56 protein-coding genes and 2 tRNA genes (2 of these 58 cut by a window edge) are annotated in these 57,671 nt (G+C 47.9%); 46 read left to right on the top strand and 12 right to left on the bottom strand.

All coding sequences use genetic code 11. The annotated features are described in order from the left end of the window. The 9 genes from B4V02_RS17180 to B4V02_RS17140 form a co-directional block, all read left to right on the top strand. Positions 1–808, top strand: partial view of an HD-GYP domain-containing protein gene (locus tag B4V02_RS17180; protein WP_094155714.1) — the 3' portion only. Its footprint begins 353 nt before the window's first position; 808 of the gene's 1,161 nt are visible here — the last part of the coding sequence; its start codon lies beyond the left edge, outside the window; its stop codon occupies positions 806–808. Between the two features lie 97 nt (positions 809–905). Then, positions 906–2,036, top strand: coding sequence for a radical SAM/CxCxxxxC motif protein YfkAB (gene yfkAB / locus B4V02_RS17175; RefSeq protein WP_094155713.1), 1,131 nt, complete (start codon positions 906–908; stop codon positions 2,034–2,036). A 109-nt stretch (positions 2,037–2,145) separates the two neighbouring features. Then, entirely contained in the window at positions 2,146–3,501 is a 1,356-nt protein-coding gene (locus B4V02_RS17170; protein WP_094155712.1) for a hemolysin family protein, read from the top strand. Between the two features lie 190 nt (positions 3,502–3,691). Further along, entirely contained in the window at positions 3,692–3,916 is a 225-nt protein-coding gene (locus B4V02_RS17165) for a spore coat associated protein CotJA (RefSeq protein WP_094155711.1), read from the top strand. Between the two features lies 1 nt (position 3,917). Then, positions 3,918–4,409, top strand: coding sequence for a spore coat protein CotJB (locus B4V02_RS27020; protein ID WP_094155710.1), 492 nt, complete (start codon positions 3,918–3,920; stop codon positions 4,407–4,409). A 33-nt stretch (positions 4,410–4,442) separates the two neighbouring features. Beyond that, complete coding sequence (locus B4V02_RS17155; protein ID WP_007429663.1) at positions 4,443–5,012, top strand: manganese catalase family protein; 570 nt, start codon at positions 4,443–4,445, stop codon at positions 5,010–5,012. Positions 5,013–5,074: 62 nt separating this feature from the next. Next, positions 5,075–7,909 (top strand): methyltransferase domain-containing protein, encoded by a 2,835-nt coding sequence (locus tag B4V02_RS17150; RefSeq protein WP_094155709.1) that lies wholly within the window; start codon positions 5,075–5,077, stop codon positions 7,907–7,909. A gap of 27 nt (positions 7,910–7,936) precedes the next feature. After that, entirely contained in the window at positions 7,937–8,125 is a 189-nt protein-coding gene (locus tag B4V02_RS17145) for a class I SAM-dependent methyltransferase (protein ID WP_341865692.1), read from the top strand. 25 nt (positions 8,126–8,150) lie between these two features. Next, positions 8,151–8,852 carry an HAD family hydrolase gene (locus B4V02_RS17140; protein ID WP_094155708.1) on the top strand — a complete coding sequence of 234 codons (702 nt, stop codon included), beginning with the start codon at positions 8,151–8,153 and terminating at the stop codon, positions 8,850–8,852. 109 nt (positions 8,853–8,961) lie between these two features. Here B4V02_RS17140 and B4V02_RS17135 read toward each other — a convergent pair whose 3' ends face one another. The 6 genes from B4V02_RS17135 to B4V02_RS17110 are packed head-to-tail and all read right to left on the bottom strand — an operon-like array spanning position 8,962 to position 15,743. Beyond that, positions 8,962–10,173 (bottom strand): YheC/YheD family endospore coat-associated protein, encoded by a 1,212-nt coding sequence (locus tag B4V02_RS17135; RefSeq protein ID WP_094155707.1) that lies wholly within the window; start codon positions 10,171–10,173, stop codon positions 8,962–8,964. Continuing rightward, positions 10,155–10,670, bottom strand: coding sequence for a GNAT family protein (locus B4V02_RS17130; RefSeq protein WP_094155706.1), 516 nt, complete (start codon positions 10,668–10,670; stop codon positions 10,155–10,157). Before B4V02_RS17130 ends, B4V02_RS17135 begins: the two co-directional genes overlap by 19 nt. 16 nt (positions 10,671–10,686) lie before the next feature. Further along, positions 10,687–11,796: a YheC/YheD family endospore coat-associated protein gene (locus B4V02_RS17125; RefSeq protein WP_094155705.1), complete on the bottom strand. Its 1,110-nt coding sequence runs from the start codon at positions 11,794–11,796 to the stop codon at positions 10,687–10,689. Further along, positions 11,793–13,163 (bottom strand): YheC/YheD family endospore coat-associated protein, encoded by a 1,371-nt coding sequence (locus B4V02_RS17120; protein ID WP_094155704.1) that lies wholly within the window; start codon positions 13,161–13,163, stop codon positions 11,793–11,795. The genes B4V02_RS17125 and B4V02_RS17120 overlap by 4 nt, the downstream gene beginning before the upstream one ends. Positions 13,164–13,175: 12 nt before the next feature. Next, positions 13,176–14,330 (bottom strand): YheC/YheD family endospore coat-associated protein, encoded by a 1,155-nt coding sequence (locus B4V02_RS17115; RefSeq protein ID WP_094155703.1) that lies wholly within the window; start codon positions 14,328–14,330, stop codon positions 13,176–13,178. Between the two features lie 42 nt (positions 14,331–14,372). Further along, positions 14,373–15,743 carry a YheC/YheD family endospore coat-associated protein gene (locus tag B4V02_RS17110; RefSeq protein ID WP_094155702.1) on the bottom strand — a complete coding sequence of 457 codons (1,371 nt, stop codon included), beginning with the start codon at positions 15,741–15,743 and terminating at the stop codon, positions 14,373–14,375. A 162-nt stretch (positions 15,744–15,905) separates the two neighbouring features. Between B4V02_RS17110 and B4V02_RS17105 the strand changes: the two genes are divergently transcribed. The 3 genes from B4V02_RS17105 to B4V02_RS17095 all read left to right on the top strand — a co-directional run bounded on the left by B4V02_RS17105 (position 15,906) and on the right by B4V02_RS17095 (position 18,143). After that, entirely contained in the window at positions 15,906–16,250 is a 345-nt protein-coding gene (locus B4V02_RS17105; protein WP_025717648.1) for a YlbF/YmcA family competence regulator, read from the top strand. A 72-nt stretch (positions 16,251–16,322) separates the two neighbouring features. Then, complete coding sequence (locus B4V02_RS17100) at positions 16,323–16,607, top strand: hypothetical protein (RefSeq protein WP_007429673.1); 285 nt, start codon at positions 16,323–16,325, stop codon at positions 16,605–16,607. A 201-nt stretch (positions 16,608–16,808) separates the two neighbouring features. Then, complete coding sequence (locus tag B4V02_RS17095; RefSeq protein WP_094155701.1) at positions 16,809–18,143, top strand: DRTGG domain-containing protein; 1,335 nt, start codon at positions 16,809–16,811, stop codon at positions 18,141–18,143. Positions 18,144–18,201: 58 nt separating this feature from the next. On the opposite strand, the gene B4V02_RS17090 is transcribed toward B4V02_RS17095, so the two are convergent. Then, positions 18,202–18,699: a sporulation membrane protein YtrI gene (locus B4V02_RS17090; RefSeq protein WP_007429675.1), complete on the bottom strand. Its 498-nt coding sequence runs from the start codon at positions 18,697–18,699 to the stop codon at positions 18,202–18,204. A gap of 12 nt (positions 18,700–18,711) precedes the next feature. Next, entirely contained in the window at positions 18,712–19,041 is a 330-nt protein-coding gene (locus B4V02_RS17085; protein ID WP_094155700.1) for a YtrH family sporulation protein, read from the bottom strand. Between the two features lie 138 nt (positions 19,042–19,179). Here B4V02_RS17085 and B4V02_RS17080 point away from each other — a divergent pair, with 138 nt between their 5' ends. The 6 genes from B4V02_RS17080 (at position 19,180) to pyk (ending at position 27,451) form a co-directional block, all read left to right on the top strand. Next, complete coding sequence (locus B4V02_RS17080) at positions 19,180–22,839, top strand: DNA polymerase III subunit alpha (RefSeq protein ID WP_094155699.1); 3,660 nt, start codon at positions 19,180–19,182, stop codon at positions 22,837–22,839. Positions 22,840–22,998: 159 nt separating this feature from the next. Then, positions 22,999–23,496, top strand: a complete 498-nt coding sequence (locus B4V02_RS17075; protein WP_007429679.1) for a phosphatidylglycerophosphatase A family protein — start codon at positions 22,999–23,001, stop codon at positions 23,494–23,496. A gap of 153 nt (positions 23,497–23,649) precedes the next feature. Beyond that, a complete protein-coding gene (locus B4V02_RS17070; protein ID WP_007429680.1) occupies positions 23,650–23,838 on the top strand; it encodes a hypothetical protein in 189 nt (62 codons plus the stop codon). 181 nt (positions 23,839–24,019) lie between these two features. Further along, positions 24,020–24,913, top strand: a complete 894-nt coding sequence (gene accD, locus B4V02_RS17065; RefSeq protein ID WP_007429681.1) for an acetyl-CoA carboxylase, carboxyltransferase subunit beta — start codon at positions 24,020–24,022, stop codon at positions 24,911–24,913. Then, positions 24,914–25,897, top strand: a complete 984-nt coding sequence (locus B4V02_RS17060; RefSeq protein ID WP_007429682.1) for an acetyl-CoA carboxylase carboxyltransferase subunit alpha — start codon at positions 24,914–24,916, stop codon at positions 25,895–25,897. A 123-nt stretch (positions 25,898–26,020) separates the two neighbouring features. Beyond that, complete coding sequence (pyk, locus tag B4V02_RS17055; protein WP_094155698.1) at positions 26,021–27,451, top strand: pyruvate kinase; 1,431 nt, start codon at positions 26,021–26,023, stop codon at positions 27,449–27,451. Positions 27,452–27,552: 101 nt separating this feature from the next. Here pyk and B4V02_RS17050 read toward each other — a convergent pair whose 3' ends face one another. Then, on the bottom strand, positions 27,553–28,452 hold the full coding sequence (locus tag B4V02_RS17050) for a LysR family transcriptional regulator (RefSeq protein WP_094155697.1): 900 nt from the start codon (positions 28,450–28,452) through the stop codon (positions 27,553–27,555). Between the two features lie 205 nt (positions 28,453–28,657). Here B4V02_RS17050 and B4V02_RS17045 point away from each other — a divergent pair, with 205 nt between their 5' ends. The 7 genes from B4V02_RS17045 (at position 28,658) to B4V02_RS17015 (ending at position 35,059) form a co-directional block, all read left to right on the top strand. After that, a complete protein-coding gene (locus tag B4V02_RS17045) occupies positions 28,658–29,581 on the top strand; it encodes a phosphate ABC transporter substrate-binding protein PstS family protein (RefSeq protein ID WP_007429685.1) in 924 nt (307 codons plus the stop codon). 108 nt (positions 29,582–29,689) lie between these two features. Beyond that, positions 29,690–30,622, top strand: coding sequence for a phosphate ABC transporter permease subunit PstC (gene pstC, locus B4V02_RS17040; RefSeq protein WP_094155696.1), 933 nt, complete (start codon positions 29,690–29,692; stop codon positions 30,620–30,622). Then, positions 30,622–31,518, top strand: coding sequence for a phosphate ABC transporter permease PstA (gene pstA, locus B4V02_RS17035; protein ID WP_007429687.1), 897 nt, complete (start codon positions 30,622–30,624; stop codon positions 31,516–31,518). The genes pstC and pstA overlap by 1 nt, the downstream gene beginning before the upstream one ends. Positions 31,519–31,534: 16 nt before the next feature. Then, complete coding sequence (gene pstB, locus B4V02_RS17030) at positions 31,535–32,377, top strand: phosphate ABC transporter ATP-binding protein PstB (protein WP_007429688.1); 843 nt, start codon at positions 31,535–31,537, stop codon at positions 32,375–32,377. Positions 32,378–32,726: 349 nt separating this feature from the next. Continuing rightward, positions 32,727–34,013: a pectate lyase gene (gene pelA / locus B4V02_RS17025; protein ID WP_370629369.1), complete on the top strand. Its 1,287-nt coding sequence runs from the start codon at positions 32,727–32,729 to the stop codon at positions 34,011–34,013. Positions 34,014–34,145: 132 nt separating this feature from the next. Then, a complete protein-coding gene (locus B4V02_RS17020) occupies positions 34,146–34,664 on the top strand; it encodes an acyl-CoA thioesterase (protein WP_094155695.1) in 519 nt (172 codons plus the stop codon). Beyond that, positions 34,661–35,059 carry an FxsA family protein gene (locus tag B4V02_RS17015; protein WP_010349074.1) on the top strand — a complete coding sequence of 133 codons (399 nt, stop codon included), beginning with the start codon at positions 34,661–34,663 and terminating at the stop codon, positions 35,057–35,059. Before B4V02_RS17020 ends, B4V02_RS17015 begins: the two co-directional genes overlap by 4 nt. A gap of 26 nt (positions 35,060–35,085) precedes the next feature. Here the strand turns inward: B4V02_RS17015 and ytvI are convergent, their stop codons facing one another. Then, complete coding sequence (gene ytvI, locus B4V02_RS17010; RefSeq protein WP_094155694.1) at positions 35,086–36,204, bottom strand: sporulation integral membrane protein YtvI; 1,119 nt, start codon at positions 36,202–36,204, stop codon at positions 35,086–35,088. Between the two features lie 346 nt (positions 36,205–36,550). On the opposite strand from ytvI, the gene citZ reads away from it, so the two are divergent. The 4 genes from citZ to B4V02_RS16990 all read left to right on the top strand — a co-directional run bounded on the left by citZ (position 36,551) and on the right by B4V02_RS16990 (position 40,926). Further along, positions 36,551–37,663 carry a citrate synthase gene (gene citZ / locus B4V02_RS17005; RefSeq protein ID WP_094155693.1) on the top strand — a complete coding sequence of 371 codons (1,113 nt, stop codon included), beginning with the start codon at positions 36,551–36,553 and terminating at the stop codon, positions 37,661–37,663. 151 nt (positions 37,664–37,814) lie between these two features. Beyond that, positions 37,815–39,110, top strand: a complete 1,296-nt coding sequence (gene icd / locus B4V02_RS17000; protein ID WP_094155692.1) for an NADP-dependent isocitrate dehydrogenase — start codon at positions 37,815–37,817, stop codon at positions 39,108–39,110. A 15-nt stretch (positions 39,111–39,125) separates the two neighbouring features. Then, positions 39,126–40,067 (top strand): malate dehydrogenase, encoded by a 942-nt coding sequence (gene mdh / locus B4V02_RS16995; RefSeq protein WP_094155691.1) that lies wholly within the window; start codon positions 39,126–39,128, stop codon positions 40,065–40,067. Positions 40,068–40,512: 445 nt separating this feature from the next. Further along, entirely contained in the window at positions 40,513–40,926 is a 414-nt protein-coding gene (locus B4V02_RS16990) for a hypothetical protein (RefSeq protein ID WP_094155690.1), read from the top strand. Positions 40,927–41,046: 120 nt separating this feature from the next. On the opposite strand, the gene B4V02_RS16985 is transcribed toward B4V02_RS16990, so the two are convergent. Beyond that, positions 41,047–42,135, bottom strand: a complete 1,089-nt coding sequence (locus B4V02_RS16985; protein WP_094155689.1) for a low temperature requirement protein A — start codon at positions 42,133–42,135, stop codon at positions 41,047–41,049. Positions 42,136–42,373: 238 nt separating this feature from the next. Here B4V02_RS16985 and B4V02_RS16980 point away from each other — a divergent pair, with 238 nt between their 5' ends. The 12 genes from B4V02_RS16980 to B4V02_RS16930 all read left to right on the top strand — a co-directional run bounded on the left by B4V02_RS16980 (position 42,374) and on the right by B4V02_RS16930 (position 54,596). Further along, positions 42,374–43,243, top strand: a complete 870-nt coding sequence (locus B4V02_RS16980; RefSeq protein WP_094157026.1) for an SDR family oxidoreductase — start codon at positions 42,374–42,376, stop codon at positions 43,241–43,243. A gap of 111 nt (positions 43,244–43,354) precedes the next feature. Continuing rightward, entirely contained in the window at positions 43,355–45,157 is a 1,803-nt protein-coding gene (gene pnpS / locus B4V02_RS16975) for a two-component system histidine kinase PnpS (protein ID WP_094155688.1), read from the top strand. A gap of 129 nt (positions 45,158–45,286) precedes the next feature. Then, entirely contained in the window at positions 45,287–46,018 is a 732-nt protein-coding gene (locus B4V02_RS16970; RefSeq protein WP_010349065.1) for a response regulator transcription factor, read from the top strand. 132 nt (positions 46,019–46,150) lie between these two features. Beyond that, positions 46,151–46,738: a CBS domain-containing protein gene (locus B4V02_RS26735; protein WP_244188351.1), complete on the top strand. Its 588-nt coding sequence runs from the start codon at positions 46,151–46,153 to the stop codon at positions 46,736–46,738. Beyond that, entirely contained in the window at positions 46,639–47,274 is a 636-nt protein-coding gene (locus tag B4V02_RS26730; protein WP_244188350.1) for a methyl-accepting chemotaxis protein, read from the top strand. Before B4V02_RS26735 ends, B4V02_RS26730 begins: the two co-directional genes overlap by 100 nt. 127 nt (positions 47,275–47,401) lie before the next feature. Next, on the top strand, positions 47,402–48,160 hold the full coding sequence (pstB, locus tag B4V02_RS16960) for a phosphate ABC transporter ATP-binding protein PstB (protein ID WP_007429703.1): 759 nt from the start codon (positions 47,402–47,404) through the stop codon (positions 48,158–48,160). 39 nt (positions 48,161–48,199) lie between these two features. Beyond that, positions 48,200–48,859 carry a phosphate signaling complex protein PhoU gene (gene phoU / locus B4V02_RS16955; protein WP_094155687.1) on the top strand — a complete coding sequence of 220 codons (660 nt, stop codon included), beginning with the start codon at positions 48,200–48,202 and terminating at the stop codon, positions 48,857–48,859. A gap of 176 nt (positions 48,860–49,035) precedes the next feature. Beyond that, the gene (polA, locus tag B4V02_RS16950; protein WP_094157025.1) at positions 49,036–51,690 is read left to right on the top strand and encodes a DNA polymerase I; all 2,655 of its coding nucleotides are present in this window, start codon (positions 49,036–49,038) and stop codon (positions 51,688–51,690) included. Between the two features lie 71 nt (positions 51,691–51,761). Continuing rightward, positions 51,762–52,592, top strand: coding sequence for a DNA-formamidopyrimidine glycosylase (mutM, locus tag B4V02_RS16945; protein WP_094155686.1), 831 nt, complete (start codon positions 51,762–51,764; stop codon positions 52,590–52,592). Positions 52,593–52,702: 110 nt separating this feature from the next. Continuing rightward, positions 52,703–53,428 (top strand): MntP/YtaF family protein, encoded by a 726-nt coding sequence (locus B4V02_RS16940; protein ID WP_007429707.1) that lies wholly within the window; start codon positions 52,703–52,705, stop codon positions 53,426–53,428. 11 nt (positions 53,429–53,439) lie between these two features. Further along, the gene (gene coaE, locus B4V02_RS16935; protein ID WP_094155685.1) at positions 53,440–54,036 is read left to right on the top strand and encodes a dephospho-CoA kinase; all 597 of its coding nucleotides are present in this window, start codon (positions 53,440–53,442) and stop codon (positions 54,034–54,036) included. Next, positions 54,033–54,596: a lytic transglycosylase domain-containing protein gene (locus tag B4V02_RS16930; protein ID WP_007429709.1), complete on the top strand. Its 564-nt coding sequence runs from the start codon at positions 54,033–54,035 to the stop codon at positions 54,594–54,596. The genes coaE and B4V02_RS16930 overlap by 4 nt, the downstream gene beginning before the upstream one ends. A 116-nt stretch (positions 54,597–54,712) precedes the next feature. Here the strand turns inward: B4V02_RS16930 and B4V02_RS16925 are convergent, their stop codons facing one another. Beyond that, positions 54,713–54,937 carry an alpha/beta-type small acid-soluble spore protein gene (locus tag B4V02_RS16925; RefSeq protein ID WP_007429710.1) on the bottom strand — a complete coding sequence of 75 codons (225 nt, stop codon included), beginning with the start codon at positions 54,935–54,937 and terminating at the stop codon, positions 54,713–54,715. Positions 54,938–55,042: 105 nt separating this feature from the next. On the opposite strand from B4V02_RS16925, the gene nrdR reads away from it, so the two are divergent. The 5 genes from nrdR to B4V02_RS16900 form a co-directional block, all read left to right on the top strand. Next, positions 55,043–55,510 (top strand): transcriptional regulator NrdR, encoded by a 468-nt coding sequence (gene nrdR, locus B4V02_RS16920; protein ID WP_007429711.1) that lies wholly within the window; start codon positions 55,043–55,045, stop codon positions 55,508–55,510. A gap of 123 nt (positions 55,511–55,633) precedes the next feature. Beyond that, positions 55,634–55,709, top strand: a tRNA-Ala gene (locus tag B4V02_RS16915). Positions 55,710–55,722: 13 nt separating this feature from the next. Beyond that, positions 55,723–55,795: transfer RNA gene (locus B4V02_RS16910), tRNA-Lys, on the top strand. Positions 55,796–55,976: 181 nt separating this feature from the next. Beyond that, positions 55,977–56,450, top strand: coding sequence for a MarR family transcriptional regulator (locus tag B4V02_RS16905; RefSeq protein WP_094155684.1), 474 nt, complete (start codon positions 55,977–55,979; stop codon positions 56,448–56,450). A gap of 156 nt (positions 56,451–56,606) precedes the next feature. Continuing rightward, positions 56,607–57,671, top strand: the 5' portion of a protein-coding gene (locus tag B4V02_RS16900; protein ID WP_094155683.1) for an MFS transporter. It continues 165 nt past the right edge of the window; only the first 1,065 of its 1,230 coding nucleotides appear in the window; the start codon lies at positions 56,607–56,609; the stop codon falls past the right edge of the window.

Below are 57,671 nucleotides of genomic sequence, written 5' to 3'. Positions count from 1 at the left end.
TAAGGTGATGGAGTCCATTCTGGACGATATCGGAAGCCGCCAGGATGCCATCATTATGCTGATGGATATTGGGGCTGCGGACCAGGACTTGTATCATCATTCATTAAACGTATGTCTGTATACGCTTGTACTGGGAATAGCCAATGGCTATGATCACAACCAGCTTATGGAGCTGGGAATAGGTTCATTATTGCATGATATTGGAAAAATGAAAATTTCACCTCAAGTGCTCTATAAGCCGGGCAAATTGACGGACGAGGAATACGAGCATATGAAAACACACACGGAAATTGGCTACAAGCTGCTTAAAGATGAACCGGGGATTCCCTTGTTGTCAGCTCACTGTGCATTGCAGCATCATGAACGTATCGACGGCAGCGGATATCCGAACGGTTGGAAGAAGGACCAAATCCACGAATATGCGAAGTGGATCGGTTTGGTGGACTCATACGATGCGATGACCGCAAGTCGAATATACAAGCAGGCGTTGTTGCCTTATGAAGCGATGGAGGTGCTGTACGCCGGCGCAGGCACGCTGTATGAGCAGCGGATGCTGGAAGCCTTCCGTGACTGTGTGGCAATTTACCCTCTGGGGCTCTCTGTAGTGCTCAATACAGGGGAGGAAGGGGTAGTAGTGCGTATACACCCCAAAATTCCGCAACGGCCTGTCATTCGCATTGTGAGAGACCGGGATGGGCAGGAACTGAAAGCACCTTACGATGTGGATCTGTCTGTGTCCCTTTCGGTTATGATTACGAACACACTGGGCGCGACCATAGTCCCTTTTGGAGAAGTACATGTAGATTAGCAGAAGATGTGGAAGAAAGCATGCAGACGCTTTACACATCATGATATGATAATTATACGTCTTTTGAGGTTAATAACAGAAATAAGGTGAAAACATAATGACAGTTCTACAAAATAACTCACTTCTCCCGATATCGCCAGCGTATGATCCGTGGGACCCGATTGTCTCGCTGCGTACACATGGTCGTCATTTGCTGACAAGTGTGGAAATGACCGTAACGCATCTATGCAATATGCGTTGTGAGCATTGCGCTGTTGGCGATATGCTGGTTATGAAGGAGGCTCCTTTCCTGCCGCTAGATTTGATGCTGAAGCGGTTGGATGAGGTTGAGCATCTGGAGACGATCAGTATTACTGGCGGAGAACCTGCTTTGCTCGATAAAACGGTTGACGAAGTGATCGTACCGCTGCTGAAATATGCCAAGGAGCGCGGTATTCGCTCGCAAATTAACTCCAACCTGACATTGGATATCCGCAGATATGAGAAGATGCTTCCTTATCTGGATGTCATGCATATATCGTTTAATTATTTGAATGCCGACGATTTTTATGAAGTGGGTTTTGCGAATACCGGACGTCCGACTCCACGTGCAGGTGCTGTTCGCCTTTATGAGAAAATGGTGGAGAACGCTCACAAGCTAAGCGAGATGGGCATGTTCATTTCAGCTGAATCCATGATTAATTATCGGACTCACACGAAGCTGGAGGGCATTCATCAATTAATCAATGAAATGGGATGCCGACGGCATGAAGTTCATCCGATGTACGCATCCAATTTTGCTTCTGCCCTGCCTGTGCTCTCACTGGGCGACATGCGCAACGCGATCCATAAGTTGCTGGATGTGCGTAATCAGGATATGTGGATGTTATTTGGCACCCTGCCGTTCTTTGCATGCTCCGACCGGGAGGAGGATCGCAAGCTGCTTCGCCGCCTGCATCAGGAACCGAATATTACAGTTCGTAATGATCCGGATGGTAGAAACCGCGTTAATGTGAATATGTTCACGGGTAGCGTGTACGTGACGGATTTCGCAGACATTCCTGCTTTTGGGAACATTCAGGAGCAGGGTTTGGACGAAATTTTCGGTGAATGGCTGAATGAGCATCCGCTAAACCAGACCGTCAACTGCCATTGTGATGCCGCTGCCTGCTGCGGACCGAATCTGCTTGTCGCGGATATGTATTACAAGGGAGTAGATTTTAAATCCAGAAAAGCATTACAACTATAAGCATGTTGCATGATGTCATTCGCAACTTTCAATTCGTCTAGATAGTTCACGATGAGTGCTGCAAGTCAAATGATGCAAAATGCTATCTATAAGAAATGGGGAGTTCGTATTGGAAGGTCATACCGAGTTTCATTGGGGATTGCTAGTTGTGAATCTCCTCTTGGTACTGCTGCTTGTCTTTCTTAACGGTGTATTTGTGGCCGCAGAGTTTTCGCTGGTCAAAATGCGCCAATCCCGATTGACGCAGCTCCAAAGCGAGGGTCATCGCCTGGCAGGCTATGCGCTGAAGGTGAACCAAAAGCTGGATGCTTATCTGTCCGCCACCCAACTGGGCATTACGCTGGCTTCACTCGGCTTGGGTTGGATTGGTGAGCCAGCAATATCCGGCTACCTGATAGAGCCACTCATGCACAAACTCGGTGTAACTGATGGTACACTGATTACAACCGTATCCGTAGTTGTCGGATTTTGCGTGATTACCTTTTTGCATATTGTATTGGGCGAGCTGGCTCCAAAGTCTCTGGCGATTCAGAAAACCGAAGGGGTGGCGTTATTTTTATCGGCTCCTTTGCTGCTCTTCTACAAGGTTTTTCTGCCCGTGATCTGGGTGTTGAATGCGGCTGCGAATTTACTGCTGCGAACATTCAGTATTCAGCCAGCAAGTGAAGCCGAAGCGGCGCATTCGGAGGAAGAAATTCGGATATTGATGAATCAGAGCGCCAAAAGCGGTGTGATTGATAAGGACGAAATCAAGCTGATGGATAATATTTTTGATTTTTCCGACTTGCTTGCCCGTGAGATTATGCTGCCCCGTACGGATATGGACTGTTTGTACACAAACTTATCGTTCAAGGAAAATCTGAAAATCATCAGTGATACCAAGCATTCTCGCTACCCGGTAGCGGTTGAGGACAAAGATCAGATTATCGGTTTTGTTCATATTACGGATCTTCTGTTAGCTGAGCAAGGGGAGCAGCTGGATCTGGCCTCGGTAGTACGTCCTATTTTGAATGTACCGGAGTCTATGGAAGTGAGTCATGTGCTCCGTCTTATGCAGAAAAAGCATTCCCAAATGACCCTCGTGGTGGATGAATACGGCGGAACGGCCGGATTGCTAACAGCTGAGGAAATATTGGAGGAAATCGTCGGGGACCTCTATGATGAGTTTGAGGATGAGCGTCCGAGCGTGGAAATCAAGGAAAACTTTATCTCTGTGGATGGCCGTATGCTTATTGAGGATGTCAATGATTTGACGAGTGTGAACATTGAAGACGACGAGGTGGATTCCATCGGAGGCTGGCTATTCAAGGAATTGGAAGGCAGTCCGGTGAAGGGGAAGAAAATTGAGTTTTTTAATCTGACCTTTGAGGTGGAGGAAGCAACCAGGCTTCGCATAATGAGGGTTAAAATTCATCGCAAGCCTGAACCTGTGATTGAAGATGAGCTTTCTACCGATGAATCCTGATCCCAATAGATAGGTGCGGTCAGTTCAGGTATGTAAGTTATTATAGAAGAATAGAGAAGGGGCCTTTGAATCCACGTTATCGTGGTTTTGAAGGTTCTTTTTTTATCTGCATTTTTTTGTTCGAGACTTGGGCAATGCGGCATATGTTGAATAGTAAAGCAGATGGATCAATCAAAGGAGGTCCCGGCCCGTGAAATTTCCCCAGCAAGGTGAGTATGCACCGTTTGTCGGTCCGTTCGATCCGTGTCCGCCCGTTCTGTGCAAGACTTATGTGTTACCGCCAAATTTGTTTGTACAATTTCAGCCGCCTGGTCTGCCGCAATTCAGTCCGGAAGAGGCGCTGACGAGAGGAACGCTATGGCCATTGCTTTTCAGCCCTTATCAGCCTAGGCGAAACCAGGAGGGAGGCGAGTAACATGGAGCATCCAAATCCAAATCAGGGTCAGACCCACAACCAGTCTCAACAGCCAAACGAGCAAGTAAGTCAGCATCAACAGCAGAATCAATATCATAGCCCCTATTCAAATTCATATCAGTACCAGTATCAAAACCAGTTCCAAAACCAAGACCAAAACCAAAATCAGTACCAGAGCCAAGCCCAGGATTATGATCAAGCCAGAAACCCGCACCCGAGCTACACACCTCACCCCAAACCGGGGGATGCACAGTTTTATGCGCTGTTGGAGAAGCTCCAAGCAGTGGATTTTGTTTTGGTAGAGCTGAATTTGTATCTGAATACACACCCGGATGATTTGCAGGCGATTGAACAGTTCAACAAGCTCACACGGGAAAGAACTGCGATTGCTAACGAGTATCAGCTCCTATACGGACCTTTGCAAAACTTTGGTCGCGCCTATTCCAAATACCCTTGGGAATGGAGCCAAACCCCTTGGCCGTGGCAGGTATAGGCAGATATAACCTTTTATAAAGGAGGGACCTGAATGTGGGTATATGAGAAAAAGCTGCAATATCCTGTACGTGTTAGCAAATGTGATCCTCACATGGCCAAGTTGCTCATGGAGCAGTATGGTGGAGCGGATGGTGAGCTCGCCGCAGCTTTGCGTTACCTGAATCAGCGTTATACCATTCCCGATAAGGTCATCGGTGTATTAAATGATATAGGCACGGAGGAATTTGCCCATCTCGAGATGATTGCCACGATGATATACAAGCTGACAAAGGATGCGAGTGTGGAGCAATTGAAAGCGGCCGGTCTGGGCGAACATTATGCAGCGCATGACCGTGCTTTATTTTACCAAAGCGCAGGCGGAGTTCCTTTTACAGCGACTTATATTCAAGCCAAGGGCGATCCCATCGCAGACTTGTATGAGGATATTGCGGCAGAGGAAAAGGCGAGAGCTACATACCAGTGGCTGATTGATTTGACAGACGATGTGGATTTGCAGGATAGTTTGAAGTTTTTGCGTGAACGCGAAATAATCCATTCCCTCCGCTTCCGCGAATCTGTGGAAATTTTGAAGGGGGAACGAGACCGGAAGAAGGTATTTTAAGGGGATTTTTGTAACAGCATGCTGAAAGGGAAGATTGTATTTCCTGATGGAGGTGTTGACTCATGCGTATACTAATCGGCAGTCCGGTACATCAGAAGCCCGAAATTTTGAGTTTGTTTCTTCAAGCATTGGAGCGATTGGACTCACCTGACGTGCTGCCGGATTATTTGTTCGTCGATGATAATGACAATCTGACCTCAAGCAAGTGGCTTGTTGATTTTGCCAATCGGCTGCCAGGGCGGGTTTTGCCCTTGTTGACAGGTTTGCAGCAAGCGGAGGACCGTATTGATGAGAACATCCACCATTGGCCGCCTGCCCTCGTCTGGAAAGTGGCCGGCTTTAAAAATCGTCTCATTGAGTATGCACTTCAGCATCATTATGACGCGCTATTTTTGGTTGATTCAGACCTGGTTCTCCATTCCCGTACCCTGTGCAGGCTGATAGAGACGGAGAAGGATATCGTATCCGAGATTTTCTGGACACGATGGCAGCCGGATGGGGCACTGTTGCCTCAAGTGTGGGTCAGTGACGAATATAATTTGTTTCATCGTGAAGAAGGCGAGGTATTGTCAGCAGAGGAGCGAGCACATCGCGAGCTGCATTTTATACACCAGCTGCATATCCCGGGCTTGTATGAGGTGGGCGGTTTGGGAGCTTGTACCTTAATCCGCAGACGGGCGCTGGAAGCAGGGGTTCACTTTGGTAAAATTAAAAACGTTTCCTATTGGGGGGAAGATCGGCATTTTAGTATCCGGGCGGCAGCGTATGGATTTCCACTTTTTGTAGATACGCACTATCCGGCGATGCATCTGTACCGGGAAGCGGATCGGATCAAGGCAGAGCAGTTACTATCTACTCTAAATTATTTTACTTCGAGTGCTGCTAATACGGACCATCCAGAACATTTAGCTCATGCAGAACACCCAGATGCTTCTAATCATTTTCTGTCCTACAATCCTTCCACTCCATCAAGAACCCCCAAGTTCTCTGAACCTGGAATACCTGATCATCTCCGTGAGTCTGCAGTCTTTGCCAGGTACATTACAGATTCTTTTGTAGTGCCGCAAGCATTCTCCGGACCACGTCAAAGTGAGCTTCATACACCAGCTGCCTCCAAGCCCAAACTGACGCTGAGCATGACGGTATACAATGAGGCGGATCGCAAGCTCAGAGATGTGCTCCTAAGTCATCGGGAATACATTGATGAAGCGGTCATTATTGATGATGGCAGCCATGACGGTAGCGGTGAATTGTGCCGGGAGCTGCTGAAGGGAATTCCACTGCGTTTGATTCGGAATGAAACAGCCTCCATTGCCAATGAAGTGGAACTGCGGAAGCAGCAGTGGAGAGAGACTGTGGCCTCCTCCCCGGAATGGATTTTGAATATGGATGCTGACGAAATGTTCGAATCCCGATTTGCTCAAGAGGTACATTCTTTGTTAGCGGGAACGAAAGCCGATACGATTTGCTTCAGGCTGTATGATATGTGGTCTTCCACGCATTATCGCGATGATGACTATTGGCAGGCCCATCGGTATTATCGCCCATTTTTAATTCGATACAAGGAAGGGTTTTCCTATAAATGGAAGGAGCAATCTTTGCGCTGCGGGAGATTTCCCGAGAATGTGCTTGACCTTCCCAGTGAGATTAGCAACTACCGTGTCCAGCATTGGGGATGGTATACACCTGCTATTCGGGCAGCCAAATTAGAACGGTACCAGCTGTTGGACCCGAATGCTCGTTATGGCTGGAAAGAGCAATATGAATCGATTTTGGATCCGAATCCCCGACTCACGCTTTGGGTAGATCAAGATAGCAAAAAAGTAAGGGACGAACCGGCCTCTGAACATGAAGGTATCCATCACAATACCACTTCGGATGTCGCCAGGATCGCCAGTGTTCAGGTTGTTGGTAATCCGGAGCCAGAAATCAACGAGGAAGCAAAGGACACATTTTATGAACAGGGAGAAGCGCAGGAAAAAGGAGTAGAGCAGGAAAAAGGAGTAGAGCAAGGCGTAAAGTGCCAATTATGCGGCTCATCTGAAATAGGCGTATTTCATCGATATGAGCATTTTACACTGCTGGGGTGCGGCTCCTGTGGATTGGTTTTCCGCAATGATGTGGATCGTATACAGCCTGAGGATATGATTGCAGAGATTTATAATGTCAAATGGGCTGCCATGCAAGATAGCGCTGCGGCTTCAACTTACGAGGAGCATGCCCTTTTTGGAGTTATGCTACTGGATATGTTCAGTCCGGGCAAAGGAAATTTACTCGAGATCGGATCGGGTACCGGAGAGTTTATCCATGCCGCGCTTCAAAGCGGATGGAATGCAATGGGGATTGAGCCTTCTGTTGACTCGCGTGCCTATGCTAAAGACAAATATGATGTAGATTTATTGCCAGGCTATTGGAACGGAAAAATTGAAACAGATGATCTTCCACAAGAACCGGAAAAATTGGAGGAGGATACTGACTTATCCTTGGATAACCAATACGAGGCCGTTGCATGCTGGCATGTGCTGGAGCATATTGCGGACCCGATCGCCTTTTTGATGGATTTACGCGAACAGCTTCTGCCTGACGGGACGTTATATATTACAGTTCCCAATAAAAACTCGTTTACCAATGAAGCTTACGGCGCTTATTCACCTTTATTCACGGAGGAAAATCATTTGTATCATTATTCGGAGCATACGTTGGCGCTGCTGCTGGCGAAGTCCGGCTTACGCCCAGTAGCTTTGTTCACCCGTCAGCTTTCCTCCGGTTTGGATGCTTTGCTGGAAGCCCATCCGTTGTACGGTGAGCTTGATTTTACGGAACAAATGGGGCTGCTGGCCAAACTTCAAGGCGAGAAACGAGGACATGAGCTCTGCTGTGTCGCAAGGGCAATTTGATCATTTGAACAGGAGGCGGCTGAGCGCATTCTGGAAATTTCGCCGGTTCGCCTCCACTCCGCACATGCCAATTTGACCGCCCTGTCGTATGAGGATGCCAGCTTTGATAAAATTGTATGTATTTCAGTGCTGGAGTATCTAACACCTGATGAATCGTTGGCTATGCGCTATGAGGTTTACACGACCTCTCTTATTGCTTATCATGAGAGGGGTTGAAGTTGTAAACCTACATAGGAAAGGAATGACTGATAACTACATGAACAATGCACCTGTGTTGAAGAAGCCTGAGGCTATGGTTTTTGATATGGACGGTACACTTTTTCAGACGGAGACATTGCTGCTACCTGCATACCACAAACTGTTTGATACGCTGCGCGCCGAAGGGCTTTATGAAGGGGAGACTCCTCCCGAGGAGCTTATTTTGAATAGTTTGGGCATGCTGCTGGACGAAATCTGGAGAAGAGTGATGCCGGAAGCCAGTGAAGCAGCCCACAGAAGGGCGGACGAGCTGCTGCTTCAGCTAGAGCTGGAGGGATTGAAGAACGGAAGTCATGCGCTGTATCCACATGTACAAGAAACACTCCAGACTCTCCATGAGCAGGGTGTCCGACTATTTGTAGCAAGTAACGGACTGGAGGATTATGTAAAGGGAATCGCTGCTGCCTATGAGATGGTTCCTATTTTTGAAGGTTTGTACAGTGCCGGGGAGTACAGCACGCTTTCCAAAGTGGATTTGCTGAAAATTTTATTGAGCAAGCATGAAATTTCGAACATATGGATGGTTGGAGACCGCTCCTCTGATGTGGAAGCGGGTAAAAAGAACGGACAGACGGTCATCGGCTGCGCTTATGCCGGATTTGGCGTAAACGACGAGTTGCAGGGCTCCGATGCGATTATTACGGATTTCACCCAGCTGCTTACGCTTTATAAAAACGCTAAGTAATTACGTACCGCAAATTACTGCTTCTAGATATGCTTGACGCGTCATATATATATGATACACACAATCCAAGCAATGTCGGGCAGACAACAAAAAAAGGAAGGCAGCCACTTTACGCGGAGCCTTCCTTTGCCTTATTCTCTGTTTTATCTTCTATTTTATCCTCTGTTTTATTTTCTGTTTTATTCTCTGCTTTATCTTCTGTCTTATCCGTCTGGGGCTTTGGATTAATCTGTGTGTGGTAGACCCACAAGGCGTATTCCATGGGCCTGGCGATGGCACGGCGATAGGTCTCTTTTTCACCAATACGTGAAAATACCTCGCGGGCTGGCTTGGGATTGACCTCCAGCACGTAAATTTGACCATCCTTGTTGATTGCCAGATCAAGTGCAAGCTCACACAATGCTCCGTAGCTCTTCTCCAGGTAAGCAGCAATATCCAGTCCGAGCTTTTCCCCTTGCTTGATAATTTTCTCTCTATGGTCTTCATCACGAATCCATTGAGTCAGCAGTTGCTTCATCGGTACCGCCTTGCCTCCGCCATGGAGGTTGGAAGTGACGCTTCGATGTGCCCCGATCCGTCCGGCGCATCCGGTTAATTCCCATACTCCTTGGCTATTTTTCTGTACCAGCATGCGGTAATCATGGACCCTGCCATTCGGCAGCTGTACAGGAATGCCTTCCTGAACGATGTAGTTATTCATGTTCCATCTGCTTAAACGTGGCTCCAGACGGTCCAGGCGTACCCGTTGCTGGGGAATAATGCGACGCTTGAGATTGCGGCCCTCAACCAGATACAGGTCCCTTTGTTTGTTAATAGGCTCAATGCGTAAAATACCGCGCCCTCCCGTACCGTTAATCGGTTTGAGGTACACCAGTGAATTCTGCTTGAGCATTCGCTTTACACTATGAAATCCATTGAATAGCTCTGTTGCAGGCAGATGGGGGCGAAAGGCAGCCTTTCTCGCAAGCTGCTGGTGAATGGCCCATTTATTACTCAGCGGTCGGTTTAAATAGACGAGGTCTGTATATTGCAATCGAAACTGTTTCAATTGAAGATACCGCTCACTGCGCTGTACCCGGCAACGGTCGAAAATCATATCCGGAAATTCTCGCCATTTTAGGGTCCATTTTCTGCTATGTGGATCATAGATTTGGGCAAGGAGAAGCCTGCGATCCTTATGGACATCTGCAGGAGTGAATACATACGTATCCAGTCCCAGTCTTTTGCCTTCTGCAATCATGCGCTCATATATGTCGCGCTCCTCCAAATGCTTCTTGTTGTTCAAATACAAGGTCATGATGCCTAGGACAGGTTTTGGCACAGCATTCCACCTTCCTCTGCCGTCTGCTTATCTTCGGATAGCTCCCCGCGAAATATTAGCGTGGGTTTTCCGGTCGGTCCAGTCGTCATTTCATTCGCAACAAGTCCGGCTCGAAAACAGGTTTTGAGACTGGCTATATTGTCGGCGGCTACGCTGCACGTCAGGCGGTGCAACTGTTCGAGCTGGGCGGACAGCAGTCTAGCGCCCAGTCTGCGGCCCCGGTAAAGCGGACGAACGATCACGATGCATGCATCCTTCCCGTAATTCAAAGCGAGGGAAAATCCCGCAATCCGCAAGCCCTTCTCTGTGCGCACATAAGCGCACAGGAGAGAGGAGCCGGGATTGTTCAATTGCTCCGGCGTTAAAACGGCTAACTGCCGCAGCGCATTGCGAGTAATGCGCATGCCGCCTGAACTGCGGGCGAGAAACAGTAACTGTCGTCGTCTCAGCAGCCAGCTTCGGGTGGGCATATGATGAACATCACTAAATTGCAGCATGATTCCACTTCCTTGATCATGATTTCATTCGCCCAGCCAAAAAGGAGCTGTACTGGAATATGCGTCTTAGCGATTTTTGACGGATTTCCGGCTCGTCGAATTTCATTGGTTTGGCATTGGCTTCAAAAAACCAGAGAGTTCCATTTGTTTCCACACCCAAATCCATAGACATTTCGCCATGGGAAAGGCCGGATGCGCGTTCAATTTGACGTGCAATCTGAATGGCTGTGCTTTTAATTTTGCTCAGCAAATCTTCGCTGTCCTCAGGTCCAAACAGGGAGGAGAGGAGCTGGAACGGGTCCTCCACACTTCCACCGCGCGGAACATGTGTCGTAATGCTTCCTTTACCCGCCAGTCTGGCACCGACTCCGGTAATGCTCCACGCACCGCGGGCATTTTTTTGTACCAGGATACGCAGATCAAACGGTTTTTTTTGATAAGTTGCCAGGTCAATCCCCTGCTGAATGATATAAGGCGAATTACTTGCTTCCCGGCGGATACGTCCCCATAGCCGAGACAGCGACACGGATTTGTAGGTTACGCTTTTTTTGTCATGCTGAATCGTCAGCCTGTAGGCCATTAGATGCTCTGGTTGGAATTTAAGAATCATAATTCCCTTTCCGGCCTTGCCATTTTCCGGCTTGAGATACAGGTATGGAAACGCAGATAGCATCTTCCCCAAGGCAGGCAGATCGCTTAACCGTTTGGTTGCGGGAACGAACTGCCGTGTGGATTCCGAGGTGCGGAGCCATTTGAACAGTTCCCACTTGTTAAAAAAGCCCGGATTGTATAGCTCAATGCCAGAAGTGTGCGAAATTTCCTCCAGCTTTGCGCGCACAGAGGTTTTAAGTTCATAATTGCGGTTTGGGATGCGATTATAAATGACCTGCGGAAGCGGAAAATTTTGTTCTTCCCAAGCCTGTAAGCTTTTGTTGAAGATATACCCCTTGACCGTTTCAGCTGGCAGCTTCAGATCCCTGACGGTAACGATGTACACCTGATAACCCATCCGTGTTCCCGTTTCAAGGATATCCCTGAAATTACGCTGATTCCCCTTGAAAAATTGCCCGTCGTCGTGCACGGTCAATACAGCAACGACTGGTTTTTGTTCCGCCCGGGTATTCATAGTTCCTCTTTTCTGCGGAATTTACTGAGGTAAAGACAGTGGTCCAAAATATGCTCCACGGACGCTTTACCCTCCGCACGCAATGATGGATGTTGGAAAATGGATCGACCGGGTTTGGAGTTGGCTTCAAACATCCATACCTTTTCATCCTGATCAATGCCTAGATCGAAGCCGATTTCACCCAGCAGATGTTGATGATGGTTCTCAATGGCTTCTGCGAGCGTAATCGCTACATTCTTGGCACGTTGCAGCACCTCGCCCGCCCGATCGCCGAATACCCGGTCCAGCGCTTGCTCCGGAGTCATCAGGGAGCCGCCGTTTTTAATATGAGTCGTGACACTGCCACGTCCGGATTTTTTGGCTCCAATACCGACGACGACCCATTGGTTATTGCCGTTCTTGTGCATATGAAACCGGAAATCAATCGGGCAATTGTCAATCTCGATCAGCTGAATTCCTTGCTGAATGAGGTAGCCTTTTAACGTCTGGCCTTGATTGGAATGAAGCATACGGAGCATAGAGTTAAAAGATGTGAAGCGCAATAATACATTGCTATTTTTTTTGCGATACCTCACAAAATAGCCTTGTTTGGGAACATGGGAAAGACGGTAAATCCCTTTGCCGAGACTGCCTCCACTTGGCTTGTAATAAGCAAATTGATGACGCTCCAGCATGCCTCGGATTCGTTCAGAGCTGGGATTCATATACGATTCAGGGACATAGCGGTTGACTTCCGGATTGCTTTCCAGCAGGTGATAGATATCTGATTTATTGAAAAAGCTCCAGTTAAAGAAGGGAATTCGTTTGCGGGATAACCGCTCGCGTAGTTGATTGATCGCCGGGGAGAAATCAGCGCGACGGCTCGGTAAACGATTATAAATCACATCCGGCAGAGGTACGATTTTACGTGTAAAATCCCCGCTGGATGATAGAAAATAGCCATTAATCGTATCATTTTGCCAGTTGATATCCCGAGGAGTGAAGGCAAAAATATAAGATTTATTGCTGCCTTCCTTCAGCAGCTGCTTAATAAAGCCTGTGCGTGATCCAAAAGGCCGGGTGGAGGAGGAGGTGCCGTCAGACAGTACTCCAATCAGCGGTCCTAGCTGTACATCACCGTCCAGATTTCGCAAATAGATAGACCCGCTTTTGGGAACACGGATTGCATTACGCAAGCTGGAGGTCAAGTATAGATGACGCCCCGCCTTCTGAATCGGTTTCACAGTGGCGGGAATCTGATCCTTACCAAGCCGCAGACGAATGGACTTGGCTCCGGATAATTTAAGGCTTTTCAACAAGGCAGTGGATATATAAGCCACCTTGTCGGGCTGCTGTGAGAAATGCACATTGCAATGCGTTAAACTCATCTGTTTATCCTCCTATACCGTATGTTCAAGGGAGGCGCCCATGCCCTGTAGCCCCGTCGTTTTGGATTGGGTTATTAAATATCGGGCATACTCGAGCGGGCGGTTGATCGCCCGGAAAGCGCACTTTGGCTGGCGGATCTGAAAAAAGGAAGCCCGACCAGGCCGGGAATTCACCTCCAATAGCCAGATGTTCCCATCCCGATCAATACCATAATCAATTCCCAGCTCGCCAAGGCGACCATATCGTTCCTCCAGCGCCCCGGTAATGGTCAGGGACAGCTTCATCATCTGTCCGATGATGAGACGCGTGCTGTCCGCGCCAAATTGTTCACGAAGGTAAGGTTCTGCCGGATGCGCTTCGCCTCCGCCGTGCAGATTGGAGGTCAGCGTTCCTTTCCTGCCTTCTCTCACGGCAAAGCCCGTCAGGCGCCAACAGCCGTGGCCATCCTTTTGCATAAGTGCGCGGACATCAAAGGGACGCCCGCTTTGACTCGTTAATTTCAAATAAGGCTGCACGATGTAGGCACGTTTGTCTGTCATTCCGTTGATCCATGACAAGCCTGCATCCAGATTGGAAAACAAACGCCGGAACGTGCGATTTTGAGAGTCTCTGCCTTGTATGAGCAGTCCCCGGTCTCCTTCCGCCAGGCGGAGATATAGTGTACCCTTGCCGTGCGTTCCGGCCTGCGGCTTCATAAACAGCCCCGAATGGCGTCGCAGCCACTCCATAAGCTGGGCCGTGTCCCGGTAAGGAGTCGTAGGCGGCACAAAGGAACGCACTTCATCTACCTTGTGCAGAGTGCGGTACACCTGCCATTTGCCAGGCAAGCTGCGCGACCAGTAGAGAAGCTTGCGCGATTTCTGCACCGCCATTTTTTCCAGTGTGTGCCCGACATTCTGGCTCTCATGGATATGGAGACAGCGGTTATACACAATATCCGGCAGGGGAAAGCGACCGGATGTCCACACTCCGTCATGATAAGCATAACCTCGTATGGAATGCTTTTCAGGTGAAACTCCTTCGGCGGTAAACGCCATTACGCTGAGACCAGAACGCCTGCCCAATAAACTTAGCCTGCGGCAAAAATCGGCCTCGGTAATGGGGGGGATGGCGGCCTGATTCCGGCTAACGAGCACGCCCAGCGTGCCTGGCACGACAAGAGACACTGATAACAGCTCCTTTGGCAGCCGGACCCTGAAAGAGAGGGATCATTTGAAACCGGCTGAATAACAGCAGTAATCAATCATTTTTTTCACGGATGGACGGGTTTTCTGATCATTTAATGGTGTGTTGTCATTTTTCGACGGCTTAGAATTGACTTCCAGCAGCCAGATGCGCCCCGTGCTGTCAATGGCCAGATCAATGCCAAGTTCCGCGAAATGGGCGGGAATGGCTTTCTCAACTGCGCTTGCGATATTCAGTGCTGCTGTCTTGAGAGAGAGGAGGCCGTTTGATTTGATGGTCGCGGGCAGTGTCGTTTTAGCCAGCGCTTCTTTGACCGTGCTCAGCGTACCGCCTCGCGCCAGATTGGACACAAAGTGGCTCCCTCCGGCAATCCGGGCGACAATGGATGTCACCGTCCAGGTCCCGGTTGCATTCTTCTGCACAAGCGCACGAAAGTCGACCGGGCGCTTACCGTGATCAATCAGGGTGAGTCCCTGCTGGAGCTGAAAGCGTGTTGTTTTCATTTTTCCCGCCAAGCTTTTGTACAACTTGTCGACATTGGTATACGTTTTCTTTTGGGGTGCTCCCGCTGTCGTGGACAGCACGGAAAAGGTACCGTCCGTTTGCTTGTTAATACGCATGATGCCTTTGCCCAGGCTCCCACGAACCGGCTTAAGAAAAACAGCGGGATACTGGTTGCACATTTTTTTGAATACGTCAAAGGTTTGCAGCAAGTGGGACTCGGGTAAATACTTGCGCAGGGATGAATTAGATTTAAGCGCATCAAACACTTCATTCTTATCCAAGAACTTTTCATTAAAAATGGTCGTACCGTACTGGGATTTTACTTCTTTCATGAAATGCTGTACGCTAGTTCTGTTCTCGAGTTTACGGGAGGTAAGCCGGTTATTGACGACATCGCCAGCGGGCATGACAGTCTTTTTCCAGCTTCCGTCGTACACCCATCCCTGAACCCGACCGGGCTGGCTTCCGATATGCTCCGGGGTAAAAAAATACACATATGCTCCTTGTCTACGACATTCCCCGACCAGTTCATGGCAGAACAGGGTGATCGACCCGAAAGGCTTATCAGGCTGTTCGGGATAGTCCCGGCTGACCAGCACGCTAATAAGCGGGCCCACTCGAAGTGTCCGGCGGCCTCGGCTGTAGGTTACTCGCAGCTTGCAATTGGAATGAATACCCATTTTACGGGCCAGCACGCTTCCTACACGTAGGCCGCTATAGCGGGGTACCGAAATGACGGTAACCTCTTGGCGGAACGAACCGAAGGCGAGCTGAACGGGGTGGCCTGCGGATATTTTCCATTTGCGAAGCAAGGACTCGCCGACCATGAGTACGTCATCCTGCAAGATGCCCGATCCGATGATTTGAATCGTTGTTTTTTTGATGGACATCGTGGATCTCCTTCCGGGCAGCAACTTGATGTCTTGAAAGTAACGGGAAACGTAAATGGGCTGTAATAGCACTGATTCATCATATGAGGACATATATTCCTTGGTGATTGACGGACAATGTGAAATGTTGACACTATACTTGTATTGGAGGAATGAACAATCATGAATATCTATGACAAAGCCCATGATTTAGCAAAAGCATTGAAGGAAAGCAAAGAGGTAGAGGAAATTACGGCAGCGATGAAGCTGATTGAAACCGACCCGGAAGCCAAGCAAATGCTGGATGATTTCCGTCAGCGTCAAATGGAAGTTCAGCAGCGGATGATGAGCGGCGATATGCCGGCACAGGAAGAGATGGAAAAGATGGAAAAGCTGTTCGAGGTCCTTAGTTTGAACCTCAACATCCGTCGTCTGTTTGATGCCGAACGCCGCCTGAGCGTGATCATTGAGGACGTCAACAAAATTATTTCAGACAGCCTTCAGCATTTGTACGGCTCGTCTATGTAAGTTTGTCTCATATTCCTTCCTGTTCTCTCATAGACTAGATACATAGAGTCACAGGGAGAGGAAGGGATACGATTGGGTTCTCTAAAAAAATGGAAACACGGTTTGTACACTCTGATTGCGCTGGCTATGGTGTTTGTGGCGTTGCCGCGCATCTCGCTTGCAGGCGGTTTGAACTGGGTCAACGGTTTTGGTATCGTATGGGTACTTTTTGCGTTGCTTGTCATCGGCGCGAACCTGCATTTTTTGCTGGGTGTGGATGAGGAAAAGCGCAAAACGCTGGAGCGTGTACGACGGGCCAAAATGCAGCAGTGGCAGATGAAATGGGATAATAAAACGGACAAAAGCAGTATGCTGTGAGCTTTTCGCATTGATTGTTTTGAGCCTGCTCCGATGTCACACATCAAGCACGGTTAAGAAGCGGTTCCCTTGTAAAAAGGGGAATCGCTTTTTGTTATTTCCCAGTAGCGATATCGAAATGAACAAAGGTCTTAAATACAAGGATTTTGTGCTATAATAGATACAGAATGATACAGATTGAACGTTGGGGGTGTAACAGAGTTGGACGGGCTGGATGAAGCAGTTACGAAACATGAGCAGTTATTGCGTCATATCGAGCAGTTGAAAATAGGCTCCAAAATTTCTGTACGCAGGCTGGCTAAAGAGATGAGCGTCAGTGAAGGGACTGCTTATCGCGCTGTTAAGGAAGCAGAAAACCTGGGAATTGTCATTACCAAGGAACGAATCGGAACGGTACGGGTGGAAAAGCGTCCACGCGGTTTGTCCGAGCAGCTGACCTTTGCAGATGTCGTGAATATTGTGGAAGGACATGTGCTGGGCGGAAGCGAGGGGCTGGAGAAGCCTTTGCACAAATATGTCATTGGGGCGATGCGTGAAGAGGCCATGGCCCGTTACATTGATGCAGGCAGTTTGCTGATTGTTGGTAACCGGGAGGATGCACATTCTCTTGCATTGGAGCAGGGAGCAGGCGTGCTGATTACAGGGGGCTTTGGTACGAGCCGGGAGGTCAAGCAGTTGGCCGACCAGATCAGTCTGCCGATTATTTCCTCGCGCCACGATACCTTTACTGTGGCTTCCATGATTAATAGAGCGATATTTGACCGCTTGATCAAAAAGAAAATTATGCTGATCGAAGATATAGCGGCAGGTAAACCGAAGGCACTGACATTAAGAATCAACAGCACGCTCACCGAATTCGAAGAGCTTTCGAAGACGACCGGGCAGTATCATTTTGCCGTAGTTGATGAATGGAACCGTTTAATAGGCATCGTCAGCCGCAAGGATGTGGAAGGACTCCAGCCGGAGCACACGATGGACAAATGCCTGATCCGCAATCCGGTAACGGTCACCTATCAGACTTCGCTGGCCTCAGCCGCGCAGATGATGGCGTGGGAAGGTGTAGACTACTTGCCGGTTGTAGATCGTAATCGCAAACTGTTAGGGTCAGTCACACGGCGTGAGGTGCTGGAGGCGCTGCGTAATGCCCAGAAGCAGCCGCAACTGGGTGAGACGTTCGATCAATTGATTTGGAACGGGTTTGCCGAGGAGCGCAATGAGGACGGCTCGTTATTTTTTCGCGGCTTTATCATTCCGCAGATGGCGACCCATTTGGGTACGATCTCGGAAGGCGTACTGGTTAACGTCATGACACAAGCGGGTTACCGGGCGGCAAGAGACATGAGCGGCAAGGATTATGTGCTCGACAATTTGATGACTTATTTTATCCGGCCGGTACAGATTGAGGATGCAGTCGTACTGCGTCCGTTGCTGCTTGAAATGAGTCGTCGCACCTGCAAGCTGGAAATTTCCATTTTGCGGGAAAACTATTTGGTATGCAAGGCGGTAATGTCGCTTCAATCCATTGAACACGGATAAACGCCAATGGATTGGAGCGGAGAGCGGGGATGAAAAAAATGAGCATGAAAAAATTAACTTAGTGACTTTCGGGAAGCTTTTCCTTCGCCTCCAGCCAAATTTGCAGCACACCTTCCATCACAAGCATCGTTTTGACCTGGATTGTATATTCCTTGTCGCGAACGGTGTATTTTTTTTGATTCAGCAGCATGCGTACCAGTTTGCTGTCGGAGTCAATCTCGAACATATCCCTGCCGCGCAGCACCTCCAAATCCCGAATGACGCGGCGAAGGAGCTCTTTCAGGTTAATGGAGTCTATTTTTTCAGCCGACGTTTCCTCCGCGATCAGCTTGATTTCTTTGACAACGGTCTGGCGATTGCTGTATTTGCGCAGTGTTTTGTTGTCCTCCTGAGCTTGCTGGAGCTGGAATTGAAGATCCTGATTGTTTTTCCAAAGCTCATTGAAGCTGACATGCCAAATGGCATTGTAGACCATCCCCCCGGCAATCATACCTAGTACAAAAACCGAGGATAGTTGCATAAAAGGGCGCAGACGCTCGAAGGGAGGTACTCTCATGATCTTTTCACCTCACAGGCGTCCGTTTCCGCACACCCATTTGACCAGCTCTGTGCCCATATGAGCGCCCAAAAAGGCGAAAATCAAATACAGGATTTGCTTAATGGCAGGTGATAGATTGCCATCTATCATATTGCTCTCGATGACCCGGATCGGGTCCATCGTCCCCCCTACAGCAGCGGCAAGCGCCCATATTTTTATTCTTCCGGCAACCTCCAGCATCGTCTGGGTAGGCGGCTGAAGAGCTATCACCGCTCCCATTCCGCCGAGCATGGCTCCCCCGAGCACGATGCCGAAGGCGATGAAGAAATCGAGTATCGCTTTGGATATAAAAGTGCTCATGCTCTTTTCCTCCTTGTGTGTATACATCAGGCCCGCGCTTGTCCGCCCGGGGTCTGTACTTTTATTGTATGGGCGCTACTAACGCGGATATGATAAAATAGTTTGAAGAAAAACCAGCGGTGAAAGGAAGAGAAGCGCATGAGTTCATTTGTGCATTTGCATGTTCACAGCGAGTATAGCCTGCTGGACGGCGCGGCTCGTACCGCGGAGTTGGTCAAACAGGCTTCAGCTTACGGAATGAAGGCGCTTGCCCTTACGGACCACGGGGTCATGTACGGCGCTATTCCTTTTTATAGAGCGTGTGTGGAAAACGGCATTAAGCCGATTATCGGGTGTGAGGCTTATATTACAGCGGGTTCGCGCAAAGAGCGCGGAAGCCGCAAGGATCAGCCCATATATCATTTAATTTTGCTCGCCAAAAATAAAACAGGCTATCAAAATCTGATGAAGCTATGCTCCATCGGCCATTTGGAGGGCTATCACTACAAGCCGCGCATTGATATGGAAGTGCTGGCTGCCCATCATGAAGGCATCATATGCCTGAGCGCATGCCTGGGCGGTGAAGTACCGCAGCATTTGCTGCATGGCCGGGAAGCCGAGGCCAGACGGGCGGCGGAACGTTACCGGAGCATCTTTGGCGATGATTTTTATCTGGAGCTGCAGGATCACGGTCTGTCGGAGCAAAAGCGTGTAAATCCTCTATTGATTGCGCTGGCAAAAGAATTGGATATTCCACTGGTGGCGACAAATGACGTGCATTATCTGACCGAGCCGGATGCGGATGTCCAGGACGTTCTGATCTGTATCGGGACAGGCAAGACGGTTGACGATGAGGAGCGCTTGCGCATACCGACACGGCAGTTGTATCTGAAAAGCCAGGAGGATATGGCTCGCTTGTTTCCGCATGTGGAAGAAGCCATTGCCAATACGGTGCGTATTGCTGAACAGTGTGAACTGGAGCTGGAGTTCGGCCAGTCCATTTTGCCTGAATATCGCCCGCTGCCGGAAGGCATGACTTCCTCATCCTATTTGCGCAGTTTGTGTATGCAAGGGTTGGAGCATCGCTATGGAAGTGATCCCAGATGGGAGCAGCCAGAGGAACGTGAAAAGCTGGACCAACGGCTGAACTATGAATTGAATACGATAGAGAATATGGGCTTTAGCGATTATTTTCTGATCGTATGGGATTTTATTGCTTTCGCTCATCAGCATAAGATTGCAACCGGACCGGGGCGCGGTTCCTCAGCAGGCAGTTTGGTTGCCTATGTGCTTAACATCACGAATGTCGATCCGATGAAATATAATCTGCTCTTTGAACGGTTTCTGAATCCTGAGCGGATCAGCATGCCGGATATCGATATTGATTTTAGTGACGAACGGCGTGACGAGGTTATTGACTATGTAGTTCAGAAGTACGGGAACGAGCATGTAGCCCAAATCATTACCTTTGGAACGCTGGCGGCGAGAGCCGCAGTCCGTGACGTCGGGCGTGTGTTAAATGTGCCGTATGGCGAGGTAGACAAGGCGGCGAAGCTGATTCCGGCCCAACTCGGAATGAACATCCGCCATGCGCTGGAGATGACCCCGGAGCTGAAGGCGCTGTACGAAACGAAGCCCAAGACACGCGAACTGCTGGATATGGCGATCAAAGTGGAAGGGATGCCCCGCCATGCCTCGACTCATGCTGCGGGTGTCGTCATTTCGCGGACTCCATTGACCGATGCGGTTCCGCTTCAGGAGGGAAGCGAAGGGGTTCCCCTTACACAATATTCAATGGAAAATCTGGAGCGGATCGGTTTGCTCAAAATGGATTTCCTCGGATTGCGCACGCTCTCTATTATTGAGCGCTGTATGCGCTGGATTGCAGAAGAGCATGGAGAAGCGCCTGACTTTAGCCGCATCCCTGATAATGACCCGCATACCTACGATCTGCTGGGTAAAGGAGATACAGGCGGGGTATTCCAGCTTGAGTCGGCTGGCATACGCCGGGTGCTCAAGGATTTAAAGCCGAGTGTTTTCGAGGATGTCATCTCTGTACTGGCTTTGTATCGTCCCGGTCCGATGGGCTTTATTCCTAACTTTATACAAGCCAAGCATGGACAGGTTGAGGTTGCTTATCCGCATCCCGATCTTGAGCCGATCCTGAAGGATACGTACGGCATTATCGTGTATCAGGAGCAAATCATGCAGATTGCTTCGCGCATGGCAGGCTTTTCCCTGGGAGAAGCCGATCTGCTGCGCCGTGCTGTGTCCAAGAAAAAGCGCGAAGTGCTGGATCTGGAGCGCGGCCATTTTGTGAAGGGCAGTGTCAAGCAGGGGTACACGGAGGAGGAAGCCGAAAGGGTTTATGACATGATTGTCCGTTTTGCAGATTATGGCTTCCCGCGTGCCCATGCGGCTGCTTATGGCGTGCTGGCATTCCAGACAGCATATCTCAAGGCCCATTATCGCGTGCAATTTATGGCGTCGATGCTGACAGCCGTCATGGGAAGCCACCGGAAAGTGGCGGAATATGTCGTTGAATGCCGTCGTATGAATATAGCGGTGCTGCCGCCTGATGTGAACGAAAGCGGCGTGCTGTTCACCCCCTTGCCGCAAGGCGACATCCGCTTCGGACTGGCCGCGATTAAAAATGTCGGCACACAGGCAATGGAGAGCATTCTCGCTGTCCGCAAGGAACGGCCATTTGACAGCCTGCTTGATTTTTGCCGACGCGTGGACTTGCGGGTATGCAATAAGAGAGTCATTGAATCGCTCATTCAGGCAGGTGCCTTTGATTCGCTGACAGGGCACCGGGCACAGCTGCTTGCCATGCTGGATGAAACCGTAGATGCAGCTGTCAAGTGGCGAAAGGAACGTGACGATCTGCAAATTGATATGTTTGGTTTTGTGGAAATGCCCAATTGGGATATCGAATATCCCGATGTACCGAAGTTCAGTGCGGGCCAGCAGCTCGAACTGGAACGTGAGCTGCTGGGGCTGTATCTGTCCGGGCATCCGCTGGATGATTTTGAGACGCTGCTGGAAAACAGCCAGGCGGATCGCCTGATGGAACTGGGCGATGTGCCGGATGAAACGGTTGTTGTGACCGCCGGCATGGTGGTGTCGCTCAAGACAATTACGACCAAGCAGGGTAAGGCCATGGCCTTTATAGAGCTGGAGGATCAGATTGAGCGCTGTGAAGTGGTGCTGTTCCCTGAGGTGTGGAAGCGAAGCCAGCAGTGGATTGAAAAGGGAGCGCTGCTGGCGCTGCGTGCCAAAATGCAGCAGCAGGACGAGCACTTCAAGCTCCTCGCAGATGAAACCGCTCCGTTAGCGGAAGATTCGCTGGCACGGCTCCTCCAGCGTCGACGCACCGGGACGCGTCCATCCGCTGCAGCCGGAGCATCCGTGCCAGCGGCTGGCTCTTCTGGCGGGGGAGCGCAGCGCACGCCGTCGACAGCCGCAACGCCTGCTTCGTCGCAGCCCAAGCCGGCTAGTCCCGCCACGGGCGCTTCACCGGGCTCCGCCGCCAAGGCAGCTCAAGGCGGGCAGGCCCCGGCTCCGCGCAGCCCGGAGCGGGAGGCCCGTCAGCGGGTGTTTGTCAAAATCACCCGCCAGGCCGAGGAGGATGCCAGCTTGCTGGTCAGCCTCAAGGCGCTGCTGCAGGAGCATCCCGGTGCGTTGCCTACCGTACTGTTTTATGAGAGCAGCCAGCGTTTGCTGGCCTTGAGCGATGCCTACAGCATCAAGCCTTCGCCCCAGCTTTTTGATCGGATGGAGTCCATGTTGGGTGAAGGCACGGTGAAAGTCAAATGACGGACATGCTTTAATGAACAATTTCCTTCCCTCTCGCATACACTTGGAAAACTGGCGGGACAGCAGCTTCAATACTTATCCTGTACACATGAGTCCTGCACACATGAGGTCCCGCGCGGTGGAAGAACAGAACTGTACGGTGAAGGCGGGAGGGAAACTATGTCCTATGAATATGCTGAGACCCTGTTAAATCGCAGAGGCATTCGTATCGAGTCCATTGCGGACATTGTTTTTCAGCTGCAGCAAAAATATTATCCTCATTTAACTATGGAAGAATGTGTAGACAGTGTCAAAGCGGTATTGCAAAAGCGCGAGGTACAATATACGTTGCTCACAGGCATTGCGATTGATGAGCTGGCCGAAAAAAGACTTCTCCCTGAGCCGCTGCAAGCCATTATGGAGGCAGACGAACCGTTGTATGGGGTGGACGAGACACTGGCTCTTGGAATTACGAGCGTGTACGGCATGATCGGCTTAACCAGCTTTGGATATTTGGATAAGGAAAAGACAGGAATTATTGAACAGTTGAACCAAAAAGGTAGCGGTATTCACGTATTCTTGGACGATCTCGTCGCTGGTTTAGCCGCTGCCGCTTCTTCGCGTATCGCCCATCGGAGCGTTCTAGCCAAGCATTATCCTGCGTCGCCCGACGCTTGATTCGACTGTATGAGCAGAGCGGATAAACTTCTAGGCCCTCCGAAGGAATCTGAACGAGCAGGAGGGCTTTTGTTGCGGGAAAAAAGTAAGGTATGTTATCATGAGTCTATTATATGGGCTCAAAACTTGAGGCTTAGGGGGTAGAAACAAGGCATGTGGACGGTGATTTATATTGCACCGACGGCCAGACTGGCTGACATGATTAAGCTCAAACTGTCTGAAGAAGGTTTTATGGTGCAGACCCGGGCCATTAGCGCGTCCAAGCAACAGTTTGAGATACTTGTGCCTTCGGGCGAAGTCGAAGAAATACAGGAAGTGCTTAATTCGATTTTGCGCCCTTGAGTCCGGAACGGCGGAAGTGACACAGCAGCATGAATGGAACAAAGGATGCACGATCGGCGGTAATGTTTTGCGGACAAGCGTTGACGTGTGTATGAACATAATGCTTAGAGGTGCCGCTACAGACGGCAGAGGACCTTGTATCGGTTACGGCTGACAAATAAACGGCTGGAGAGGTGTAGTTGTGTTTAAAGATTTATTCCAAAAGAAGCGTAAATACGCGACGATCCCTTCGGAACGGGCGCTGAGCGGCGATCAAGCGGACATGCCGGATCGTCCCAAACGGGAGATTCCCGAAGGTCTTATGACCAAATGTGGCAAGTGCGGAAGCATTCAATACAGCAAAGAGCTGGAAAAGAATTTGAAAGTGTGTCCGGTGTGCGGATACCATATGCGTCTCAATGCGATGGAGCGTATTCGCATGGTACTCGACGAGGACACGTTTACGGAATATGATGCTGATATGATTTCAGTTGATCCGCTGGACTTTCCGGGATATGCGAGTAAGCTGGAGCAGCAGACGCTGAAATCCGGCTTGCGAGAGGCTGTCGTTACGGGCGACGGCCTTATTCATGGGCTTCCTGTTGTCGTAGCGGTGATGAGCTTTGACTTTTTTACAGGCAGTATGGGCTCGGTCGTAGGGGAGAAAATTACCCGCGCCATTGAGCAGGCGATTGACAAGCGCTTGCCGCTTATTATCTTCTCCACATCCGGTGGGGCACGTATGCAGGAAAGTATTCTGAGTCTGATGCAGATGGCCAAAACAAGTGCTGCTCTCGCTCGTCTGGACGAGCAGGGTTTGCTTTATATTTCCGTTATCACTGATCCGACTACAGGCGGAGTTTCCGCCAGCTTTGCTACGCTTGGAGATATTAATATTGCAGAGCCGGGTGCTGTATTTGGTTTTGCAGGCCGTATCGTAATTGAGCAGACCATCAGGCAGAAGCTGCCGGATGATTTTCAAACTTCCGAGTTTAATTTGCAGCACGGACAATTAGATATGGTTGTACACCGCAAGGAATTGCGCGATACCCTTGGGCAACTGCTTGATTTACACAGTGTGAAAGGGGTGGAATAGATGGCTGGCGAATTGCCTTATGAAAAGCCCCTGGTCGAGATGCGACAGAAGATCGAAGAACTCAAGCAATTCGGACAGGATAAGCAAATTGATTTTACGGATGAAATTAACCGCCTGGAAGAACGTTATCTCCAGATGGAAGAAGAAATATATACGAACATTACAGCACCGCAAAAGATGCATTTGGCCCGTCATCATCAAAGGCCGACGTCTCTTGATTTGATCGAACAAGTATTTACAGACTTTATTGAATTGCATGGCGACCGCTTGTTTGGAGACGATCTGGCAGTCGTAGGCGGAATTGCCAAGCTGAACGGTATTCCGGTGACCGTTATTGGTCAGCAGCGCGGCAAGGATACCAAAGATAACATTGCGCGTTTTTTTGGTAGTGCGCACCCGGAAGGATTCCGGAAAGGGCTGCGCTTGATGCAGCAGGCTGAAAAATTTAAACGCCCTATTATTACATTTATTGATACGAAGGGCGCTTATCCGGGTAATACAGCAGAGGAGAGAGGTCAATCGGAAGCAATCGCCCGCAATTTGCGAGAGATGGCAAAGCTTTCGGTGCCTGTTATTTGTGTGGTCATCGGCGAGGGTGGAAGCGGCGGTGCGCTTGCGTTTGCGGTCGGCAACCGGGTGCTGATGCTGGAGCATGCCATCTATTCGGCCATCTCTCCAAACGGGGCAGCCTCGATTTTATGGAAGGATGCTTCCAAGGCAGATCAGGCAGCTGAAGCTATGAAAATTACGGCGAATGATCTTCTGCGTCTGGAGGTTATCGAGGACATTGTGCCAGAACCGAGAGGGGGCGCGCATCGCAACTATGAAATGACTGCTGCTGCAATCAAGGAGCTGTTGGAACGTCATTTGGCCGAACTGATGAATATGAGCTGCGATGAATTGAGGGAAGATCGGTATCAAAAATTCCGGAAAATAGGTCAATATACCTTTTTGAAGCCTTCGGAAACTGAGCCTATGTTGTAATACACTGGAAACGAGTAACAAAAAATATGACGAACTTCCTATACAAATAGGAAAAAGTGTAGTAGATTTAATTGTTGGAAAAAGATATAAAGTAACACCTTTGAAAACGGAGGAAAAACCCAAATGCGCAAAACTAAGATTGTATGTACTATCGGTCCTTCCAGTGAGTCGTTGGAAAATGTGAAGAAACTGATTTTGGCTGGTATGAACGTAGCCCGCCTGAATTTCTCTCACGGTGATTTCGAGGAGCATGGCAACCGGATTAAGAATATCCGTCAAGCTTGCAAGGAGCTTAACAAAAACGTTGCTATTTTGCTCGATACGAAGGGGCCGGAAATCCGGACAGGCAAGCTCGAGGTTGAACCTATTGAGCTTGTTCAGGACGAGTTCATTACGCTGACAACGGAAGAAGTTCTTGGTACGAAAGACCGTATCTCCATTACGTACAAGGACCTTCCCTCGGACGTGGAGCCCGGCTCCACCATTCTGATCGACGACGGTCTGATCGGACTCACCGTTATTGAAGTATCAGGCACTGAAATCAAATGCCGCATTGTCAATGGCGGAACGATCAAAAGCAAGAAGGGCGTTAACGTTCCAGGCGTAGCCATTTCCTTGCCTGGTATTACAGAGAAGGATGCTAACGACATCATTTTCGGTATTGAGCAGGACATTGATTTCATCGCGGCTTCTTTTGTTCGTAAAGCAAGTGATGTACTGGAAATCCGTGAATTGCTGGCAAAGCACAACGCTGGTCATATTCAAATCATTTCCAAAATCGAAAATCAGCAAGGTGTTGACAACCTGGACGAAATTTTGGAAGCCTCCGACGGCCTGATGGTTGCCCGTGGTGACCTTGGTGTGGAAATCCCTGCTGAAGAAGTACCTTTGGCGCAAAAACTGATGATTAACAAATGTAATGTAGCCGGCAAGCCTGTTATTACGGCAACACAAATGCTGGATTCCATGCAGCGTAACCCGCGTCCGACTCGTGCGGAAGCAAGTGACGTAGCCAATGCTATTTTTGACGGAACAGACGCAATTATGCTGTCCGGCGAAACAGCTGCGGGTAAATATCCGGTAGAATCTGTACTGACGATGTCCCGTATTGCAGAAAAAGCAGAGTCTTCTCTGAACTACCGTGAATTGTTTAAGAAACAGAGAACGGCGCAAGAAATCAGTATTACGGAGGCAATCAGCCAATCTGTTTCCATTTCTGCGCTTGACCTGCATGCCAAAGCGATCCTGACGTCCACGCAAAGCGGAACAACAGCGCGTATGATTTCCAAATATCGCCCGGAAGCTCCGATTGTCGCTGTGACAACACAGGAAAGAACGGTTCGTCGTCTGGCTCTGATCTGGGGTGTACATGCAGTACAAGGAAGACCGATTGTTGACACAACAGACAGTCTGTTTGACAATGCGCTGGAAGGCGGCCGCAATTCCGGTCTCGTTAAAGAGGGCGATTTGGTTGTGATCACCGCTGGGGTACCGCTTGGCGATTCCGGTTCTACCAACCTGATCAAAATTAGCTGTGTTCCTGCACAAGCATAATTTTATCCTGTTCGGAATAATAAACAGGCTGTATCGTTTGGATACAGCAAGCAAGCAGAGCATTCAGGTCATTGCGACTTGGATGCTCTTTTTGGTGTTCTCTAGTTTCTAATTTTCTGTGCTTCTTGCCGCATGAATTCGAGAAACGCCTGCTGGATCATGCTCTGATGTGTATCACGTTGATACACGATGTTTATATGGTAGCAGTCACTTTCTTCATCAGTCTTAATAACCTCAGTATAAGGAAGCCATTCCACCGTAGGAACACTGTCAATGCTGCTATGAACTCCGCAGGCAGGGAAAAAGGCAAGCGCTTCTCCGCCGCCTACTACTTGCTTAACCGCCTCCCATGAGTTGGTCTCCATAGAGGGCTTAAGCAGAGAAGAATACGAATCGATAGCAGATGCCCCGCTGTATCTCACCCACGCATGCTTGTCCAATATATCAGATCTGTCAACATCGACTGATTTGGAAGTATGCATTTTTTTGTTCCTAATAATTCCAATTCGATCCGTAGCCACTACTTCTGCCACCGTATGCTCCGGTAGAGGGCTCTTATCGTCCAGAAAAACAAAATCAAGCTCTCCCTGCAGCAGCAGCTGTCTGATCGTATCTGGAGCTTGAATGTCCAGTTGAATTCGGCACTCTGGATATAGTTGCGCAAACTTAGCAAGGATAGAGGGCAGGAGGTATGTGCCTGATATCGACTCTGCGCCTAGACGTAATTGAGACTGCGATTCCTCTGTAAGTTCATCTACAGCTTGTCTTGCTTCCTGCTCCAGGGAGATGATCTGCTTTGCGTAAGGCAGCATTCTTTTTCCGGCTTCGGTTAGCATAATTCTGCCTTGTTGAAGAGAGAACAGAGAAACACCCATTTCCTTTTCCAGGCTTTTCATATGAAAGCTGACGGTAGGCTGCTTGACTTGCAAAGCCTCCGCCACATCCGTCGCCTTATGGAATTTATCGATCAGCATCAAAATACGTAATTTTAGAATATTCATGAATCGAACAGATCTCCTTAAATGTCTTAATGTGTGAAGTTTACACTATAGATTAATTATATACCCTAAAACAATTATTCTATCAATATTTTATATTTGTTTTACAAAACCACGCCGTTCATCTAACATTCCAGGCCTACAATGTAAAAGTGTTGATGGTCATAAATAAAAAACCGTCACTTAACTAAGGGGAGGACAATAAAAAATGTTGAAAAAATGGCCGTTCATTCTGATGACTCTCACCATGGTATTTGCACTCGCAGCTTGCGGATCAGGCAACAATGCTGCACCACAAGGAGACGCTGCTAAAGGAACAGAAGATAAAGCAGCTGCTGAACTGACAGGTAACATTCTGGCTGTTGGCTCCACAGCACTTCAACCATTGGTAGAGCAAGCAGGACAAAAATTTATGGCTGTCGATAAATATAAAGGTATTGCAGTTCAAGTACAGGGCGGCGGCAGTGGTACTGGCTTGACTCAGGTTTCCGGCGGGCAGGCGGATATCGGTAACTCTGACGTGTTTGCAAAAGAAAAACTGGAGAGCGGTGCAGATGAGTTGGTCGATCACCAAGTAGCTGTTGTAGCGATGTCAGCAGTAGCAAACCCTAAGGTTGGCGTGACAGACCTGAAGAAAGATCAATTGGTACAAATTTTCACAGGTAAAATCACGAACTGGAAACAAGTTGGTGGTGCGGATCAAAAAATCGTTATTGTAAACCGTCCAAGCAGCTCCGGTACTCGTGCAACATTTGAAAAATACGCTTTGGGACAAAAAACGGAAGATCTGCCTGGCTCCATTCAGGAAGATTCCTCTGGTACAGTGAAAAAGCTGATTGCTGAAACACCGGGTGCTATTGGTTATCTGGCTCTGTCCTACATCGACAACACAGTAACAGCTTTGAAATTCGATGGTGTTGAAGCCAATGTGGAAAATGTAGAGCAAGGTAAGTATCCGGTATGGGCTTACGAGCACATGTACACCAAAGGTGAGCCAAAGGAACATGTAAAAGCATTCCTGGACTACATCCTGTCTGATGAAATCCAGAAATCTGATGTTGTAGACCTGGGATACATTCCAGTATCAGGTATGCAAGTCAAACGCGATGCTGACGGTAACATTACGAAATAAGGAGATATACACCTCCTGTTCGGATGAACGTAGCGAATGCGAAGTATATTCACGAAGAAGAGGCGGACTAGCGTCCGGCCTCTATTCTTCGGTTAAAGGAGTTACAGTATGGAACCAGTTGAAGGGAAGGCATTCATGGAACAGAATAAACGTTCCCAGGTTATGAAAGAAAGACATTACTGGGAAGAATGGACCGGCCGCATTTATACGTCGGTTTGTGTCGTTTTTTTAGTTGCAGTCATTGTCTCCATCGTATATTTTGTTGCCTCCAAAGGTGTAGCTACATTTGCGATGAATGGAGTCAGTCTAAGTGAGTTTTTCTTTGGCACCAAATGGAGCCCGGACGGTGAACCCGCTTCCTTCGGCGCGCTTCCATTCATTACGGGCTCTTTTGCCGTTACTATATTGGCTGCCTTGATCGCCAGTCCGCTTAGCTTGTGCGCAGCTTTGTTTATGACGGAAATCGTGCCGAAATCGGGTAAACGTATCCTTCAGCCTGCGATTGAACTATTATCCGGTATTCCGTCTGTAGTATATGGCTTTGTCGGCTTGACTGTGATCGTTCCGCTGCTGCGGAATGTGTTCGGGGGACAAGGCATCGGTATTCTGGCAGGCTGTCTTGTGTTGTCTGTGATGATTTTGCCGACCATTACGAGTATTATGGCGGATGCGTTGTCCTCCTTGCCAGGAGGTCTGCGTGAATCCTCTTACGCTTTGGGGGCTACCCGCTGGCAGACCATTGCACGCGTCATTATTCCGACGCTGCTGCCCGCGCTTTTGACAGGGATTATTCTCGGTATGGCTCGTGCGTTTGGGGAGGCGTTGGCTGTGCAGATGGTGATCGGGAATGCACCACACATACCAAGCTCTTTGCTGGAATCCGCTTCGACCTTGACCAGCGTTATTACACTTAGCATGGGCAACACAGCCATGGGCTCGGTTCATAACAATGCTCTTTGGAGCATGGCGCTTGTGCTGCTGCTCATGACATTTATCTTTGTGCTGCTGGTAAGGCTGCTCGAAAGGAGAAACCGGATTTGATGAGAGCTAAAACAACCGATAAGATTGCAACCTTTGTCATCTGTTTCTTTGCCTTGTTCATTGTTGCGCTTTTGGTAGGATTATTGGGATTCATTTTAGCACGTGGAGTAAGTCACATTTCCTTTGACTTTTTAACGAGTGCTCCCCAAACGTTACGTGCAGGTGGAGGCATTGGCCCGCAGCTATTTAACTCTGTATTTTTGCTGATCTTGACTTTGATTATTACCATTCCGATTGGCTGGGGTGCCGGTATTTACATGGCGCATTACGCAAAGCCGGGAAAAATTACGGACTTCATACGACTTGTCGTCGAAGTACTGTCTTCCTTTCCGTCCATCGTCATCGGTTTGTTCGGACTTTTACTTATCGTAAATACGTTTAATTTTGGTTTTTCCCTGTTATCAGGAGCCTTGGCCTTGGCAGTATTCAATCTGCCGCTGATGGTTCGTACAACAGAACAGGCTTTCCGGGCTGTACCCAAGGAGCAAAAGGAAGCCGGGCTTGCGCTCGGATTATCCAAATGGAAAATCATCACCTCTATTTTGCTGCCCGCTGCGTTGCCAAGCTTGATTACGGGGACGATTTTGGCCGCAGGCCGAATTTTCGGGGAAGCTGCCGCATTGCTGTTTACAGCAGGGATGAGTACGCCGCCGCTTGACTTTACGGATTGGAATCCATTGCATGCCAGATCGCCTATTAATCCGATGCGACCTGCCGAAACGCTCGCTGTGCATATTTGGAAGGTAAACAGTGAAGGTATTGCTCCTGATTCCAAGGATATCGCCGCAGGCGCTTCCGCGGTACTGGTACTGCTCGTACTTGTCTTCAACCTGAGTGCAAGATGGTTTGGAAGAGTCGTTTACCGCCGCTTGACTGCTGCCAAACGTATGGATTAGAAAGGGGATGGGGAATATGGAACAAGTGATTACGCGAACGGCACAACCCGCAGCACCAGCAACACCCGTTCAATCTACGCGCTCGGAACAACTTGCGGGGCAACCGCCGCATCCATTCAGCACCGAGGATTTGAGTATTTATTATGGCAGCTTTGAAGCTGTAAAAAAAGTAAATCTGGCTTTTCCCGAGCAAACAGTCACCGCCCTGATCGGGCCCTCCGGTTGTGGCAAGTCGACCTTTTTGCGCTCACTTAACCGCATGAACGACGAGATTGCATCTTCCTCTACAACAGGACACATCTGGATGGATGGGCAGGATTTGACCGCACCGGGAACGGACGTAATCAAGCTGCGTCAGCAAATTGGCATGGTGTGGCAGCGTCCCAACCCTTTTTATAAATCTATTTACAATAATATTGCCTTCGGTCCCAAATACCGGGGTGTGCGCAAAAAGAAGCAGCTTGATGAAATCGTGGAAAGCAGCCTGCGCAAGGCAGCGCTGTGGGATGAGGTTAAGGATCGCCTGCATGATTCCGCACTGGCTCTGTCTGGCGGGCAGCAGCAGCGGCTTTGTATTGCACGTGCGCTATCCGTAGAGCCGAAAATTTTGCTGTTGGATGAACCGGCCTCTGCACTGGACCCTGTGTCTACAGGCAAGATTGAAGAGCTCATTACCGAATTGAAAAAAGAGCTGCGCATCGTTATTGTGACGCATAATATGCAGCAGGCTGCACGAATTTCCGATTATACTGCTTATTTTTATATCGGAAACCTGGTTGAGCATGGAAAGACAAATGATATTTTTACTAACCCTGAAAATGAGTTGACCCAGGAGTACATTATGGGCCGCTTTGGGTAAGGGCTAGTTGCTATCCGCTTACCATATATATGCAATACGCAAAGCCTTCTACTAATACAGTATTAGTAGGAGGCTTTTTATGATTCAATGCAGATGACACGCCTTCATGAGAGCGTTCGCCTTTAAGTCTATTATTTTCAATTAGTTTAATTTATTACTAAGAATTTAATTTATAACTAAAATAAAACATATTGATCAATTGGGTAATTTTTCATATAATACAACTATCTATTTATCATGCATAAATAGTGGTCCAGTATCCCTAACTCTCAAAGTGAAATTCCAGCAAGAATAGATCGGGTTAAACTGAACAGAATTTACCCATCAAAAGAACAAAGGAGAGATTCAAGTGAAGAAGAAAATATGTTCGACCGCAAAAATGCTAGCGCTTTCAGGCGTGGCGATTACAGTAACGTCAGGACTCCTAAGCCCCTCATGGGCTACAGCGCAGGAGATTGCGACGGGTACAAGTGATTCGGTACGTGAATCGTCCACTGCTCCTTATGAGCTTACAACGGATTCTGCTGTTGTACAGGATGTTTATGGTGACGATGTAAATGCTGGCGATTTGGAACGCGGGCAATTCAGGGGACTATTGGCAGTGAAACCAACTGCAACTGTTAATACAGATAGTCTGCTGGACAAGTACCGTGATTTTAGTAAATTTTCTACGGGGAACACAGCCAAGGATACTACACTTGCCTTGAATATTGTATCGTGGCAAATGCCGCACGGCGGATTCTTCAAAGCGATGGAAAAGAATTATAAATCCAAATGGAATGGCAAGACTGCACGCTCTACCTGGAAGAGCAAGGATGGTGTCGAGCTCGGGACATTTGATAATGAAGCCACGACAACCGAGATTCGCTTTTTGGCGGATGTATACAAAAAAACAAAAAACAAAGACATTAAGAACAGCGTACAAAAAGCAGTTGACTTCGTTTTAACCTCTCAATATTCCTCCGGCGCGTGGCCGCAAGTATACCCTAAACGTGGTAATTATTCTGATGCCGCAACCTTCAACGATGATGCAATGGTTAGAGTTATGGTACTGGCTGATGACATTGTGAACAAGAAGCAGCCGTTTGATAGCGATATTCTTGATAACACGTATCGCTCCAGACTCCAGCAGGCTCTTAATAAAGGCGTACAGTATACGATTAAAGCTCAAATTGTAAACAATGGCACACCAACGATCTGGGGAGCACAGCATGATCCGTTTACTTATGAATCTGTTGGGGCCCGAGCATATGAGCTTCCATCCAAAACAACGACGGAATCGGTAGGCATTACGGCCTTCTTGATGTCCCAGCCGCAAACGGCTGAGGTGAAAAAGGCGGCACAGAGTGCCTTGAAATGGTTGGACACGAATCGGATCGACGGTATCAAATACAATCGTAAAGGTCCGGAGTTTTTCCAAAAGGATGCATCAAGCGTCATGTGGTATCGATTCTACAATGTGGAAGATAATAAGCACTTCTTCTCTGACCGAGATGGCAAAAAGTATACAGATATCATGAAAATCAGTGAGGAGAGACGGCTTGGCTATGCTTGGGCAGGAAGCCAGGCAAAAAGTCTGTTGGCTGCGGCTTCGGAAAGCGGATATTACAAATTGTCCAAGCCGCTGCCTAAATAATAAGTGAACATGTAACCATAGTTGAGAGGGCGGACCGTTTGGTCGGCTCTCTTTTTGTTCCCGGGCTGTAAATATGGTTTAATGGAGAGAGGGCAAAATAGAGATAAAGTTGCACAAGTTAGGAGAGCTAGTATGACTCAAGAGGAGAAAAAAACGGAATTACGCTGGTATGGTACACCGCTACGAGTCCGTTATCAGGAAACAGACCAGATGGGGGTCGTGTATCATGCAAATTATTTGAACTGGTTTGAGATTGGGCGTACCGATATGATCCGTCAGGCAGGCTTTAACTATCGGAGCATGGAGGAGCGGGGAGTTTTGCTTCCAGTTCTTGAAATCAATGCGAAATATGGGAGCCCTGCCAGGTATGATGATATGATAATTGTTTATGCAGCCATTACGGACTTCTCCAGGCTGCGTCTGAATTATACCTATGAGGTTCGGCGTGTCACGGCTGATGAGTTTCAAAACAATGTCGGCAAGGTGTGGACACAGGCAGACACGTTGCCTGGAGAGCTGCTCGTTACTGGGACGACACGCCACGCATGGATAAATACCGAATGGAAGCCCGTTCGGCTGGATCAGGCGCTGCCTGAGCTGTATGCTGCGTTAAGCTTTGCCTTTACAGGCGGGGAGGGAAAGAAATCATGATGATGCGCAAGCGCCTGTGGCTGTTGCTGCTGCTCATTCCTTTGGCAGAGTTGTACGGGTTCATATGGGTAAGTCACTGGATTGGAGCGGGTAAAACGATTCTGCTCATCATTTTGACGACCCTGATTGGTGCAGCCATGATGCAATTTGAAGGTCGCAAGGTGATTGCCGATGCGAAACATGAAATGAACCGGGGGCAAGTACCCGGCCGTAAAATGCTGGATGGGTTATGTGTTTTTTTCGGCGGAAGTTTACTGCTTATCCCCGGGTTTTTAACCGATATTATTGGTTTTACGCTGGTATTTCCTTTAACACGTGCGCTGTACCGACGCTTTTTATTGAAGTGGCTGGAGAAAAAAATGAAAAACGGCAGTATTACGTTCCGCCGGTTTTGACGTAAGTGACTATTATTCCTACTTGCTTAACGCACTCTTCCGGCAAGAATATAGTTGCGCAAGTCCTGAATGACATTCGCGCGATTCAGGGCATCGACGATTATGAGTGATACAGGACCGATAATCAGCCCCAAAACGCCAAACAGCTTGAGCCCGATGAACATGCCGATGAGGGTGGGAAGCGGGTTCAAACCTACGCTGCTGGCTAACACCTTGGGCTCCACAATCTGCCGTCCAACCAACAGAATGATATAGAGGATCGATAATCCTACCCCTAATGCCAAATTACCTGACATATAGGCATACAGTATCCACGGAATCATTACTATGCCTACCCCCAAATAAGGTAGCAAATCCACCAGTCCGATCATCAAGCCGATGGTAAAGGCGGATTCCACACGTAATATGAATAGTCCAACAATGACTGTTAATGCTGTAATGGAGATTATAATAAACTGTGCCCGCAAATAGCCGAACAGTGCCTTGCGCAGATCGTGCCATATACCCGATAATGGCTTGCGAATCGTATCTGGAATCGTATTGGAGAGTATCCGGCTATATTGGTTCCAGTCCTTGCTGATAAAAAAGGCGGCTAATACAACCACCATGAGCACCGCGCCCATATTAGGCAGAGAGGTCAGCAAATTCAAAACGCCATTAAAAAATTGAGCGACCAGCGTAGTGACGGCCGAACTGACCGTTTGTGTTGTTTTGTCAATATTGCTGTTAATCGTATGCTGGTAATCCGGATTATCGCGAATGAAATGGTTGATTTCGTTAATTACATTTTGAATCAGATCACTCTGAGTCCAGTCGATGAACAGGCTTTTAAAATGCTCAATATGCCCGTCAAACGTCATGGTCAGCTTAATAACCTCTCGAACCATTCGAGTTATTGCTGCAGACAGGACAATCGCGATTCCGCCTAAATATACAAACAATGAGACCGTGACAGCCATCCAACGCGGCATGCGGGCCTTTGTACGCAGAAAGCCAACCAGCGGGTTCATGGCATAGGCCACAAGCCAGGCCAGCAGAAAAGGATACACGAGCGGGAACAGCACGTATATGCCTAACAACAGAGCTACTATCACGATTGCGACCCACAGAGCACGAAATATGCGGTTCAGAATCAAACGGCTCAAGCTCACACGGCTCCTTTCTTTTACAATTGGTATTCCACAAAATAAGTGCTCTGTTATACATATGCTGGAAGGGGGGGAGACAAGACCTGTGTAAAAAAGTGCAAATGAATTTTTAAAAAATGTAAGGGGTTTCAAAAAATTCTTTATGACAGCGATAAAACATTTAAATGTGTCAGAATAGCCCTGAATGTTCACATAAACGACAAAATCTAGTATAGTAAAAGAAGGTTTAAATATTGACATATGGCGTTAACATTACTTAGCTATTTAAAGGGCATATCTTACTTTTGAAAAGGTTTACATTGCAAGTCCGTTCACAATGTTCTTACAAAGGAGAGATGTAACGATGACAGCGACTAAAGGTCTGGAAGGAATTGTAGCAACTACTTCCTCCATAAGCTCTATCGTAGATGGCGTTCTCACGTACCGGGGTTATAACATTGATGATTTGGCTGTTAACGCCAATTTTGAAGAGGTAGCTTATTTGCTGTGGTTTGGAAAACTTCCCGATCAAGCCCAATTGCAGGAGCTTCGCAACCAATTAAGCGAATATGCTGTTATTCCAGAGGAAATTGTTACTCAATTAAAGTTGTGCCCGAAGGATATGAGCACGATGGCCGCCTTGAGGTCAGCCGTATCTTCTCTCGCTTTGTATGATCCAGAGGCGGATGATATGTCGAGAGAGTCCAATGTGACCAAAGCCGTCAAGCTTCAGGCGCAATTGCCCACCATTGTGGCAGCCATAGCGCGTATACGCGAGGGCTTGGAGCCGATTGCGCCTAAAAAAGGTGTTTCCATCGCTGAAAACTTTTTGTATCAACTCACTGGCAAGGATCCGGAAGAGACGGCTATCAAAGCGTTCGATCAGGCCCTTGTGCTGCATGCCGATCATGAATTAAATGCTTCGACCTTTGCTGCGCGCGTAACGGTAGCTACCTTGTCGGATATTTATTCAGGAATTACGTCTGCCATTGGCGCTTTAAAAGGGCCGCTGCATGGCGGAGCGAATGAGGCTGTTGCCAAAACGCTGGAGGAAATTGGCGGTTTGGATCAGGTGGACTCGTATATCCAGGCCAAACTGGATAACCGCGAAAAAATCATGGGCTTTGGGCACCGTGTCTATAAAAACGGTGATCCGCGTGCCAAGCACTTGCATAAAATGTCCCGTGAACTGGGTCAAATGAACGGTGACACCACGCTGTTCGATATGTCGGTTCGCATTGAGGAAATTGTGACAGGGGAAAAGGGCTTGAAACCGAATGTGGATTTTTATTCTGCTTCCGTTTATACCCAGCTGGGTATCAAGAGAGACTTGTTTACGCCGATCTTTGCGGTGAGCCGTGTATCCGGGTGGACTGCGCACATTTTGGAGCAGTACGAAAATAACCGTCTGATCCGTCCACGTGCCGAGTACACAGGACCATTGGATCAAAAATATGTATCGCCAGAGCTGCGCTAATCGCATGTCGGAGGAATATTGAGGGTATGTACCCTTAATTTAAAAAATAAGGTACAATAAAGGGGACGGCGAGAGATGGACGTTTTTGTCTGTGATGACGATCACGTCTTTCGCCCTGTACCCATTCATATCTGAGGAGGAAAAGGAACTTATGGTGAAATTTGAAAAGTTTGAGCTCCCAACTGAAGGCGAAAAGATTACGATTGATAACGGTCAGCTGCAGGTTCCAAACCATCCGATTATTCCGTTTATCGAAGGTGATGGCACAGGACGCGACATTTGGAAAGCATCCAAGCGCGTACTGGATGCAGCTGTAGATAAAGCATATAACGGCACCAAAAAGATTGCCTGGTATGAAGTATTTGCTGGTGAGAAAGCTTTCAATTCATACGGCGAGTGGCTGCCTAACGATACATTGGAAGCCATCCGTGAGTATATTGTAGCTATTAAAGGCCCGCTGACGACACCTATTGGCGGTGGCATTCGTTCCTTGAACGTGGCATTGCGCCAAGAACTGGATCTGTACGTATGTCTGCGTCCTGTTCGTTACTTCAACGGCGTACCTTCTCCGGTAAAACGGCCTGAGTTGGTAGACATGGTTATTTTCCGTGAGAACACAGAAGATATCTACGCAGGTATCGAGTATGCCGAAGGCTCTGAAGATGTGAAAAAGGTCATTCAGTTCCTTCAGCAAGAGCTGGGTGTGAATAAAATCCGTTTCCCTGAAACCTCGGGTATCGGGATTAAACCGGTTTCCTCCGAAGGCTCCAAGCGTCTGGTACGTGCAGCTATTCAATATGCTGTGGATCACGGACGCAAGAGCGTAACGCTCGTACACAAAGGCAACATTATGAAATTTACCGAAGGTGCTTTCAAAAACTGGGGCTATGAAGTAGCTGAGCAAGAGTTTGCAGATAAAGTATTTACTTGGGCTCAATATGATCAAATTAAGGAAAAAGACGGTGAAGATGCAGCCAATGCAGCTCAAAAAGCCGCTGAAGATGCAGGCAAAATCATCATCAAGGATGCGATTGCTGACATTGCACTGCAACAAGTGCTGACACGTCCGTCCGAATTTGATGTGATCGCTACGCTGAATCTGAACGGGGACTATTTGTCCGATGCCTTGGCTGCCCAAGTCGGTGGAATCGGTATTGCTCCAGGCGCGAACATTAACTATGTAACTGGGCATGCCATCTTTGAAGCTACACATGGCACGGCGCCAAAATATGCAGACAAGGATGTTGTGAACCCTGGTTCTGTGATTTTGTCCGGCGTCATGCTGCTTGAGCACTTGGGCTGGAAGGAAGCAGCTGACCTGATCTATAAAGGGCTGGAAAAGTCCATCAATGATAAGATCGTAACTTATGACTTTGCCCGTCTGATGGATGGTGCTACACAAGTAAAATGTTCCGAATTTGCAGATACTATTATTAGTAACCTGTAGGAAGGGGAATGCCACGTGACCATTCAACGAAAAAAAATATCTATTGTTGGCGCCGGTTTTACCGGTGCCACTACCGCATTGATGTTGGCTCAAAAGGAACTGGGCGATATCGTGCTAATCGATATTCCGCAACTTGAGAATCCGACCAAGGGCAAGGCGCTTGATATTTTAGAGGCCGGTCCGGTACAGGGTTTTGACAGCCTGGTCACAGGTACTTCCAATTATGAGGATGCAGCCAATTCAGACATTGTTATCATTACAGCCGGAATTGCACGCAAGCCGGGCATGAGTCGTGACGATTTGGTCAATACCAACGCAGGAATCGTAAAATCTGTGTGCGAAAACGTAAAAAAGTATGCACCGGAATCAATCGTTATCATTCTGAGTAATCCGGTTGATGCGATGACTTATACGGCATACCAGACGCTTGGTTTCCCGAAAAATCGGGTCATCGGCCAATCGGGTGTGCTGGATACAGCGCGGTATTGTACCTTTATCGCACAGGAGTTGAACGTATCCGTTGAAGACGTGCGCGGCTTTGTTATGGGCGGTCACGGTGATGATATGGTGCCACTGGTACGCTATTCCAGTGTCGGAGGTATCCCTATTGAAGCTTTGATTTCGCCGGAGCGTATTGAAGCAATCGTACAACGGACACGTGTCGGCGGTGGTGAGATTGTGAACCTGCTGGGTAACGGTAGTGCATACTATGCCCCGGCAGCCTCGCTTACACAGATGACAGAAGCGATTGTAAAAGACAAAAAACGCATTATCCCGGTCATCGCCTATCTGGAGGGAGAGTACGGTTATCAGGACTTGTTCCTCGGTGTACCGACCCTTCTGGGCGGCAATGGGATCGAAAAGGTGTTCGAGCTGGAATTGAACGCTGAAGAAAAAGCAGCACTGGATCAATCCGCCGAATCAGTACGCAATGTAGTTAAAGTAGTCAACGTCTAATACGGTTATCTGGTAAGATTGTATGGATTTGTATGGATTTGTGAAAAAGGTGCTCCAAGGTCATAGTCATGGCTGTGGGGCACTTTTTTTGATTTTAAAAGTTACCTGTCGTGCCACTCCGCAGGCAGATGGTGCTTCCCATCGCCACCACCCCGCTTGTACAGCACCATTCCGCCTGCTCCGTTGTTATGTTCATTTTTCAAGTTCGTCTTATTTAGTAGTATTCTTTGCTTTTTAGCTTACTGAAATTTCAGATTGGGTTTGCTGGCACCAGCGATGGTAGCAACGTTCCGTTCGCGGAGCCTCCCCAGCCCCCCATCTGAAACTTACCCGCTTCTCTTTGTCCCTTTTGCCCTATATAATAGATTTGAGTTTCATATTTTCATACCGTTTAACACTTAAAGACTAAATGGATAAATGAACAAGAAAACGGAGGTAATGAGGAATGTTTTTTCTACACATGATTGGAACATTGGCACTGGGCTTTTATCTGGTGCTGCCCTTTTTAGTGGGTAAGATCGGAAGCTTGTCTCCCGCAGCGCAGGAAGGTATGGTGTCGGCTGTTCAGCTCTTGAACCGTATCGCCCAATTTGCGCTCATCATACTGCTGGTTAGTGGTATATTTTTGATCATTGGCGGCCCATATTCTGTGGCATGGATCATCATCGTGTTTGTACTGTTTTTGGCCATTTCCGCCATTGGTGGCATTATGGGCAAGCCATTACGTTTGGCGCTGGAAGCACTCCGCAATAATCAGCCGATTAACGGCTATATTGGCAAAATGCGTACATTCAGTACATTGCTCGCAGTATTCCTGATCCTGATCACATTTTTAATGGTGTACAGTCACATTATTTAAAGGTATAAGTGAACGGATTTTACGAAGTCCTGAATTACAGCCAAAAGGCCTGCGCTTTTTTAGCACAGGCCTTTTTGTTATTTCAAGCTGCATCGCCGAGTTTTACTAATCCCGGTCACATCATGCAGTTGCTTTGGCAAAAATAATAAAAAACAACATGAGTTCAGCTACGATGAGGTGAGGAGAGACCACAATAACGAGATTGAAGATGAACAAGATACATAACAGACCCAATAATAAAAGCATTTTCTTGAAGCTTGGCTTGAGATGATGAAACCGATACTGATGAAATACAAGCATGACGGATAAGAAGTAAATCAAAACAGAGGCAAAAGTAAAACAAACGATAAACAAGTATGCCAACTGCTCCAGAAATAAGAGCTGTATGGAAGCCGCAATCATGCTGAGTGAGAAATAAATGAACAAATGTCCGTAGATAATCGTTTGTCCCGCTGTTTGCTTTGTCTTATCGATACGTTTTTCTACATTTTCGAAGTATTGCCACCAAATCGCAATGACTAATATAAAGGTCAAAGCCGCGAAACCAATGGATGAAGGTGTGAATTTATCGGATTTTAACACAGACAGCATGCTGACGACCGATTCACCCAGTAAAATCAAGGTAAACAAGGCAAAGCGCTCTAATAAATGTGCGGTATGGATGGGCGTTTTCACCAGGTTTTTACGGCCTATTAATGGAACAAGGATGTCAATCGCAATACCTGCATATAAAATGACATATCGAAGCGGTGAATCAAAAAAGATAGAGCAGCATGAGATGATGATTCCAAGCCAGAAGTAGGTTCCAAAGAAGCGTGCAGTCTCCTGCCGATGATGCTTTTCTCTTTGAGCTGATACCAAATATTGAATGGCAGTTAAGCCCCTTAGCCCGATATATCCAATCAGAAATGGTGCATAATTAGCGTCGAAATCTGCATCCAGACTGGCTGTCATAATCAGAACAAAAAATAGTTCCAGGATCATGAAGATCCGATGTGTTGTCGTGTCTTGACCATAACGGTTGTTATAAACACTCTGTCCCACCCAGGCCCACCAAATGGGAATGAAAATAAGAACGAACTTGGCCAAATGTTCTATCGCAATACTACCGTGCTCCACGTGCAATAAAACATGAGTGGCTTTGGAAACAGCGGCCACAAAGAGCAAGTCATAAAAAAGCTCCAGCCAGGTCACTTTTTTTTCCAGCATTTTGTTCAATAAACCCCCTCATGCAATTTTCTCTGAATCTCTTGTTTGCTATCCGTATACACGGTGCCATCCATAGTCTAGCAGACCAAAAGTAGTTGGGATACCCCTTATTTTTTAACGATTCCATATTATAACCATCTTTTTTCGTTTAATCCGAAAGCTGATGGGTAAAGCAGGAGTAGAGTGGAGGCAAATGTTGCATCCTATGGGATATCTGATTCTGAAAGGAGAATTTATAATGACAAAAAGCAACCAAACCCAGCAAACCCTGCCCCCACAGCATCAAGAACAGCAACCGGGAATCGAGTCGAAAATGTCGCCTGCACCTCAATTTGAAAAGCCGACTTACAAAGCGGCTGGCAAATTGACAGGCAAGGTTGCGATGATTACTGGTGGAGACAGCGGAATTGGGCGGGCTGTAGCCGTGACGTATGCCAAAGAGGGTGCTGACGTAGCCATCGTCTACCTGAATGAGCATAAGGATGCGGAAGAAACGAAGCGTCAGGTAGAACAGGAGGGACGCAAATGCGTGCTGATCCCTGGTGATATCGGAGATGACCAATTTGCCAAAAAGGCGGTTCAACAGGCGGTTAACGAGCTGGGCAAGCTTGACATCGTCGTGAACAATGCGGCAGAGCAGCATCCGCAGCAAAAGCTGGAGGATATCACCAAAGAACAGTTGGAACGTACTTTCCGAACGAATATTTTCGGTATGTTCTTCTTGACGCAAGCGGCATTGCCACATTTGAAGAAAGGGAGCGCCATCGTCAACACAACGTCGATTACTGCGTATGCCGGGAATAAAACGCTCATCGATTATTCATCCACCAAAGGAGCGATTACTACATTCACTCGCTCCCTTTCACTCAATCTGGTGGAACAGGGCATTCGGGTGAATGCTGTAGCACCCGGTCCGATCTGGACACCACTGATCCCGTCCACGTTCGACGCCAAAACCGTCAGCGAGTTTGGTGGAGCACAACCGATGAAGCGTCCAGGTCAGCCGGAAGAACTGGCACCAGCCTATGTGTACCTTGCTTCAGATGACTCTTCTTATGTAAGCGGGCAGGTTATTCATATCAACGGCGGTGAAATCATTAACGGATAAGCAAACGGTCGGGGCAGTTTATGCCCTGACCTTTTTCTTTTTTAGCAGTGGAACAAAAAGCAGGCAGCCTGTAGAATGGGACTTAACTTATATAAAGGATGGGCATATGTTATGAAATCGTTTCGTTTCAGGCTTACCCTGATCATGCTGATTTTGATTGGTGTATCTGTCCTTGCTGCGGGAATTACCATGGGACAAATTTTTAAAAATTCAAACATGAAAGTACTTGAGGAGAACATGGGCCGGGAGATCGACCTGCTGCGCGCTACATTTCCTTTTGTCAATGCAGACGCTCTTTCAAGCACAGATTATGTGTCTTATTATTCCGAAAAGGCGAAGGAAATTGCCCGTCTGACGGAATCGCGGGTGACCTTCATTCGCAAGGACGGGACGGTGGTTGGCGATTCGTTAAGCGATCCGCGCAAGATGGAAAACCACGCATCTCGCGAAGAAATTCAGCAAGCCTCGACAGAAGGAATTGGACGCACGATACGCTACAGCGAAACCTTGAAGCGAAACATGCTATACGTTGCAGAGCCTGTTGTATCGGACAAGGGCTTTGACGGATATATCCGTTTGTCGATGAACTTGCAAGCGGTAGAGGAGGGGGTACAACGCGGCTGGACGGCCATTGGAATTGGGCTCGTGCTGCTGTTTGTCGCTGCCGGGCTGGTCAGCTATCGTATCGCCCGCAGCCTGACCTCACCTATTGAACATATTACGGGTGTTGCCAATCGTATTTCCGGACTGGATTATGACGCCAGGGTGGGCGTACAGCGTAGGGATGAGGTGGGGCAACTGGGTGAAGCCATTAATCGCATGGCAGACAGTCTCCAAAACCAAATGAAAACAATCCGTGATAACGAGGATTTACTCCAGAGTGTCATGAGCAATATGACCGGCGGGATTCTGATGATTGATGCCAGTGAGCACATTGCGCTTGTAAACCGTGAATCTGAGCGGATGCTTGGTGTCTTGGGTAAACGGGTGACAGATAAACCGTATCATGAGCTAAAGAAGCATTACGAGCTGACCAAGCTAATCGAGGGCAGCATACAAAGCCGTGAACGACTGCATGGTGAGGTGCATTTGTACAATCCTGAGGAACGACTGATTTTGCTGGATGGTGTACCTATGTACGAGGATGACGGTGGATACCGCGGGATGCTGTTTCTCTTGCAGGATATTACGGCGATTCGTCGCTTGGAAAATATGCGGAGCGAATTTGTGGCGAATGTTTCTCATGAGCTAAAAACACCGATTGCTGCGGTCAAGGGCTTTGCCGAAACGCTGCTTAGCGGCGGGGTTAAGGATGAGGAGACAGCCCGTTCATTTTTACAAATTATTTATGATGAAAGTGAACGGCTGAATCGGCTGATCGGCGACATTCTGGTCCTGTCCAAAATCGAGTCCAAGCGTTCCCCGCTGGATTGCTCTCCAGTGCACGTATCGTCGTTCGTTGAATCATTGCTGGAGAAACTGAACAATGTAGCTGCTAAAAAACGAATTACACTGCATATGGACGTTCCGGATGAACTGTTTATGGAGGCAGATGAAGATAAGCTCCAGCAGATTTTTCTGAATCTTTTGTCTAATGGCATCAATTATACACTGGACGGCGGCAAGGTGAAGGTCAAGGTTGTGACAGTGCAGCGCGAGAACGACACGGAAAAAGTAGTATTTACGGTCAGCGATACAGGCATCGGGATTCCGAAAAAGGATTTGCCACGTATCTTTGAGCGCTTTTACCGGGTAGATAAAGGACGCTCGCGCAACTCGGGCGGAACGGGTCTGGGATTGTCCATTGTCAAGCATCTGGTTGACCTGCATCATGGAACACTTTCGGTGGAAAGTGAGCTAGGCATGGGGACCACATTTACGATTGAATTGCCATTATTGCAACAGGAAGAATGAACTATAATCGTTTTTACATTCTGTTAACAATGTCGTGATAAAATAAACGAGTGTCGCATGAGTATGGAAAAGATTTTGGAATTTTGACCAATGCGCCTTTAACAGGTAAACAGGAGATGAAGTTATTTTATGGGACAACGCTTGCTGGTTATTGAGGATGAACCAACGCTTGCCAGACTGCTATCCTACAATTTGATACAGGAAGGTTTCGAAGTGGATACGGAGGATCATGGCAGTGCAGGGTTTGAAAAAGCCTCCAGAGAGTCCTATGATTTGATTCTGCTGGATTTGATGCTGCCCGGCATGAATGGACTGGATATCCTGAGCAGACTACGCCATCAGGGGCTGACGACGCCAATCATTATTTTAACTGCCAAAAACGGTGAAGCCGAGGTTGTTCAGGGTCTGAAGTCGGGTGCGGATGATTACATCACCAAGCCTTTCGGCGTTTCTGAGCTGCTGGCCCGTGTAACCGCTGTGCTGCGAAGAACATCCGGCGGGGATGAAGGTGTGCTATCCGATCAGAAGGACGGCTCCAAAATTCAGCTAGGCGAGCTGGAGATTTACCCAGAAAAATATGAAGTCATTCTTGGAGGCCAGTCTATCAGCTTAAGACCCAAGGAATTCGAGGTGCTTCTCTATTTGTCCCGTAAGCCAGGTGTGGTGCTCACTCGGGATGATCTGATGAACGCGGTGTGGGGCTTTGACTACATTGGCGGTCAACGGACGGTGGATGTACATGTCAGCTCATTACGCAAAAAGTTGGAGCTCGATCCCGACTCTGTTCATATTGATTCGATCCGCGGAGTAGGGTATAAACTGGTTGTAAATAAAAAAAGAAGCGCTTCTCATTTACTATAAATGAGGAGCGTTTTCTTTGTGTCCAATTTGTGATTTTACACTCCGTTAACAAACATAGACGTTACAATCAATAAATGACCGATATGATGTTCCCGTCACTCCAAGTAGTTAAAAAAAGGGGACTTCAGAACGATGATAACGGAACCAAAGACCCAGTCGAGTTCCACTGCCGTGATTGAACGTGATACATACAAGCCAATTACTACTTACGTGCCATGCCGGGAGGTTCCGATTATTGGTACGGATATGTCTTGCAAAGAACTGCTAGCCCTGATGAAGACGCAGGAAGAAATTCCTTGTGTCATCGTCGTTGATAAAAATGAACTTCCTTTGGGTATTATTATGAGGGATGCCTATAATCGCCATTTTACAGGCAGGTTTGCTGCGGCCCTCTTTTATGACAAGCCTGCGGCGATATTTGCGGACCCCAACACACTCATTGTAGATCTGAAAAGCCCGGCATCGGACATTGTAGAACTGGCGATGCTGCGCGAGGATCAACGTTTTTACGATTGCTTGCTTCTTAAAGAAGGTACACAGCTACTCGGTGTGCTCACGATTCGTGATATCCTGTCTGTCTTCAGCGCATGCAAAAAGAAGCAGATGAACACCGAGGTAATGTGGTTCAGCATAGCTATGACGGTGTCCACCGTATTCAGACGACGGTGCAGGATGCCGCCAAAGAAGCCGATGACAGTATGCGGCTCACTCGCTCGATGAGTGAATTATCCCGCCGTGGCAAAGTAGAGCTGGAGGATGTTCTGATCTCCTATCGTGCAGTGACTGAGCAAATGCAGCGCCAGCATGAGCAGATGACGGCGCTAACTCAATCGCTGAATGACATTGCAGGCATGGCCTCGTCGATTCGCGCACTGGCAGATCACAGCGGACTGCTGGCGATCAATGCATCCATTGAGGCTGCACATGCTGGCGAACACGGACGTGGCTTCCAGATCGTGTCGCAGGAGGTGCGGAATATGTCATTGCAGACGAAGGTCTTTTCCGAACAGATCACCAGCTTGCTAGCGGACATTGAACAAATGCTGCGTGATACCGTGGAACTGACAGATACAAGCCTGCAGCAGATTCATACGGGCTCTCAATATATATCAGCCGGAACCCAAACCTTTGCCAAGCTATTGCAGGCAGTTACGGAAATTGAGGCTAAAAACAGCCAAATGTCCCGTTCCGCAGAGGAAGCGGCCTTGAACGCAGCCGGTATTGCGCAGGAGCTTGAGTTGATGCTGAATCCCTGATCATTTTACATACCGTTAACAAATCAATCACACTGATTTTACACACAGCTTATATAATCTTCATATTGTGCAAATCAGGTGCAATGCTTGAGGACCATAACTGCAACACGAAGGAGATCATAAATCAATGAATGATTCCGTAATCCGGATTGATAAGCTGAATTTGTATTATGAGAAATTTCATGCGCTTAAAAATATAAACCTCGATATTCCTGAAAAAACGGTAACAGCCTTCATCGGTCCATCCGGCTGTGGCAAATCAACTTTACTTCGTACGCTAAACCGGATGAATGATATGATACCGGGAACGCGTATTGAAGGCACCGTGAGTATCGCAGGTCAGGATATATATGGCGATACGATGGAGGTAGAAAACCTGCGCAAGCAGGTAGGGATGGTTTTTCAACAGCCTAACCCGTTTCCCAAATCCATTTATGATAACGTGGCCTACGGACCACGTCTGCATGGAATCCGGCAAAAGGAAAAGCTGGACGAACTGGTCGAGCAAAGTTTGCGGCAGGCTGCACTTTGGGAAGAAGTCAAGGATTTTCTGAAGCGTTCAGCCCTGAGCTTGTCCGGTGGACAACAGCAGCGACTGTGTATTGCCAGAGCGCTTGCAGTACAGCCGGATATTTTGCTTATGGATGAGGCGACATCTGCGCTGGACCCGATCTCCACGATCAAGATTGAAGAGCTGGTTCAAGAACTGCGGGACAGATATACCATCGTCATGGTGACGCATAACATGCATCAGGCGGCGCGTGTGTCCGGTCGAACTGCGTTCTTTTTGAATGGTGTCGTGGTGGAGGCGGCGGATACAGAGGCGATGTTTTCCACGCCACAGGATTCCCGCACAGAAGATTATATTTCCGGGCGATTTGGCTAAAGCCAACCAGATGATTATGCCAGAAGGGGTGACTTCGAAATGATACGTAGAAAAGGTTTTGATGAGGGATTAGCTGAGCTGAGAGCCGTACTGCGCGAAATGGGTGCACATGTTTCGAAGGCGCTTGATCAGGCTATTGAATGCTTGCAGACCAAAAATACAGAATTGGCTCAGCAGGTGGTCAAAAATGATGCATCCCTGAACGCGCTGGAAGAGAGCATTCTCGATATGGGTTCCAAGCTCATCATTACCCAGCAGCCGGTAGCCAAGGATTTACGCCGGATTATTGTTGCTTTTAAAATTTCAAGTGATTTGGAACGGATGGGCGATTTGGCACTTGATATTGCCAAGGTCACTCTGCGCCTGGAAGGGCAGCAGATGATAAAGCCGCTGGTGGATATTCCGCACATGGCTTCCATTGTTAAAGAAATGATTGACGATGCTATACAATCGTATTTGGATGAAAATACGGATCTGGCCTATAAAATGGCCAAAGAAGATGACCGTGTGGATTCCATGTACAGCAACATGATCAGCGATTTGTATGCTTTTATGGTGGAAAAACCGGCAGAGGCTTCACAAGCCATGCTGCAACTGCTCGTAGGGCGATATATTGAGCGGATTGGTGACCATGCTACGAATATCGGTGAAAGCACTGTATATCTCGTGACAGGGGAACGACCAGATTTGAACCAGTAAAGCTATCGGGTATATAGCGGTTGTTTCTGACCCAGACTTGTCTTTGAGCAAAGGCGAATTTGGTTAGGAAACAGCCGTTTTTTTTCTGAAAAAGGGGGCTTGTATGTTAAGATAGAAGAGGAATGCGTAAAACGTATGAACGTTTCAAATGTATTGATGAACTTGCGAGGTGCAAAATGGATAAACTCATGCTTATAGATGGCAACAGTATTATATACCGGGCGTTTTTTGCAATGCCGCCGTTAACGAATTCGAGCGGACAGCAGACGAACGCGGTGTACGGATTTACAACGATGTTATTGCGGCTCCTGGAGGAGCACAAACCGACACATATCCTGGTTGCCTTTGATGCCGGGAAAATAACTTTTCGCCATAAAGGATACGAGGATTACAAGGGCGGACGGGAAAAAACACCGCCGGAGCTGTCCCAGCAATTTCCACTGCTCAAAGAGCTGTTGACTGCCTTCGGCATTGCCCAGTTCGAACTGGATGGCTATGAAGCAGACGATATTATTGGCACACTGTCCAAAACAGCGGACGAAGCGGGTGTCCATGTGCTCGTCGTGACCGGGGATAAGGATATGCTCCAGTTGGCTTCGGAGCATGTTACTGTCGGCTTGACCCGCAAAGGGGTTACCGAGGTGGAGACGTACGGACCTGAACAGATTCAGGAACGCTACGGCTTGAAGCCGCTGCAAATTATCGACCTTAAGGGCCTGATGGGCGATACGTCAGACAATATTCCTGGAATTCCGGGTGTAGGGGAAAAAACAGCGCTCAAGCTGCTGCACCAATATGGATCGGTCGAAGAGGTGCTGGCGCATACGGACGAGCTGAAAGGCAAAATGAAGGAGCGCGTTGAAACGCATGCAGACGATGCGCGAATGAGCAAGGAATTAGCGACCATTTATCGAGATGTAACGCTGGACAAGCAACTGGAAGATGTCGTCTTCAGCGGGCTAAAGACAGAAACGGCCGGACCTGCGCTGGCGAAGCTGGAGTTCAAGTCCTTGCTGGAACGCTTATCCCTTTCGGGCGAGGTTGGCAGTGCGGGGGTAGACGTAGAGGAAGCTGTGGCTGACGTGACCGTGCTGGATGAACAGCGGATGAGCGAATTGATAGAAGTACTGGATCATGTGGATCTGCTGCATGTTGAGACGCATGGTGACAATCCGCATAGTGCTGAAATCGTAGGGCTGATATTTGCCGCAGCGGGACGGCAGTTTTTTATGACACTGGACGTACTGCAAAATGATGCAGCAGCGCCTGTACGTGAATGGCTTGCTGACGCTGAACGCAAAAAACGCGGTCATGATCTGCATCGTACGGATTTGGCCCTGCACTGGCACGGAATTGAGTTTGCCGGAGCCGAATTTGATGTGCAGCTGGCCGGATACTTGCTGGACCCGACCGATGCGAACCAGACGCTCAGCGGATTGGCAGCCAAATACGGTCTGTCCTCCATTCGTCCAGATGAAGAAGTGTTCGGTAAAGGCGCTAAATATAAAGTTCCTGAAGTGGATGTACTGTCCGATCATGTAGCACGAAAGGCGGCGGTGATCGAAGCGCTGGTACCCGTGCAGCAGGCGGAGCTGGAAAAAACGGAAATGCACAAGCTGTTCCATGAGCTGGAGATGCCGCTGTCCCGCATTTTGGCGGATATGGAAAAGCAGGGGGTTATGGTGAACGTAGAGGAACTGCGCGCTTTGGGTAAAGAATTTGAAGCCCAGATTGCAACGCTAGTGGGTGAGATTTATAGCATTGCCGGTGTAGAGTTCAACCTGAATTCGCCCAAGCAGTTGGGTGAGATTTTGTTTGATAAGCTTGGCTTGCCTGTCATTAAAAAGACAAAAACCGGTTACTCGACCGATGCGGAGGTGCTGGAAAAGCTGGCCCCTTACCATGATATTGTGCAAAACATTTTGCAGTACCGCACCATTGCGAAGCTCCAGTCGACGTATGTCGAAGGATTGTTGAAAGAAATTTCGGAGAAAACGGGTAAAGTGCATACGTATTTCCGGCAGACGGTTGCAGCAACTGGACGCTTGAGCAGTCAATTTCCAAATTTGCAAAACATTCCGATTCGTCTCGAAGAAGGACGCAAACTTCGCAAAGTATTTGTGCCGTCGGAGCCGGGCTGGTCTATTTTGGCAGCAGACTACTCACAGATCGAGCTGCGGGTACTCGCTGATATTTCGGATGATGAGCGTTTGAAGGAAGCCTTTGTCCACGATATGGACATCCATACCAAGACTGCATCCGATGTGTTCGGTGTTCCGGCGGAAGATGTGGACTCGAATATGCGGCGTTCTGCCAAGGCGGTCAACTTTGGGATTGTTTACGGGATCAGCGACTACGGCCTGTCGCAAAACCTGAATATTACGCGCAAGGAAGCGGCTCGCTTTATTGACCAGTATTTTGACGTGTTCCAGGGCGTTCGCCGTTATATGGATGATATTGTAAGGGATGCGAAGCGGGACGGTTACGTAAAAACGCTGCTGGAACGCAGACGCTATTTGCCGGAAATCAACGCCAGCAATTTCAACCTGCGTTCATTCGCGGAGCGTACAGCGATGAATACGCCGATTCAGGGTACAGCCGCCGATATTATCAAGCTCGCGATGGTGCAGATGGACGCAGCGCTTCGAGAACGCGGTCTTCGCAGCCGTATGCTGCTTCAAGTGCATGATGAGCTTGTGTTTGAGGTTCCGCCTGAGGAAATAGAGACGATGAAAGAGCTTGTCCCGGCTACAATGGAGGCTGCATTGAAGCTGTCTGTGCCACTTAAAGCAGAAGTAAGCTACGGTTTCAATTGGTATGAAGCGAAGTAAGATTTTTCAATGAGTAGATAGTCCCATTTTGACGCTACTTCCGCTATAATATAGGGTGAGGTGAAGACATCATGCCGGAACTACCGGAAGTAGAAACCATTAAACGAACACTTAACGAGCTTATCGTTGACAAACATATAGATCATGTGACCGTAAATTTGCCGCGCATCATTCAACGGCCCGATGATATCCATGCTTTTGCGATGGAATTGGCCGGCCACCGGATTACGGGCGTAGAGAGACGCGGGAAGTTTCTGCGGATTTTGCTGGACGGGCTGGTGCTGGTCTCCCATCTTAGAATGGAAGGGCGCTATGGGCTTTATTCACAGGATGATCCTGTGGAAAAGCATACCCATGTCATCTTTCATTTTAAAGATGGTACGGAGCTGCGTTATCAGGATGTGCGCCAGTTTGGTACGATGCACTTATTTCCAGCAGGACAGGATTTGCTGGAAAAGCCGCTGAACAAGCTCGGCTTGGAGCCGATGGACGAGTCCTTTACACCGGAAATGCTGCGTGACGCTGTCGGAACTCGTTCGACTTCGATCAAGGCCGCGCTGTTAAATCAGTCATATGTTGTAGGTATCGGGAATATTTATGTAGATGAATCGTTGTTTAAGGCGGGCATTCATCCGGCACAGCCGGCAAAAAGCCTGACTGATAGTCAATTTCATGTTCTGCATGAAGCTATTGTCTCCACACTGGGCGCGTCGATTCAGGTTGGAGGCTCATCCATCAAATCGTTCGTTAACGGACAGGGTAAAACGGGCGGCTTTCAGCATCAGCTGCAAATTTACGGACGTAATGCAAAGCCGTGTGTAAACTGTGGTACATTGATCGAAAAATCTGTCGTGGCCGGACGTGGCACGCATCATTGCCCGGTCTGCCAGCCTCTGCATTAAGCAGGTATAGTCACACCAAGCCCATCCTTCTCATATATTGTTCCAAGTACCAATACTGCGAAGGGCTTCGGCTGTTGTAAGGCCCTTCCTTCGCATGGGAGGGAATTGGAGTGCCTAATCATTGGGGGGCCCTGCTGTTACTGGCATTTGCACTAAGTTTGGACAGTTTTGGAGTCGGTGTTACATATGGTCTGCGCAAGATGAAAATTCCACTGTTGTCGATTGCCATCATTTCTGTATGTTCAGGTCTGGTGATTGGCCTATCGATGCAGCTCGGCGCATTACTATCCCGTGTCCTGTCTCCTGTATATACGACTGTTCTCGGTGCTGTTATTCTGATCTGTATTGGCTGCTATTCTTTGATTCAAGCCCTGCATCGCAAAGAGGATTTGACGGACGATCCTGTGAGCGGATCTGTTCTGGACCAGAATAAAAATGTAGAGGGTACGGAAACAGCCGAAGCTCCTTCGGAAACTTTAGAGATACAGCAGGAACGAACCGTATTTTCGCTGGAGTTCCGCAAATGGGGCCTTGTTATTCGTATTCTTCGAAGTCCGTCTGCGGCAGATACGGACCGTTCCGGCAGTATATCTGCCATGGAAGCGGTTTGGCTAGGCATCGCCTTATCGGTCGATGCGTTTGGAGCAGGGTTAGGGGCAGCCATGCTGGGTTTCCAACCCCTATCTACAGCGATGGCTATTACATTATTCAGCGGGACGTTTTTGATCGTAGGGATGAAGGCAGGCTTCTTCCTGTCGGCATTCCGATTTATGAAGGCGCTGGGTGTGTTACCCGCATTATTACTGATTATGATGGGCATATTGAAGCTGTTATGAGGTGAAAGAGCATGAATATCGGATTAACCGGGGGGATTGCTACCGGAAAAAGCACCGTGTCGGCTCTTTTGGTCGCCAAGGGTGCGCTGCTGATCGACGCAGATGCCATTGCCCGGGAAGTCATGCTTCCGGGGCATCCGGTGCTGGCGGCGGTCATACAGCATTTTGGACAAGCTGTGATGAACAGCGACGGAACTCTGCATCGCAAAAAACTGGGCGAGATTGTATTTGCAGACCCTGCCCAGCGACAGGCGCTTAATGATATTACTCATCCTGCGATACGTGAGGAGATGCGTTTGCGTATGGTAGCTTACGAACGGGAGCAGCCGGACAAGCTTGTGTTGGCGGATATCCCGTTATTGTATGAGTCCGGGCTGGAGAGCTTGTACAAGGAAATTATGGTTGTGTATGTACCGCGTGAAGTTCAGCTCCAGCGTCTGATGCTTAGAGATGGACTGACAGAGGAACAAGCCGGACTTCGATTGTCTGCGCAAATGGATATCGAACAAAAAAGAAGCATGGCCGATATCGTCATTGATAACAGTGGAACACTGGCTGAAACAGAACGGCAAATTGAGCTATTTTGGCAGCGAAAGGGACTTGCATGAACATACTGCGTAAAAAAAGAGTCCTGCTCGCTTTGTTTGTCGGTTTTGTTTTGATTCTGTTTTTCAGTTCCAATTGGATGTCGTGGTTTTATCCGATTCAGTATAAGGATGAAATTCGGCAGTATTCGCAGACGTATCAAGTAGACCCTTTCTTGGTGGCGTCTATTATCCGTGTCGAAACGAATTTCAAAACCAGTAAGCAGTCAAACAAAGGCGCATTGGGGCTTATGCAGATTATGCCTGATACCGCCAATTGGATTATGGACAGTGCTCAGGTTCAGAAGGTGCCGCTTGACAATGTAAAGCATGAGCCGGGGACCAACATTGAACTGGGAACCTGGTATTTGCATAATCTGTCTACTAAATTTCAAGATAATCCGGTAGCGGTCGTAGCTGCTTACAATGCAGGACCAGGAAAAGTTCAAGAGTGGCTGAACAAGGGAGTGTGGGATGGAAAGGAAGAGTCCATTAAACAAATTCCCTTTGGTGAGACACGGCATTATGTGCAGCGAGTCATTTACTATTACAGGCAATATACAAAAATTTATAATGAGTTTTGAGTGACAAGTGAATGACAATATGGGCCTTTTGCCTTTAAAATGAAAAAAGCGCAGGACAGGCTGTACTTCACAGCCTATCCGTACACTTTTTGGTAACATCTACATTGATACCGAGATTATTGGTATTGACCTGCCAATTGTTGTTCGGCGATCGTTACGAGGCGTTTTGTGATATAGCCCCCGAGCGAACCGTTCTCATAGGAAGTCATGTTACCTTGGTATCCATCTTGAGGAATGCTGATACCCAGCTCTTGAGCGATTTCATATTTCATTTGCTCCAGAGCGCCGGAGGCTTTGTTGACTACCAGGTTGTTGGAGTTGCCAGAGTTTCCTTGTGCCATTGTTGTTCACCTCCTCGCGACGTGGTAAACATATTATGATCTGTTTCGACAAAATTATTACTGTAAAGTAACGGGAATTTACTGGAAAAAGGAAGTGATGATATTATGAAATGTCCGTATTGTGCTTACAATGGGACGAAGGTGTTGGATTCGCGGCCTGCGAATGATAACAAGTCCATTCGCCGCCGTCGTGAATGTGAGCAGTGTGCCAGGCGTTTTACCACCTTTGAAATGGTGGAGGAGACCCCTTTGATGGTTATCAAGAAGGATGGAAGCCGTGAAGAGTTCAGTCGTGATAAAATGCTGCGCGGTCTTATCCGTGCCTGTGAGAAGCGTCCTGTATCGGTCGAGCAACTGGATTTAATCGTGTCCCAGGTGGAAAATGCCATCCGCAACACGGCTGCCACCGAGGTGGACAGCCAGCAGATCGGTGAGCTGGTCATGGAACAGCTCTACCCTGTGGATGAAGTCGCTTACGTACGCTTTGCGTCCGTCTATCGACAGTTCAAAGACATTAACATGTTTATGAAGGAACTGAAAACACTGTTATCCAAAGATACAGCCAGCGACTGATCGCTGCCTGTATCTTGGGTAATGGTGGGAGATGATTATAATTTTTTTATAAAAGTATTGACAAAGGGTACAATATTTTATATGATATAGAAGTCGCTTGAAACGTTTTTAATTACAAAAAATGGGGCCTTAGCTCAGCTGGGAGAGCGCATCGCTGGCAGCGATGAGGTCAGGGGTTCGATCCCCCTAGGCTCCACCAATATTTTGATTATGGACTCTTAGCTCAGTTGGTAGAGCAGTTGACTCTTAATCAATTGGTCCAGGGTTCGAGTCCCTGAGAGTCCATCCTTTAGAAAAACGGCAGAAATGCCGTTTTTTTTGACATTATAGAATTTATAAATTTTCGGGGTGGGAGCAGGACTACCACTCTGTTTTTGTTTTTGGTAAGGTAGAGGACAAGGTCAATTCCATTTTAAAAATAATTATTTTAATATTGCTAATGCACCAACGGGTGGGAGGACAGGCCATGAACAAAGAAGAACTGGTCATAATGAGGTTCAGGGACTTATTCAACAAGATGGTTTGGCTTAATAAGTCTAAGATGGAAGACAGTCTTAAGGGTTATAAGTCTTCTGAAGTACATTGCATCGAATACATTGAAAGAAATGTGGATTCCAACGTGACAAAACTTGCGGAGTCCCTTTATATGACTAGCGGTGCCATAAGTAAAATAACTAAGAAGCTCATAAAAAAAGGCATTATCGAAAGCTATCAGAAGCCGGATAACAAGAAAGAAATCTATTTTAGGCTTACTGAACAAGGGAAAGTAATTTATAAAATCCATGAGGAATTGCACAAAGAGTTTCAAGAGCGGGATAAAGCCGTATTTGAGCAGGTAACCGAGGAACAATTTGACAGTATGCTTAGCTTCATGGAAAAGTATAGTAGGCATTTGGATGCGGAAATAAAGAAACAGGGTATAGATATGAAGTCGGAATAAATTTGAATAATGAAAATCAAACCACAGGCAGCCGGGCTCTATTGAGAACAGGCTGCATTTTTATTGCTATTATTTTGTTGCCAAGGAAGCAAAATAATGATACGATAATTTTGCTTCCGAGGAAGCTAAATTATAACTTTTGAGGAGAGAATTTAAGTGTTCAAATTTAGATCATACAATGAACAGAACACAAAACAAGCCGTAGATAAAAAGGCTTTAATATTCGGTCTTATGTCTGTGTTTCTTTGCGGAATAGGCTTCAGTATCATAACACCTGTCGTCCCATTCTTGGTGCAGCCTTATATAAGCAATCCGGGAGATCAAGCTATAGTTGTCACGCTGCTGACCTCTGTTTATGCAGTCTGCGTGTTTTTTGCGGCCCCCGGACTTGGAGCTTTGAGCGACAGATATGGCCGTCGTCCATTACTCTTAGTATGCCTTTTGGGTTCCGCAATCGGGTACTTCGTTTTTGCCATGGGAGGAGCTCTATGGGTACTATTTGCCGGGCGCATAATAGAAGGTATAGCAGGCGGGAGCATAAGCACTCTCTTCGCATATTTTGCAGACATCACTCCTGGAGAACAGCGCACCAAATACTTTGGGTGGGTGAGTGCGGTTGCAGGTGTAGGCTCCGCCATTGGCCCAGCTCTAGGCGGGTTGATTGCCAAGTTTGGTTATTCTGCACCAATGTATTTTGGTGCAATAATAACTTTATTAAATGTTGTTTATGGATACTTTTTTATGCCTGAGAGTCTTGAAAAGAACAATAGACTGAAAGAGATTACTCTAGTGAGGTTGAATCCATTCATACAGCTTGTAAACATACTCTCCATAAAAAACTTAAAAAGGCTACTTTTCTCAGCGTTCTTACTTTGGATACCCAACGGATCTCTACAGGCAGTTTTTTCACAATTTACAATAGATACGTTCAATTGGGCGCCTGCACTAATCGGACTTATGTTTTCAATTATGGGCGTCCAAGACATCATTTCACAAGGTTTCATCATGCCAAAGCTTTTGAAAAAACTTAGTGATGCACAGATAGCAATTCTTGGAATGGTTTCGGAGATTATAGGTTACAGTCTTATTGCGCTATCTGCTTTGTTCTCATTCTATCCTCTTATTATCGCTGGAATGTTTATATTTGGTTTTGGTGATTCGATCTTCGGGCCTTCATTCAATGGGATGCTTTCCAAGTCTGTCGATTCTAGTGAACAAGGA

It is taken from the genome of Paenibacillus kribbensis, assembly GCF_002240415.1.
GTDB lineage: Bacteria > Bacillota > Bacilli > Paenibacillales > Paenibacillaceae > Paenibacillus > Paenibacillus kribbensis.
Note: the sequence above shows the minus strand (reverse complement) of the source record. Positions and strands in the feature narration are given on the sequence as shown.

Excerpts from the sequence above, each read along its gene's own strand:
- pstA (WP_007429687.1), top strand. The coding sequence starts at position 30,622 with ATGAGAGCTAAAACAACCGATAAGATTGCAACCTTTGTCATCTGTTTC.
- B4V02_RS17125 (WP_094155705.1), bottom strand. The coding sequence starts at position 11,796 with ATGAATACCCGGGCGGAACAAAAACCAGTCGTTGCTGTATTGACCGTG.
- B4V02_RS17070 (WP_007429680.1), top strand. The coding sequence starts at position 23,650 with ATGTGGACGGTGATTTATATTGCACCGACGGCCAGACTGGCTGACATG.
- B4V02_RS17045 (WP_007429685.1), top strand. The coding sequence starts at position 28,658 with ATGTTGAAAAAATGGCCGTTCATTCTGATGACTCTCACCATGGTATTT.
- B4V02_RS17020 (WP_094155695.1), top strand. The coding sequence starts at position 34,146 with ATGACTCAAGAGGAGAAAAAAACGGAATTACGCTGGTATGGTACACCG.
- B4V02_RS16990 (WP_094155690.1), top strand. The coding sequence starts at position 40,513 with ATGTTTTTTCTACACATGATTGGAACATTGGCACTGGGCTTTTATCTG.
- B4V02_RS17090 (WP_007429675.1), bottom strand. The coding sequence starts at position 18,699 with ATGAGAGTACCTCCCTTCGAGCGTCTGCGCCCTTTTATGCAACTATCC.
- B4V02_RS16985 (WP_094155689.1), bottom strand. The coding sequence starts at position 42,135 with ATGCTGGAAAAAAAAGTGACCTGGCTGGAGCTTTTTTATGACTTGCTC.
- B4V02_RS16970 (WP_010349065.1), top strand. The coding sequence starts at position 45,287 with ATGGGACAACGCTTGCTGGTTATTGAGGATGAACCAACGCTTGCCAGA.
- B4V02_RS16980 (WP_094157026.1), top strand. The coding sequence starts at position 42,374 with ATGACAAAAAGCAACCAAACCCAGCAAACCCTGCCCCCACAGCATCAA.
- phoU (WP_094155687.1), top strand. The coding sequence starts at position 48,200 with ATGATACGTAGAAAAGGTTTTGATGAGGGATTAGCTGAGCTGAGAGCC.
- coaE (WP_094155685.1), top strand. The coding sequence starts at position 53,440 with ATGAATATCGGATTAACCGGGGGGATTGCTACCGGAAAAAGCACCGTG.
- B4V02_RS16925 (WP_007429710.1), bottom strand. The coding sequence starts at position 54,937 with ATGGCACAAGGAAACTCTGGCAACTCCAACAACCTGGTAGTCAACAAA.
- pstB (WP_007429703.1), top strand. The coding sequence starts at position 47,402 with ATGAATGATTCCGTAATCCGGATTGATAAGCTGAATTTGTATTATGAG.
- B4V02_RS17110 (WP_094155702.1), bottom strand. The coding sequence starts at position 15,743 with ATGTCCATCAAAAAAACAACGATTCAAATCATCGGATCGGGCATCTTG.
- B4V02_RS27020 (WP_094155710.1), top strand. The coding sequence starts at position 3,918 with ATGGAGCATCCAAATCCAAATCAGGGTCAGACCCACAACCAGTCTCAA.
- nrdR (WP_007429711.1), top strand. The coding sequence starts at position 55,043 with ATGAAATGTCCGTATTGTGCTTACAATGGGACGAAGGTGTTGGATTCG.
- B4V02_RS17015 (WP_010349074.1), top strand. The coding sequence starts at position 34,661 with ATGATGATGCGCAAGCGCCTGTGGCTGTTGCTGCTGCTCATTCCTTTG.
- pstB (WP_007429688.1), top strand. The coding sequence starts at position 31,535 with ATGGAACAAGTGATTACGCGAACGGCACAACCCGCAGCACCAGCAACA.
- B4V02_RS17050 (WP_094155697.1), bottom strand. The coding sequence starts at position 28,452 with ATGAATATTCTAAAATTACGTATTTTGATGCTGATCGATAAATTCCAT.
- B4V02_RS17060 (WP_007429682.1), top strand. The coding sequence starts at position 24,914 with ATGGCTGGCGAATTGCCTTATGAAAAGCCCCTGGTCGAGATGCGACAG.
- B4V02_RS17120 (WP_094155704.1), bottom strand. The coding sequence starts at position 13,163 with ATGAGTTTAACGCATTGCAATGTGCATTTCTCACAGCAGCCCGACAAG.
- B4V02_RS17130 (WP_094155706.1), bottom strand. The coding sequence starts at position 10,670 with ATGCTGCAATTTAGTGATGTTCATCATATGCCCACCCGAAGCTGGCTG.
- B4V02_RS16930 (WP_007429709.1), top strand. The coding sequence starts at position 54,033 with ATGAACATACTGCGTAAAAAAAGAGTCCTGCTCGCTTTGTTTGTCGGT.
- polA (WP_094157025.1), top strand. The coding sequence starts at position 49,036 with ATGGATAAACTCATGCTTATAGATGGCAACAGTATTATATACCGGGCG.
- B4V02_RS17080 (WP_094155699.1), top strand. The coding sequence starts at position 19,180 with ATGAGTTCATTTGTGCATTTGCATGTTCACAGCGAGTATAGCCTGCTG.
- B4V02_RS17105 (WP_025717648.1), top strand. The coding sequence starts at position 15,906 with ATGAATATCTATGACAAAGCCCATGATTTAGCAAAAGCATTGAAGGAA.
- citZ (WP_094155693.1), top strand. The coding sequence starts at position 36,551 with ATGACAGCGACTAAAGGTCTGGAAGGAATTGTAGCAACTACTTCCTCC.
- pstC (WP_094155696.1), top strand. The coding sequence starts at position 29,690 with ATGGAACCAGTTGAAGGGAAGGCATTCATGGAACAGAATAAACGTTCC.
- B4V02_RS17085 (WP_094155700.1), bottom strand. The coding sequence starts at position 19,041 with ATGAGCACTTTTATATCCAAAGCGATACTCGATTTCTTCATCGCCTTC.
- B4V02_RS17075 (WP_007429679.1), top strand. The coding sequence starts at position 22,999 with ATGTCCTATGAATATGCTGAGACCCTGTTAAATCGCAGAGGCATTCGT.
- B4V02_RS26735 (WP_244188351.1), top strand. The coding sequence starts at position 46,151 with ATGATAACGGAACCAAAGACCCAGTCGAGTTCCACTGCCGTGATTGAA.
- B4V02_RS17155 (WP_007429663.1), top strand. The coding sequence starts at position 4,443 with ATGTGGGTATATGAGAAAAAGCTGCAATATCCTGTACGTGTTAGCAAA.
- B4V02_RS16905 (WP_094155684.1), top strand. The coding sequence starts at position 55,977 with ATGAACAAAGAAGAACTGGTCATAATGAGGTTCAGGGACTTATTCAAC.
- B4V02_RS17150 (WP_094155709.1), top strand. The coding sequence starts at position 5,075 with ATGCGTATACTAATCGGCAGTCCGGTACATCAGAAGCCCGAAATTTTG.
- yfkAB (WP_094155713.1), top strand. The coding sequence starts at position 906 with ATGACAGTTCTACAAAATAACTCACTTCTCCCGATATCGCCAGCGTAT.
- B4V02_RS17140 (WP_094155708.1), top strand. The coding sequence starts at position 8,151 with ATGACTGATAACTACATGAACAATGCACCTGTGTTGAAGAAGCCTGAG.
- icd (WP_094155692.1), top strand. The coding sequence starts at position 37,815 with ATGGTGAAATTTGAAAAGTTTGAGCTCCCAACTGAAGGCGAAAAGATT.
- pyk (WP_094155698.1), top strand. The coding sequence starts at position 26,021 with ATGCGCAAAACTAAGATTGTATGTACTATCGGTCCTTCCAGTGAGTCG.
- mutM (WP_094155686.1), top strand. The coding sequence starts at position 51,762 with ATGCCGGAACTACCGGAAGTAGAAACCATTAAACGAACACTTAACGAG.
- pnpS (WP_094155688.1), top strand. The coding sequence starts at position 43,355 with ATGAAATCGTTTCGTTTCAGGCTTACCCTGATCATGCTGATTTTGATT.